The 57,671-nt window shown below is 71.1% G+C and carries 49 protein-coding genes and 1 pseudogene (1 of these 50 running past the window's edge); 25 read left to right on the forward strand and 25 right to left on the reverse strand.

The genetic code is table 11. The annotated features are described in order from the left end of the window. Nucleotides 1-98: 98 nt before the first annotated feature. Nucleotides 99-449: a hypothetical protein gene (locus P3T37_RS32360; RefSeq protein WP_280727489.1), complete on the reverse strand. Its 351-nt coding sequence runs from the start codon at nt 447-449 to the stop codon at nt 99-101. 86 nt (nt 450-535) lie between these two features. Here P3T37_RS32360 and P3T37_RS32365 point away from each other — a divergent pair, with 86 nt between their 5' ends. Both P3T37_RS32365 and P3T37_RS32370 read left to right on the forward strand, forming a co-directional pair. Next, nucleotides 536-913, forward strand: a complete 378-nt coding sequence (locus P3T37_RS32365; protein WP_280727490.1) for a helix-turn-helix domain-containing protein — start codon at nt 536-538, stop codon at nt 911-913. 42 nt (nt 914-955) lie between these two features. Beyond that, nucleotides 956-1,639 carry an MBL fold metallo-hydrolase gene (locus P3T37_RS32370; protein WP_280727491.1) on the forward strand — a complete coding sequence of 228 codons (684 nt, stop codon included), beginning with the start codon at nt 956-958 and terminating at the stop codon, nt 1,637-1,639. A gap of 119 nt (nt 1,640-1,758) precedes the next feature. Here the strand turns inward: P3T37_RS32370 and P3T37_RS32375 are convergent, their stop codons facing one another. The 9 genes from P3T37_RS32375 to P3T37_RS32415 all read right to left on the reverse strand — a co-directional run bounded on the left by P3T37_RS32375 (nt 1,759) and on the right by P3T37_RS32415 (nt 13,838). Next, entirely contained in the window at nt 1,759-2,589 is an 831-nt protein-coding gene (locus P3T37_RS32375) for a hypothetical protein (protein WP_280727492.1), read from the reverse strand. A gap of 345 nt (nt 2,590-2,934) precedes the next feature. Then, nucleotides 2,935-3,435, reverse strand: a complete 501-nt coding sequence (locus tag P3T37_RS32380; RefSeq protein ID WP_280727493.1) for a GNAT family N-acetyltransferase — start codon at nt 3,433-3,435, stop codon at nt 2,935-2,937. Nucleotides 3,436-4,289: 854 nt separating this feature from the next. Further along, nucleotides 4,290-5,363, reverse strand: coding sequence for a GNAT family N-acetyltransferase (locus P3T37_RS32385; RefSeq protein WP_280727494.1), 1,074 nt, complete (start codon nt 5,361-5,363; stop codon nt 4,290-4,292). Nucleotides 5,364-5,372: 9 nt separating this feature from the next. Further along, nucleotides 5,373-6,668 (reverse strand): beta-galactosidase, encoded by a 1,296-nt coding sequence (locus P3T37_RS32390; protein WP_280727495.1) that lies wholly within the window; start codon nt 6,666-6,668, stop codon nt 5,373-5,375. Beyond that, complete coding sequence (locus P3T37_RS32395) at nt 6,658-8,241, reverse strand: phospholipid carrier-dependent glycosyltransferase (protein WP_280727496.1); 1,584 nt, start codon at nt 8,239-8,241, stop codon at nt 6,658-6,660. The genes P3T37_RS32390 and P3T37_RS32395 overlap by 11 nt, the downstream gene beginning before the upstream one ends. Further along, nucleotides 8,238-9,059 (reverse strand): PIG-L family deacetylase, encoded by an 822-nt coding sequence (locus tag P3T37_RS32400; RefSeq protein WP_280727497.1) that lies wholly within the window; start codon nt 9,057-9,059, stop codon nt 8,238-8,240. Before P3T37_RS32400 ends, P3T37_RS32395 begins: the two co-directional genes overlap by 4 nt. 11 nt (nt 9,060-9,070) lie before the next feature. After that, a complete protein-coding gene (locus P3T37_RS32405; protein ID WP_280727498.1) occupies nt 9,071-11,686 on the reverse strand; it encodes a glycosyltransferase in 2,616 nt (871 codons plus the stop codon). After that, nucleotides 11,683-13,110 carry a glycosyltransferase family 4 protein gene (locus tag P3T37_RS32410; protein WP_280727499.1) on the reverse strand — a complete coding sequence of 476 codons (1,428 nt, stop codon included), beginning with the start codon at nt 13,108-13,110 and terminating at the stop codon, nt 11,683-11,685. Before P3T37_RS32410 ends, P3T37_RS32405 begins: the two co-directional genes overlap by 4 nt. 5 nt (nt 13,111-13,115) lie before the next feature. Then, nucleotides 13,116-13,838, reverse strand: coding sequence for a glycosyltransferase (locus tag P3T37_RS32415; protein ID WP_280727500.1), 723 nt, complete (start codon nt 13,836-13,838; stop codon nt 13,116-13,118). A gap of 284 nt (nt 13,839-14,122) precedes the next feature. Between P3T37_RS32415 and P3T37_RS32420 the strand changes: the two genes are divergently transcribed. The 3 genes from P3T37_RS32420 to P3T37_RS32430 all read left to right on the forward strand — a co-directional run bounded on the left by P3T37_RS32420 (nt 14,123) and on the right by P3T37_RS32430 (nt 17,130). Beyond that, nucleotides 14,123-14,836, forward strand: a complete 714-nt coding sequence (locus P3T37_RS32420; protein WP_280727501.1) for a TetR/AcrR family transcriptional regulator C-terminal domain-containing protein — start codon at nt 14,123-14,125, stop codon at nt 14,834-14,836. Between the two features lie 890 nt (nt 14,837-15,726). Then, nucleotides 15,727-16,665: a MerR family transcriptional regulator gene (locus P3T37_RS32425; RefSeq protein ID WP_280727502.1), complete on the forward strand. Its 939-nt coding sequence runs from the start codon at nt 15,727-15,729 to the stop codon at nt 16,663-16,665. Nucleotides 16,666-16,779: 114 nt separating this feature from the next. Further along, entirely contained in the window at nt 16,780-17,130 is a 351-nt protein-coding gene (locus P3T37_RS32430; protein WP_280727503.1) for an antibiotic biosynthesis monooxygenase, read from the forward strand. Here P3T37_RS32430 and P3T37_RS32435 read toward each other — a convergent pair. Then, entirely contained in the window at nt 17,111-17,479 is a 369-nt protein-coding gene (locus P3T37_RS32435) for a hypothetical protein (RefSeq protein WP_280727504.1), read from the reverse strand. The genes P3T37_RS32430 and P3T37_RS32435 overlap by 20 nt on opposite strands. A 120-nt stretch (nt 17,480-17,599) precedes the next feature. Between P3T37_RS32435 and P3T37_RS32440 the strand changes: the two genes are divergently transcribed. Continuing rightward, the gene (locus P3T37_RS32440) at nt 17,600-18,130 is read left to right on the forward strand and encodes a DUF4328 domain-containing protein (protein ID WP_280727505.1); all 531 of its coding nucleotides are present in this window, start codon (nt 17,600-17,602) and stop codon (nt 18,128-18,130) included. A gap of 15 nt (nt 18,131-18,145) precedes the next feature. Here P3T37_RS32440 and P3T37_RS32445 read toward each other — a convergent pair whose 3' ends face one another. Further along, nucleotides 18,146-19,573 (reverse strand): nucleobase:cation symporter-2 family protein, encoded by a 1,428-nt coding sequence (locus P3T37_RS32445; protein ID WP_280727506.1) that lies wholly within the window; start codon nt 19,571-19,573, stop codon nt 18,146-18,148. Nucleotides 19,574-20,234: 661 nt separating this feature from the next. Between P3T37_RS32445 and P3T37_RS32450 the strand changes: the two genes are divergently transcribed. Then, a complete protein-coding gene (locus P3T37_RS32450; RefSeq protein WP_280727507.1) occupies nt 20,235-21,428 on the forward strand; it encodes a transposase in 1,194 nt (397 codons plus the stop codon). 81 nt (nt 21,429-21,509) lie between these two features. Here P3T37_RS32450 and trpS read toward each other — a convergent pair whose 3' ends face one another. Further along, on the reverse strand, nt 21,510-22,517 hold the full coding sequence (trpS, locus tag P3T37_RS32455) for a tryptophan--tRNA ligase (RefSeq protein ID WP_280727509.1): 1,008 nt from the start codon (nt 22,515-22,517) through the stop codon (nt 21,510-21,512). Between the two features lie 251 nt (nt 22,518-22,768). Here trpS and P3T37_RS32460 point away from each other — a divergent pair, with 251 nt between their 5' ends. The 5 genes from P3T37_RS32460 (at nt 22,769) to P3T37_RS32480 (ending at nt 29,089) form a co-directional block, all read left to right on the forward strand. Further along, nucleotides 22,769-24,427, forward strand: coding sequence for a metallophosphoesterase family protein (locus P3T37_RS32460; protein WP_280727511.1), 1,659 nt, complete (start codon nt 22,769-22,771; stop codon nt 24,425-24,427). A 141-nt stretch (nt 24,428-24,568) separates the two neighbouring features. Then, entirely contained in the window at nt 24,569-25,567 is a 999-nt protein-coding gene (locus P3T37_RS32465) for a phosphotransferase family protein (RefSeq protein WP_280727512.1), read from the forward strand. A gap of 2 nt (nt 25,568-25,569) precedes the next feature. Then, nucleotides 25,570-26,805, forward strand: coding sequence for an acyl-CoA dehydrogenase family protein (locus tag P3T37_RS32470; protein WP_280727513.1), 1,236 nt, complete (start codon nt 25,570-25,572; stop codon nt 26,803-26,805). After that, complete coding sequence (locus P3T37_RS32475) at nt 26,802-27,992, forward strand: acyl-CoA dehydrogenase family protein (protein ID WP_280727514.1); 1,191 nt, start codon at nt 26,802-26,804, stop codon at nt 27,990-27,992. The genes P3T37_RS32470 and P3T37_RS32475 overlap by 4 nt, the downstream gene beginning before the upstream one ends. Further along, entirely contained in the window at nt 27,989-29,089 is a 1,101-nt protein-coding gene (locus P3T37_RS32480; protein ID WP_280727515.1) for an acyl-CoA dehydrogenase family protein, read from the forward strand. The genes P3T37_RS32475 and P3T37_RS32480 overlap by 4 nt, the downstream gene beginning before the upstream one ends. 77 nt (nt 29,090-29,166) lie before the next feature. Here the strand turns inward: P3T37_RS32480 and P3T37_RS32485 are convergent, their stop codons facing one another. The 3 genes from P3T37_RS32485 to P3T37_RS32495 are packed head-to-tail and all read right to left on the reverse strand — an operon-like array spanning nt 29,167 to nt 31,654. Beyond that, on the reverse strand, nt 29,167-30,123 hold the full coding sequence (locus P3T37_RS32485) for an NADPH:quinone oxidoreductase family protein (protein WP_280727516.1): 957 nt from the start codon (nt 30,121-30,123) through the stop codon (nt 29,167-29,169). Further along, nucleotides 30,120-30,902 (reverse strand): SDR family oxidoreductase, encoded by a 783-nt coding sequence (locus P3T37_RS32490; protein WP_280727517.1) that lies wholly within the window; start codon nt 30,900-30,902, stop codon nt 30,120-30,122. Before P3T37_RS32490 ends, P3T37_RS32485 begins: the two co-directional genes overlap by 4 nt. Then, complete coding sequence (locus P3T37_RS32495; RefSeq protein WP_280727518.1) at nt 30,899-31,654, reverse strand: SDR family oxidoreductase; 756 nt, start codon at nt 31,652-31,654, stop codon at nt 30,899-30,901. Before P3T37_RS32495 ends, P3T37_RS32490 begins: the two co-directional genes overlap by 4 nt. A gap of 130 nt (nt 31,655-31,784) precedes the next feature. Between P3T37_RS32495 and P3T37_RS32500 the strand changes: the two genes are divergently transcribed. Together P3T37_RS32500 and P3T37_RS32505 are read left to right on the forward strand one after the other, a co-directional pair. Beyond that, complete coding sequence (locus P3T37_RS32500) at nt 31,785-32,390, forward strand: TetR/AcrR family transcriptional regulator (RefSeq protein WP_280727519.1); 606 nt, start codon at nt 31,785-31,787, stop codon at nt 32,388-32,390. 12 nt (nt 32,391-32,402) lie between these two features. Then, entirely contained in the window at nt 32,403-32,876 is a 474-nt protein-coding gene (locus P3T37_RS32505) for a DIP1984 family protein (protein ID WP_280727520.1), read from the forward strand. Nucleotides 32,877-33,164: 288 nt separating this feature from the next. On the opposite strand, the gene P3T37_RS32510 is transcribed toward P3T37_RS32505, so the two are convergent. Then, the gene (locus P3T37_RS32510) at nt 33,165-34,598 is read right to left on the reverse strand and encodes a hypothetical protein (RefSeq protein WP_280727521.1); all 1,434 of its coding nucleotides are present in this window, start codon (nt 34,596-34,598) and stop codon (nt 33,165-33,167) included. A 301-nt stretch (nt 34,599-34,899) separates the two neighbouring features. On the opposite strand from P3T37_RS32510, the gene P3T37_RS32515 reads away from it, so the two are divergent. From P3T37_RS32515 to P3T37_RS32530, 4 genes are all read left to right on the forward strand, one after another. Next, on the forward strand, nt 34,900-35,547 hold the full coding sequence (locus tag P3T37_RS32515) for an HAD family hydrolase (RefSeq protein WP_280727522.1): 648 nt from the start codon (nt 34,900-34,902) through the stop codon (nt 35,545-35,547). A gap of 18 nt (nt 35,548-35,565) precedes the next feature. Beyond that, complete coding sequence (locus tag P3T37_RS32520; protein WP_280727523.1) at nt 35,566-36,747, forward strand: helix-turn-helix transcriptional regulator; 1,182 nt, start codon at nt 35,566-35,568, stop codon at nt 36,745-36,747. A gap of 257 nt (nt 36,748-37,004) precedes the next feature. Continuing rightward, nucleotides 37,005-37,202, forward strand: coding sequence for a hypothetical protein (locus tag P3T37_RS32525; RefSeq protein ID WP_280727524.1), 198 nt, complete (start codon nt 37,005-37,007; stop codon nt 37,200-37,202). 44 nt (nt 37,203-37,246) lie between these two features. Continuing rightward, on the forward strand, nt 37,247-38,236 hold the full coding sequence (locus P3T37_RS32530) for a terpene synthase family protein (RefSeq protein ID WP_280727525.1): 990 nt from the start codon (nt 37,247-37,249) through the stop codon (nt 38,234-38,236). Here P3T37_RS32530 and P3T37_RS32535 read toward each other — a convergent pair. Next, entirely contained in the window at nt 38,158-38,994 is an 837-nt protein-coding gene (locus tag P3T37_RS32535; protein ID WP_280727526.1) for a serine protease, read from the reverse strand. The genes P3T37_RS32530 and P3T37_RS32535 overlap by 79 nt on opposite strands. Before the next feature lie 658 nt (nt 38,995-39,652). Between P3T37_RS32535 and P3T37_RS32540 the strand changes: the two genes are divergently transcribed. Continuing rightward, nucleotides 39,653-40,876 (forward strand): NAD(P)-binding domain-containing protein, encoded by a 1,224-nt coding sequence (locus tag P3T37_RS32540; RefSeq protein ID WP_280727527.1) that lies wholly within the window; start codon nt 39,653-39,655, stop codon nt 40,874-40,876. 61 nt (nt 40,877-40,937) lie between these two features. Here P3T37_RS32540 and P3T37_RS32545 read toward each other — a convergent pair whose 3' ends face one another. Then, entirely contained in the window at nt 40,938-43,040 is a 2,103-nt protein-coding gene (locus tag P3T37_RS32545) for an EAL domain-containing protein (protein WP_280727528.1), read from the reverse strand. Next, nucleotides 43,037-43,813, reverse strand: a complete 777-nt coding sequence (locus tag P3T37_RS32550) for an SAM-dependent methyltransferase (protein WP_280727529.1) — start codon at nt 43,811-43,813, stop codon at nt 43,037-43,039. Before P3T37_RS32550 ends, P3T37_RS32545 begins: the two co-directional genes overlap by 4 nt. 154 nt (nt 43,814-43,967) lie before the next feature. Here P3T37_RS32550 and P3T37_RS32555 point away from each other — a divergent pair. The 4 genes and pseudogenes from P3T37_RS32555 (at nt 43,968) to lysS (ending at nt 51,703) form a co-directional block, all read left to right on the forward strand. Then, nucleotides 43,968-45,747: pseudogene (locus tag P3T37_RS32555) on the forward strand (glycoside hydrolase family 15 protein). A gap of 152 nt (nt 45,748-45,899) precedes the next feature. Beyond that, nucleotides 45,900-47,840 carry a putative Ig domain-containing protein gene (locus P3T37_RS32560; protein ID WP_280727530.1) on the forward strand — a complete coding sequence of 647 codons (1,941 nt, stop codon included), beginning with the start codon at nt 45,900-45,902 and terminating at the stop codon, nt 47,838-47,840. A gap of 112 nt (nt 47,841-47,952) precedes the next feature. Then, complete coding sequence (locus P3T37_RS32565) at nt 47,953-49,404, forward strand: amidase (protein ID WP_280727531.1); 1,452 nt, start codon at nt 47,953-47,955, stop codon at nt 49,402-49,404. A 634-nt stretch (nt 49,405-50,038) separates the two neighbouring features. Then, on the forward strand, nt 50,039-51,703 hold the full coding sequence (lysS, locus tag P3T37_RS32570) for a lysine--tRNA ligase (protein ID WP_280727532.1): 1,665 nt from the start codon (nt 50,039-50,041) through the stop codon (nt 51,701-51,703). 218 nt (nt 51,704-51,921) lie between these two features. On the opposite strand, the gene glmS is transcribed toward lysS, so the two are convergent. From glmS to P3T37_RS32595, 5 genes are all read right to left on the reverse strand, one after another. After that, nucleotides 51,922-53,748, reverse strand: coding sequence for a glutamine--fructose-6-phosphate transaminase (isomerizing) (gene glmS / locus P3T37_RS32575; protein WP_280727533.1), 1,827 nt, complete (start codon nt 53,746-53,748; stop codon nt 51,922-51,924). A gap of 40 nt (nt 53,749-53,788) precedes the next feature. After that, a complete protein-coding gene (locus tag P3T37_RS32580) occupies nt 53,789-54,067 on the reverse strand; it encodes a hypothetical protein (RefSeq protein ID WP_280727534.1) in 279 nt (92 codons plus the stop codon). 70 nt (nt 54,068-54,137) lie between these two features. Further along, a complete protein-coding gene (locus tag P3T37_RS32585; protein WP_280727535.1) occupies nt 54,138-54,620 on the reverse strand; it encodes a DUF6114 domain-containing protein in 483 nt (160 codons plus the stop codon). 2 nt (nt 54,621-54,622) lie between these two features. Next, on the reverse strand, nt 54,623-55,249 hold the full coding sequence (locus P3T37_RS32590) for a DUF6230 family protein (RefSeq protein WP_280727536.1): 627 nt from the start codon (nt 55,247-55,249) through the stop codon (nt 54,623-54,625). A gap of 139 nt (nt 55,250-55,388) precedes the next feature. Beyond that, the gene (locus P3T37_RS32595) at nt 55,389-56,258 is read right to left on the reverse strand and encodes a TetR/AcrR family transcriptional regulator (protein WP_280727537.1); all 870 of its coding nucleotides are present in this window, start codon (nt 56,256-56,258) and stop codon (nt 55,389-55,391) included. A gap of 316 nt (nt 56,259-56,574) precedes the next feature. On the opposite strand from P3T37_RS32595, the gene P3T37_RS32600 reads away from it, so the two are divergent. Beyond that, the gene (locus tag P3T37_RS32600) at nt 56,575-57,492 is read left to right on the forward strand and encodes a hypothetical protein (protein WP_280727538.1); all 918 of its coding nucleotides are present in this window, start codon (nt 56,575-56,577) and stop codon (nt 57,490-57,492) included. Nucleotides 57,493-57,541: 49 nt separating this feature from the next. Further along, on the forward strand, nt 57,542-57,671 hold the beginning of the coding sequence (locus tag P3T37_RS32605) for a Tat pathway signal sequence domain protein (RefSeq protein WP_280727539.1). It continues 545 nt past the right edge of the window; 130 of the gene's 675 nt are visible here — the first part of the coding sequence; the start codon lies at nt 57,542-57,544; its stop codon lies beyond the right edge, outside the window.

The raw sequence follows: 57,671 nt of genomic DNA on the forward strand, positions 1-57,671 counted from the left end.
TCGTCCGTCGACGGCTTGACCTGCCCAGGGCGTGGCATCCAGGCACCTCCTGGACAGGCAGCCTACCAGCAAGGATCCTTAAGTCAGTGGTATTGGAGCTAGGCACTGTGCTCGACGTATTCGAGGACGACTCCGCCGGGGTGTCGCACGATGGCGTTGCGGCCGGTCGGCACCTGGTTCGGGCCCGAGAGGATCTCTCCACCGCGCGCGTTCAGGAGTGTCTGGATCCCGTCCAGGTCGTCGACGAGCACGGTGCTCTGGACGTCACGGAACGGGGCGAGCCCCTCGGCAGTGCCCGCGACGAGCAGGAAGCCGCCGATGCTCGCCACCTCCACACCGCTGTAGGCAAAGCGCCTCCCTCCCTCCTGGCCCGTCAGGTCGCGCAGGGCAGGCAGAGCACGGTCCAGGTCATCCACATACAGCCGAGCCAGCGTGGCCAGCACCTTCATGTCCGCCCCTCCAAGATCAATTCGACTTTCCCGAACTGTTGAATCGACCGCCATACTAGGCACAGGTCCCGAAGCGGAGGAAGCGGATGCGCGCACTGCCCCAGCCCAAGCCCGAAGACTTCGATCTGGCGACCGTGCTGCACGCCCTCGGCGACCCAGTGCGACTGGAACTGCTGCGACGCCTGACAGCGGAGGGCGAAACCACCTGCAGCCCCGAGGGGGTGACAGTTCCGCGCTCGACGCTGTCCAACCATTGGCGAATCCTGCGCGAGGCGGGCATCACGTCCACGCACATCAGCGGGAAGACCCGGCTGGTGACCCTGCGCCGGAACGAACTCGATGCCCGCTTCCCCCGCCTGCTCGGCGCCGTGCTGGACGAGTTCACCCACCCGTCCAGTCCACCACCCGGCGCCTCAAGTGATCCAATTTCCGGAGGCTCCAGGACTGTTCTGCGCTCTCGGTGAACGAACCATGCCGTCCCCGCCAGCCACGCCTAGCCTGGCGGCATGGACCTCGTGGAAGTGCTGCCCAACCTCCATCTGCTCCAGTTCGAGGTGGGTCAGGCCTACCTCTGGAGCGACCCCGACGCGCTGACCCTGATCGACACCGGTCCGGCCGGCTCCGCACCCGCCATCGCCGCGGCTGTGCGCTCACTTGGCCGACGGCCCGCTGAGATCCAGCGGATCATCCTCACCCACGGCCACAACGACCACACCGGCGGCGCCGCCGAGGCTGCCGCCTGGGGCGAGGCCCAGGTGCTCGCGGGGCAGGCCGACGCCCCGGTCATCCGTGGTGAACTCCCGGCGCCACCACCAGTGCTGACGGAGTGGGAGCGTGAGCTTGCGTCCACGATCCCGCTGCCTCCGCCGACCGAGCCGGTCCCCGTGGACTGCGAGCTGGTGGACGGCGACACCGTCGAATTCGGCGACGGCGCTCAGGTGTTCGCCGTCCCCGGCCACACCGACGGCAGCATCGCGCTCTACCTGCCCGGCCCGCGCGTGCTCTTCACCGGCGACACCATCGCCAACGTGGGCGGCCACACCATGCTCGGTGTCTTCAACACCGACCGCGAGCGAGCAGCCAAGTCGCTCCACCTCCAGAGCCGCCTGGACTCCGACATCGCCTGCTTCGGCCACGGCGAGCCCATCGTCGGCGGCGCGGCCGAGCGATTGCGCCGCATCGTGGGCTGAGGATCGCGCAGGCGCCGCAAGCGTGACCGGCCTGGGAGCGTATCCAGCTCCCGGGCCCTGGTTTGCCACCCAATTCTCAAGCGATCCATTTGCCCGGTCGGTCCAAGCCCGTCTCTCCATCAGACATGGCGAAGCAGGGTGCGGAGGTGGGCGACGCGGGCGCGAACGTCGACCTGGGGTGACTGGTGGCTGCGGGAGGGTGGGGTGCCGTGGCAGGGACGGCAGAGGCCGCCGGGGAGGGATTCGGGGCGACCGGGGGTGCGGCACTCCGTGCACTCCATGACGCGCCGCGCGGGCTGTTCGGTCGGGGCGGCGCGGAGTTGCTGCGGCGGGAGCTTGTCGACGAGCCGTCGGCGGGTGAGGCCGCCGGGGCTGGACACCGACTCCGGGAGTCCGGCGGTGAGGGCCGCGTGCAACTGCGGCACGGTTGCGCCGAGTTCCAGCCAGGCGGCGGCGAGCGGCTCCAGCTCGGCGCACTCGCGGGCGGAGAGCGCGAGGCGGGAGTCGGCGAGCCCGAGCGTGGACAGCGCCTCGTACGCCTCCGAGCGGCGCGGACGGGCGGGCGCGGGGCGGACTGTTCGGGCCTCAGCCTCGGCTGGGGCCGGTGGCGCCACCGGCTCGTCCAGGAACCGCGCCCACCACGCGTCGTCGCGCGCCGTCCGCGAGAAGTACGTCCGGTGGACCCAACGGGTGCGCCCGTCGCCCAGGTTCACCCGGATCCGGCGCAGGTGACCGGCCGCCGAGAGCATCCGGAGCGCGGAGGCCACGGCCTGCTGGCCGTAGCGCGGCTGCTCCCTGGCGAGGGTCTTGGTGTCCATCGCGGCGCCCTCGGGCAGCCGGTCGATGAACGCGGCGAGGTACGCCTCGCGCTCGGGCAGGTGTGCGAAGTCTGCGCCATGATGGCGGACTTGGTGCGGCGCGATGCGCTTTCCGTAGCCGGGAGAGGCCATCGGCGGGCAGGCGACGGTAGAGTTGGCAGTAGCCACAGGATCGACGTCTTTCGATCTAGTCGGTCAAACCCCCCTCTGGTGTTGGTAGCACCGGTCGGGGGTTGCTCTTTGCGGCGAACGGTACACCGGATGTGCGGAGCGTGGCGACTCGTGACGAATAGTCATATTCACTGACGGCTGGCGGGGTTGGGGCGGGTGGGGGGGTGGGTTGAGTAACCTCCCGTTCCTCTAAGGCAGCGCTCAACTCTCGCCCCTCGGAGCTCAGACACCGAGGCGCCCGCCCCCAATGCCCTTGGGGTACGCGAGCGTGACGCCCACCGACGTGGAGCGAACTCCCAGGAACGCCTACGCGGCGCGGGAGGGCTCTCGCGGCTCTCGCACCATGAAGACGTCGACCGGGTCCTCGGTCTCCACGGTGAACCCGTGGCGCTCGTAGAGCCGCCGAGCAGCACTGCCTTGCAGAACGTTCAGGCGGACACGCACACCGTCAGCGTCGGCCCGCTCCAGCAGCGCGCTCAGCACAGCAGAGCCGATCCCCCGCCCCTGGACGCCGGGTGAGAGAAAGAAGTGCTCCAGCCACTGCGCGTCCCCCGCCGGCCGCAGGGCGACGCAACCCGCGAAGGCGTCATCGACCAGGACGATCGACATGTACTCCGGAACGAAGGCATCCCGAAACCGCTGCCGGACGCGCTCCTCGTCGAACCGCCCCAACCGCACCAGATCCGGCCGCATCACCACCGCCCGAAGCTCCACGATCACCTCGACGTCGTCCAGGCTCGCGGAGCGAAGCGCCCATCCCCCGGGGCGGGCCGCCTCGATGGCGTCCGCCTGTGTGCTCGTAGTCATGATCGAAGTATCGCAGCGCTCCCGGCGGCGAAGGAAACGACTGGGTGGGTCGCCGGGCGGGGGGCCGCGGGGCCTGGCGGGCTGCCGGGGCGCTCGGGTATGGCGGGTCCGGGTACTGGCGCCTGGTGTCGGGGAGTGTGGTGGTCGTCCGGGTAGGCATCGGCCTGTGGGGGTGCGGGAAGGGGGGCCCGTTCGTCGGTCGCCGGGCCGCTGTTGCGCGGTGGCGCGTGGTCCGGCCGGCCGACTGCGCGTGGGGCGTTTCGTCGGGGCGGGAGGGCGGCGTGCAGCGGCGTGCCGCTGCGGTGTGCCGGGCTGTTGGCGCTCTTGCGGTTCCTCGTGCCAGTCGATGTAGAGGATGCAGCCCCCGGGGTGAGGGGTGCGGGAGGTCCGTGCGGTGACGTGGTCGGGGAAGGCGAGGTGCGCGAGTACTCGTTCGTCGAGTGTGACATCGCCGGGCCGGTCGTCGGGGTCGGCGGTCCGTAGGCCCAGCCCGATGCCGGTGGCGGTGCGCGCCAGTTCCAGGACGAGCGGGCCGGTGTCGTGGCGCACCGCGTTGGTCAGGATTTGGGTGAGCAGGAGGTTGGTGGTGCGCACAAGTCCGGGGAGGTCGAGGTGCCAGGTGGTCAGCTGCCAGCGCACGACCTCCTGGACCTGGGCAGCGCTGTGCGCTGGTTGGGGCAGGTACCAGATGAGCGCGGTGCCGAGCATGCCGCAGGCCGGCGGCAGGGCCCAGACGAGGTCCTGGCCGGGCTGTCGGCCGGTGCTCGGGGTGTGCGTGGTCATGGCTCTCCCGCCGGGTTGCGGTTGTCGGCGCGGCCGGCTCCCGGGCCGTGTGGTGGAGGCGTGGTGTGGCGTCAGCCCGGGCGCAGGGCGTCGAGGACGTGTGCCGTGCGCAGTGCTGTGTTCCGCAGGCGTGGATGAGCGGTGGTGAGGGTCACTGCGGTGCGGTAGGTGGCCGAGCCGCCGCGGATGGCTGCTGCTCGGGGTCCGCCGCGCTGGAGGTGTCCTTCGCCGACTGTGAGGTCTGTGGTCTTGAGGGCCCGTTTGGTGGGATCGTCGCCGCGGCCCATATCGATGAGTCGGATGCCGTGCGCGGCAGCTGCCTGGCAGATCTTCAGGTTGAGCATGACACCTGGTGAGTACGGGGCGAAGCGGGGTTCGTAGGCGGTGAACCACAGGGCCTGGGTTTGCTGGGAAAGCAGGCTGTACTGGCAGGCGATGGGCTGCCCGTTGCAGGAGAGCGTGGAGAGGATTCCCGTGCAACCGCCCGCGCGGGACTGCAGCAGGGAGTGTAGGAGTCTGGCGGTGAAGGGGCGCGCGAAGTGGTCGCGGTAGCCCTTGGCGTGGTATTGGTCGGTCTTCCAGCGGACGAGGGTGTCGAGGAGTTCGTGGCTGTCGCGGTAGCTGAAGTCGACTGTTCCTTCGCGTTGTTGGAGTTTGCGCTGCTTGGCGCGGATCTTGCGCAGGAAGGCGGGCGACTTGGCGTGCAGTTGGTCGAGGTAGCCGGGCCAGCCGTCCTCGAGCCGGATCGCCGGTGAGGTGGCGCTGAGCTGGGTTCCCGCCTCCAGGGTCGGTTGGTTGGCGGTGAGGTGGTCGAAGTCCCACACGGCCAGGTCGCAGGCCTGCAGTAGGTCACGGGCGTTGAGGTGGAGGTCGGGCTGGTGGATCAGGCCCTGGCAGTCGTTGAAGCCGCAGCCGATGGGTTTTCCCGCGCCGAGGCGGTGGTGTTCGAATGGGAAGAAGCCGGTTGGTTCGGGGCCGGCGAAGATGACGGCGATGCGTGCGGTACGGCGCAGCGCCCCTACGGCCAGGGTGTAGCCAGGTGCCAGGAACGGATTCGCGCTGTCCGGTGTGGCGTCCAGGAGTCGCTGCCAGGCGGCTGTGTGGGCCGGGGTCAGTTCTTGCGGTCTGATGACGGTGATGTCCATGGCGGTGTCTCATCCGTAGTTGTGGATGACGGCCGTGTAGTCGGCGAGCGAGGATCCGGGGGTGCCGTTGTAGAGGTCGTCGTCGAAGGCCCACATGAGGTCGCTGAGTCCGCAGTGGGCCATCTGGCGGGCGGCGTCAGCTATCACGCCTGGGTGGTAGGGGGAGATTTGGTTGCCCGCGCTCTCGCCGCCGAGCAGGGTGAAGCCGTCCTGCCGTGCGGCCCGGGTCACCCAGCGGGTCGAGGACCACGAGTAGACCTCCGTGGCCTGCGGGCTGTGGGTGTCGACCGTGGTGTCGTCGGGCTCGCAGGCGTTGTTGGGCGGGGTGCCGGTCCCGTCGACGAGGGCGGTGCTGACGATCTGCACGCCTGGTAGATGTGTGAGCTGCGCCAGTGTCAGGTAGAAGCCCACGCCCTGGGCTGTCAGGGTCGGTTCGACCGAGCCGTCGAGGTGGGCGTTGAGTTCTCCTTGCAGTTCACGCGGGTGGTAACCGGTGCCCGGTACCAGGACTCTCAGCAGGCCCTGGAATCCCACGGTGCGCAGCGTCGAGAGCTGCCAGTTGACGGCGCCGCTCAAGGCGGCGAGGTACCAGTCGTACCAGGTGGTCACCTGGGCCTGGGTGAACTCTTGCCCTTGGTACTGCGCGGCGCCGGGTTTCCAGCCCGGGTAGGGGTTGGGTGGGGTGCTGGGCGGCAGTTGGGCGCCGGCGCCCTGCGCGTTCACGTCGTAGGCCCAGTAGGTGTTGGTGTGGCCCGCACGGCTGCCCTTGGGGTAGCTGAACTCGCCGGAGTCGTCGGTGCCGATGCGGATCGCGCGGAAGGCGGACAGGTCGAGGTCCTCGGCGACGCGGGCCAGATAGGTCTGGGCGTGGGCGCGGACGTCCTGGCTGAAGACGAGGTTGGCGCAGTCGGGGACGCTGTCGCCGTATTGGTCGACGTACCGGGCCCCGGGGAGGTTCAGCAGCCAGTCGGGTGGGCTGGCGAGTCCGGGGTCGAGTTCGAGTTGGAGGCCGGCCTTGCGGAAGGCGGTGATCTGTTGGCGGAGCGTCGAGACGTAGTCGGTGTCGAAGGCACCGGGTGCGGGTTCGTAGCGTTTCCAGGAGATGGCGAGGCTGGCGAGGCTGATGCCTGCGTTGCGCTCGCGGGCGGCGTTCTCTGGGTCGCTCTGCAGGGTGCCGAAGAGGTAGCGGCTGTTGCCCGGTTCGCCGGGGTTGGTGGCGCTTCCCCCCAGGCAGAGCAGGGCGACGGCGCTCAGGGCCCAGCCCAGCGTGCGGTACCAGTTGTGGTGGCGCAGGTCAGCCGCCATGTCCGCTCCCCGGTGCTGCTGCGGGGGCCGTCGAGGTGGGCAGCGGGATGCGGTAGAGCGCCAGTTGCCCGTAGGTGCGGCCGTGGAAGGAGAAGAGCAGGGTGCCTTGTGCGGCCAGCGCGTGCACCGGGATGGGTGCCGCTGCACCATAGCCCTGGTCGATGACCTGCCAGGGGACGACCAGGTACTGTGCGCCGGCCTGTTCGCGCTGGGTGGGGGTCAGCCAGTTGCCCACCCGGTAGCGGCTCCCCAGTGCCCAGGCGGAGATGCCCGGCGTCGCACCGCCGTCGGGGGCGGAGATGGCGGTGCCGGCCGGGACGTGGTCGTTCAGGTAGGCCAGCAGCCGCGCGTAGCCGTCATCGGGGGTGGCACGTGTGGTGGTGTAGGCGGCGCAGGAGAAGGTCAGCGCGACCGCGAGGAGAGCGGCGCCGCCGATCCGGACGGCCCGGCGTGCCGGGTGGCCGGCCGGGGCTTTGCGCAGCAGGGGCAGGGCTGCGGCGATGATGACCGTCGTGGGGACCAGGAGCAGGTAGAGCGCCTGCTCCTCCAGGGTGCCGATGACGAGCGCGTAGCCGAGGGCGAGCGCGGAGCAGCCGTACATCACGCTGAGCATGCGGTGGACGCGGCTGCCGCGTTGCAGCAGCAGGAGAAGGGCGAGAGGGCCGGCGGCCAGCAGGAGGTAGCTGCTGCCGTAGCCGGAGATCTGGGCGAGCAGGCGGCCGGAGAGGGAGGGGGCGCCTTGGGAGTTGAAGCCGGTGGACTGGATGAAGCCGACCAGTCGGCTGATGCCCGAGGTTTTGGCCGCCCAGAACTGCCCGAAGTGGCCGTAGGCGGTGAGTAGTGCGACATAGACGGTGTATGGCATGACCGTGGCGGCACCGGTCAGCAGGAGCAGCCTTCGTCGGGGTGCCAGTCGCAGCAGGGCGGCTATGGCCAGGGGTAGCAGGGTCAGCAGCGCCGCTTCGTCCTTGGTCAGCAGCGCGATGCCGAAGAGCAGGCCCGCGGCGAGGGCCCGGGTGCGGGCGTGGGTGGGGGCCGGGTGCTCGATGAGCGGCAGCATGGTCAGCAGGCCGGCCAGGACCCAGAACATGAGTGACGTTTCGAGCATCACCCGGTCGTTCTGCCGGATCGTGTAGGGGTCGAGCGCGAAGAGCGCGGCGCCCGCGCTGGCGGCTAGTGGGGAGCGGGTGACGCGCATGATCAGTACGACGATCAGGGCGGCGGTGCCGGCGGCGAAGAGCGCGTTGAGGGGCCGCATGTCGTGGACGGCTGTCACGGTGTCGGGTGAGTAGCCGAAGAGCTTCTCCCAGGCCGCTTCGAGGTAGAAGAAGGCGGGCGGGTGCAGGAAGAACGGTGTGCCGCTCGCCTGCGGGAAGCCGCCGAGGGCGGCGCTGTGGCCGACCTGGCGGTAGATCAGTTCGTCGATGAAGAGGTCGCCCGAGGGTCCGATGCCGATCAGGCGCAGCACCGCGGTGAGGGCGAAGGCGGTGCCGGCGAGCAGAGCGGTGCGGCGGCGGTGTCCGGTGGGCAGCTGTTGCGGGGCCGCGACGGTCGGTCCGATGGTCAGGGTCATCGCGCTCCCCCGGCGGTGAGCTGGTGTGCGTAGGCGGGTGCCGTGTGGAGGTAGACCTCGGGCACCTCGGGGATTCGCCCGTCGGGGAAGAGGGCGGGGACCTGGGTGCGGTAGCCGCGGACGAGCGCTTCCTTCGGCTCGGCCGTCCGCAGTGGTGCGCATGGCTGCAGGTGGTGGGTGCGGACGAAGGCTGGGTCGGCCGGCTCCGCCTGGTTGTAGGGGAAGTCGCTGTAGTAGACGGCGTGGTCGGCGGCTGCCGCGGCGGCCTGGCGGACGATCAGGTGGTCGGCGTGCCCGCCGACGGCCAGCGGCGCCAGGAACAGGGCCGGACCCTCGGCGGCCAGCCGGGCCACGGCCGCCGTGGCGGCGTGCAGGGTGGCCTCGTCCTGGTCGGCGATGCGGCCGCGGGCCAGGTGCAGGCGGTAGGTGGGGTAGATGTGGCCGCATTCGGGCAGTGCTCGGTGCAGTCGGCTGCGCACGGGGGTGGTGGCGGGACGGCGGCGGAAGAGGCCCTCGGTCAGGCCCAGGTGCCTCCAGTCGACGGCCAGGTGGGTCATGACGTGGATGTCCTCGGCCCGGCGGGCCGCGTAGTGGCGGGCGGCATCGCGCTCGCCGACCTGGTGCAGGTAGCGCATGGCCGACAGGGTGTGGGGGGGCGGGCCCGCCTCGGTGAAGAAGGTGACCACGGTGACCGGGGCCGTGCGGCTGGCTTGTGCCAGGAGCGCACCGCAGGACAGGGCCGCGTCGTCGAGGTGGGGTGAGAGGACGATCAGTCTGCTTCCCTGCTGGAGCGCCCGGGTGAGCGGATCGGTTGTCATGGCGGCCTCCATCAGATGGTCCTGATCATCTTCGGGTCTGCCGGGGCGTGCGTCCCGGTGATCGCGTCCGTGTCGCCGGCTGCGGTCGCCAGGCGGTTCTGGACGAGTTCGAGGTAGCACTGCGTCACTGCTCCCCAGGTGTGACGGCGGGAGGCCTGGTGGGCTTGTAGGCCGAGCCGGGCGCGGTTGTTCTCGTCCCGGACCAGGTGGTCGATCCCGCCGGCCAGGGCCGCCACGTCGAAGGACGGTACGCTCACGTCGCCGTGTCCGGCCATCCAGCGCAGGCAGGGCAGGTCGAAGTGGAGCACCGGTTTGCCGTAGGCCATGCTCTCGAGGGCGACCAGGCCGAAGGTCTCGTGGCGCGAGGGCATGACCATGAAGGCGCTCTCGCGCATGATCTGGTCTTTGTGCTCGTCCTCGATGTGGCCCAGCCAGGTCACCTCGCGGCCGTGTTGCTGGAGCAGCCGTCGCAGTCGCTGTTCCTCCGCGTCGGTGCCCGATCCCGCCAGGACCAGGGGCAGGTCTGGTGCGGCCTGCTGGTAGGCGGGCAGGAGCAGGTCCAGGCCCTTCTGCCAGGTGTCGATGCGGCCCAGGAAGAGGATGAAGCGCCCGCCGCCCAGTGGCTGGGGCGGCTGCGGGCGGTCTTCCACGCCGTTGGCGATCACGTGGACGCGGGCTCTGGGGCTGTAGCGGCGCAGTTCGGCGGCGTCGGCGTCGTTGAGGGTGATGAGGTCGCGGTAGCAGCGGAAGCTGAGCCGCTCGGCGAGGAAGAACGGCACGTGGTACTTGTGCCACATCGCCCGGCCGCTGCGCACCTGGTCCAGGCCGATCACGGGGGCCCGGGTGAACAGCGGCAGCAGGGCCGCGGAGAAGGGCGGGGTGAAGCTCTCCAGCCACAGGTCGTGGCGCAGTCGGCGGGCCATGACCGGCAGTGCGGCTTGGAAGAGCAGCTGGCCCACGCGCGGCCCGGCCCAGCTGAGCGGCAACCGGCGGTGGGTGACGCCGTCGGGGGTCCGTTGGGTGCCGCGGTGGCCGGCGGTCAGCACGGTGACGTCGAGGTGCTGGGCCAGGCGCTTGGCGATGTGGTCGATGACCACCGCTCCGCCGCCGCGGTAGGCGGGGTTGAGGGCGTCGTCGTAGGTGGAGATCACCACCCGCGCCCGTCCGTGGTCCAGGTGACGGTCGGTCAGGAAGCGTGTCACGGCGTGTGCTCCCACCAGCACCGAGGCGGCGGCCCACAGCACGGGGTGGGGACGGAGCAGGATCAGGGCCGCGACGAGGACCAGTGGCCAGACGCGGGGCACCAGGGCCATCACGTGTGCGCCGTGGCAGCGCACCAGGCGGTGGACGACCAGCGCGGCCACGATCAGCAGTCCGCAGCTCGCCCCGGCCGCCAGTCCCCGGACACCGCCGATCCGCCATCCGGTGAGCAGCGCGGCGCTCTGGATCACGACGCCCAGGCCCAGGAGCCGGCGGATGGCATAGTCGTCGACCGCCTGGAAGAACAGGACCGCCAGGCTGATGGCGCCCAGGGCGAAGCCGGTGACCGCGGCCCAGGGCATGACCGGTCCGGCGGAGGCCAGGCTGCCGGGGAAGACCGTGGCGATGACTGCGGGTGGCACGGTGGCGCAGATGGCGACCAGCGGCAGGGTCACCCTGGTGTACATCTGCACCGCGCGGGCGGCCAGCGGGGTGCCGGCCGCGCGCCGCGACAGCACGGGGAAGAATGCCATGGCGACGGCGCCGGCCACGAAGTAGGGGGTACGGCCGAGCGCGGCGGCGGCCTGGTAGCCCGCGGCTTGGGCGGAGCTGTGCGAGAGCATGGCGACCAGCACCAGGTCGGCGGCGGCCAGCACGGCCACCAGGCCCTGCAGGCAGGCGATGCCGGCGGCGCGGCGCCACAGGGCGCGGTGGGAGAGCAGCCGGCGCCAGGAGCGGCGAAGTTCGCCTGCGCGTCGGCGTGGCCAGTACAGGACGTAGGGCAGCAGTCCGGCGCCGAACGCGGCCAGCGCGCCGGCGTCCGTGAGGTGCGCCAGGACGACCAGGAGCAGTCCGGCGCCGACCTTGAGGGCAGCCTCGGCCACCGCCACGCCGGCCATCGGGCGCAGCCGCTCGTTGCCCTGCAGCCAGCCGACCGTGACCCGGGTGACGTAGATCAGCAGCGTCACCACGGCCAGGATCGTTGCGGTGATCGGCCCGGCGAACTGTGCGGCGACCGCGCCCACGACGAGCGCCGAGACCAGGCCGCCGGCGACGCTGGTGCAGACGGCGAACGAGACGGCGTCGCGACGCTGCTCCTCGGTGCGGCTGCGGGCCAGTTCCTGGGCGAGGACCCAGGGGACCGCGACGACCGAGACGGCGGATGCGCACAGCAGCAGGCTCTGGCCGGCGGCGAAGCGGGCGAAGGCGCCGGGTGCCAGCAGGTGTGTGAGCACCAGCGCGTAGCCGTAGTTGAGGGCGCCGACTGCGAGGTAGGCGGCGGCGAACCAGCGGGCGCCGTCGAGGGCCCTCGCCTCCTCGCCTCGGTGTTGCGGCACGGCGGCCGGCTGCTCGGCCGTGGCCGGATCGGGGAGGGTGGGCGCGGGTGCGGCGGCGCGGGTGCGGCGGGGGCCGGTGCGGGCGGTCATGACGCAGGCCCCAGGGGCGTCAGTTCGTCGACGTGGCTGGCCAGCGTCAGTGACGCCTCCTGGTGTCCCAGGCGGCGTAGGACCGCACAGGCGCGCATCTCGTCGCACTGGTTGAGGAGCAGTGTGTAGCCGTCCTCGGTGCGCGTCCAGCGGTCGGTGCCGCGCACGGCGCCTGCGAGCGCGCGTTCGGCTTTCTCCGGGTCCTGGGCCGGGAAGCGGGCGCGGACCGCCAGGTTGCTGGGTTGGCGGCGCGAGCGACGCCGGGCCTCGATGCGTCGGATCTCCTCGAGCAGCACGTCGGCCATCCGATCGGTGCTGGTCTCCCAGGAGAACCCGTCCGCCCAGGCTCGGCAGCGTGTGGCGATGCGATCACGTTCGCTGCGATCGCTGAGAGCCTCCAGGGCGCGCTCGATGCCGGTGGCCAGGTCACCGCCTGCGGTCAACAACCAGCCGGTCTGCTGGTCGCGGACCGCGTCCCGAAGGCCGGGCACGTTGTAGGCCAGGACCGGGGTCCCGACCGTGTTCGCCTCGATCGCCGTCAGACCCCAGCCCTCGGCGGCCGAGGGAATGACGGTAAGCCAGGCACGTGCGAGCAGCTCGCGCTTGCGCCGCTCATCGGTGTAGCCGTGGAAGGTGACCACGTCCTCGAGGCCGTACCGGTCGGCCAGTTGTCGCAGTCGGGGCAGTTCCGGACCGTCGCCGGCGATCTCCACCCGCAGTTCGGGCCAGCTCTCGACAGCCCGGGCAACGGCCTTCAGCAGCCAGTCGATGCGCTTGTGGGCGACCATCCGGCTCACCACGGCGATGGTCGGCCGGGTGCTGCGCGGGGGCAGTGGAGCGCCGGCCGGCTCGGGGCCGCCGTTCGGGACCAGGTGGACGGGGTTGTGGAAGCCCAGCACGCGACGGATGCCTGCCCGCGTGGAGGGTGAGACGGCGACGATGGGCCGGTTGCGGTAGGTGATGCGGCTGGCCTGCTTCTCCAGGAACCGTCCGAGGATATTCATCGGGGACCGGAAGTAGCGGTCGAACTGCTGCTGGTGGATGTGGTGGATGACGCAGACCACGGCGGTCCACCGGGGCTGGAAGAGGGGGGAGAAGAACGGGATGCCGTTCTGGCAGTCGACCACCGCGTCGTAGGTGCGCCGGTGGGCGAGCAGGTGGAGCGCGGCGGCCGGGTAGACCCCGTAGGTTCCGCCGGCTCGCAGGACACGGACGCCCTCGACTCGCTCGGCCGCCGCGGCGTCGGGGTAGCGCGCGGTGAACAGGGTGACCTCGACGTGGGCGGCCGCCAGGCGTCGGGCGATCTCGAAGCAGTAGGCCTCCGCACCGCCCGCTCGGGGGTGGCAGGGGTCACGCCAGTTGAGGAAGAGGATGCTGCGGCCCGCCAGCTGCGGGAGGTGCGTCGACAGGTGCGGTTCGCTCACGGCCCTCACCTGCCCAGGGAGATACGGTAGAGGTCGGCCATCGACCGCAGGCCATCGCGTCGGGCCGAGAAGGTGGAGCCCGGCATGTCGGACCAGTCGACCGGGATCTCCGCGATCCGTCCGCCGGCGCGGGCGATCAGGGAGAGCAACTCGACATCGAACGAGAATCCGTCGATCCGGCACCGCGGCAACACGCTGCGGACCAGGGCACCGTCGAAGAACTTGAATCCGCACTGGCTGTCGGCGATGCCGGGCAGCAGTCGGTGGGCCGTGCGGTGGAACAGCCAGCTGCCGCCCTGCCGGAGCGCCGACTGCCTGGGCGGTGGGCGGGAGCCCTCGACCAACCGCGAACCGATCACGGCGTCCCAGCCCTGCGCGAGCAGGTCCATCGCCTGGTCGAGGTGACCGACCGGGGTCGCGTTGTCGGCGTCCACGAAGCCCGTGTACCGCGAGGTCGAGGTCGCCAGGCCCCGGCGGACGGCGGCTCCCTTGCCGTGGTCGCTGCAACCGATCACGTAGGTCGCGATCGCAGGCCTGCCGCGGGTGCGGCAGGCCTGCGACGTCTCGTCCACGCTGTCGTTGTCGACCACCACGACGGCCGAGGACCACGGCCGGGCGACGAGCAGGTTGGACAGGGCCTCCAGGGTGGCCGGCAGCCGGCCCTCCTCGTCCCGGGCGGGGACGATGATCTCCAGATCGACCGGCGGTCGTCTGGGACCGGGGGACACTGCCGGGCGAGTGGCGGTAGGCCTGAGGAGGAGCATCCGGATCACCTGGTACGTCTGGCGGCGGTGTGCGCTGAACTGGGATCGCGGACCGGCGGGGGACGTCTTCGCGGGTGCGCGGATCGTGTGACCGGAGCCCGAACGGGCCCCTCTGTCTCAGCCTTGCTACGTAACCTAGCATCGTAGGCTTACGGCGTAAGGTCCATCATGGTACCTTCAGTCCCATAGGTCAATATCAGGTCGCGGGTGGTCTCCACCGACACCGGCAACGACGCCCAGGGGAAGCCATGACCAATCGCAGCGCCGAGCCGGCAAGGCGTACCGGCGACCGCGGCCGCTACGGCCGGCTCAGTCGCTCCCGCGTACTGAAGACCGCTTTCGACCTGGTCGACCGAGAGGGCCTGTCCGCCCTGAGCATGCGCAAAGTGGCTGCCGAACTCGATGTCGAGGCCATGTCGCTGTACCGCTACGCCAACGGCAAGGACGCCCTGCTCGACGGCCTGGTCGAGGTTCTCTACGAGCACATCGAACAGGAGCTCGCGCACTGCGCACCGCCACCCGCCACCGACTGGCAGGCCGGACTCCAGCGCATCGTGCGCGCCACCTACCAGGTCGCGCTGTCCCACCCGCAGATGGCCCCGCTGCTGGCCACCCGCATTCTCGCCGTCCCCATGGCACGTCGCCCACAGGCCGTCCTGCGCACCCATGAACAGGTGCTCACCCTGCTCGAACAATCCGGCCTCGACCGGCAGAGCGCCGTCCACGCCTACCGCGCAGTCACCGCCTGGACGCTCGGCTTCATCCTCACCGACCTCCAGGCCATGGTCGACGACCCCACCGCCCCGGAAATCGGCTTCCGACTCGGACTGCAACACATGTCGGCCCAGGAGACGCCCGCCCTGCGAACGGCCGCCGAGCGGCTCGCGGAGCCCGGCGGAACCCTCGCTCTGGAAACCGGCCTCGCCGCGCTGCTCGCCTCCTACAGCCCCACCGATCGCTGAAGGGCCGGGCTCTGGTCGAGGCGACCGGCGACACGGCACAGGCTCTGCTCCTGCTGCTGCTGCAGGCGGCCGTCACGCAGCACGCCGACCCGGACACCGCGGTCGGCACCGAACTGGCCGAGAGCACCGAGCTGTTGGCCCGCGCGCTGGCCAACATCGCGCGGATCTGACGGACTGCCGAAGGCCGGATCCCGACACGAGTGGTCCGCCCGTCCGGGCGACGTCCGGCCGCTCGCGGCGGCAGGCCGGTATACCTGAGCGCATGACACTTCACGCCCCACAGGGCAGCTCGGGGCCCAACCCTGCTGGACGGGCCCTCATCCGCCCCCCGGCACGGACTGATGTCTGGGTAGCCGGTTTTCTCTTCGGCTGGTTGGCCGCAGGCGTGTTCCTAGCCCGGAGCCGCGCCCGACAGCGCACGCAGTCGGCGGGACTGCCGCCGCTCGACGTGGATAACACGACCTGACACACAACACCTCGCGGCCACCTGCCGGCGAGCGCCTCCGCCGCGCCCGGACGCCCAGCCCGCTCGCCGGCCGGCAGTCTGCGCGGCACTGCGCCCCCTCGGAACACCACGAGGTACGTGGCACAGCTGATCGGCCGCACCCCGACTGTGTCGGTGGCAACCGACCCCATCCCTTGGTCTTCGCAGGGATCCCGGTCACTGGGCCCGCTACGTTGGCCACGTTGACCAGAGGGGGTGGGCCGGATGATTCGTGCGTACAGATTTCTCATGAGGCCACCGTCGGCCAGGCCCAGGTCCAGGCGCTCGGCGAGATGTTGCAGGACCACTGCTCGCTGGACAACGGATGGCGTCCCTTGTCGTGTCACTCCACCGAGCGATATGTAGCCTTGAGTCTCCAGTGACTGGAGACAGCAGAGTGGGGGACATGGACGCTACGACCCTCTACTCGATCGGGGAGCTCTCCCGGCGGACCGGTCTGCCCGTGAGGACCATCCGGTTCTACTCCGATTCGGGGGTGGTGGCGCCGACTACCCGAAGTCCCGCCGGTTATCGGCGCTACGACCTCGACGCACTGCGTCGTCTGGAACTCCTCCGCACACTGCGCGAGCTGGGCATGGACCTGGCCACGATTCAACGGGTACTGGACCGCGAGCTCTCGGTGGCGGAAGTCGCCGCGGCGCACGCCGACGCCCTGGACGTCCAGATCCGGATGCTGCAACTGCGTCGGAGCGTTCTGCGAGTCGTGGCCGGCCGCGGGTCCAACCCCGAGGAGACCAAGCTCATGCACAGGCTCACCCAGCTGTCCGGCGAGGAACGCCGACGTTTGATCGACGATTTCATGGACGGCACCTTCGGCACGCCGGCTGCCGACCCAGCCGTGGCGGCCATGGTTCGCGCTGCCACTCCCGACCTCCCCGATGATCCGTCCAGCGAGCAGGTCGCCGCCTGGGTGGAGCTCGCCGAGCTGGTCGGCGACGAGGACTTCCGGGCCCGGATGCGCCGAACGGCCGTGTACCAGGCCGCCGGGCGCATACTCGACATCGAGAGCGAGGCCGGCGAGGAGCTGATGGAGTTCACCCGTCAGAAGGTGGCCGAGGCCCGGGAGTCGGGCATCGACCCGCTCGGCGACAGGGCTGCACCGGTCATCGACGACCTCGTCCGCCGCTTCGCCGAGGTGTTCGCGCGCACCCCTGACGCGGAGTTCCGGGACTGGATGGCCCAGCAGTTCGAAGAGGCGCACGATCCCCGGGTGGACCGCTACTGGCGGCTGGTGTGGATCGTCAACGGCTGGCAGGTGGTACCGAACCTGATCCCGGTGTACCCCTGGCTCATCCAGGCCCTGCGAAGTGACCGCGAGGCATAGTCACGAACCACCGCGACGACACCCCTTGGACTGGGCAACGGGGTTGTGGGTTCAGGTGGGTGCGCGAGATCGTTTGAGGCGATACCGCCCGTCGCTGCCAGTTGGAGGACCTCCGTGACCGATCTTGCGCCCACCTCGCTACCCGCCCCGCCCTACTACGCGGTGGTGTTCACGTCCGTGCGGACCCCGGGTGACGAGGGCTATGGGGACAGGGCCGAGCAGATGCTGAAACTGGCTGCCGACCAGCCGGGTTTCCTCGGCGTCGATTCGGCTCGCGGCGCGGACGGCCTGGGGATCACGGTGTCGTACTGGAGCGATGAGGAGTCGATAGCGGCCTGGCGGAATAACGCGGAGCACGCGCTGACCCGTGCGCACGGGCGCGAGCACTGGTATGCCTCGTTCGCAGTCCACGTGGCCAAGGTCGAGCGCGCCTACGGGTTTTCCGCTACCGGGACACGCTCCTAGCTGACGGATAGCGGGCCAGGTCCTCGGCGATGGGGCCGGAGGCCGGTAGGTGGTCGCGCAGGAAGAGTGTCCCGACCAGGTCGTGCTCGCTCCACACGCTGCGGTCGGAGGAGGGCAGCCCGCGGTCGGCGTCGATCTTGCGGACGTTCCCGGTCCACGCCACCGCGAGTTCGACCGCGTCCCGCTCGGTGCTGCCGCCGACGCGGATCCGGTGCTCGGCAATCTGCGCCAGCTCCTCGTCACCGAACAGGGAGCGGATCAGGGGGTCCTTGGAAGTCCTTACCGGGCGCGAGCGAGGGGCGGGTGCCTGAGAGGATGTCGCGCTCGGGGCTGCTGGTGGCGCGAGCAAGGTGCAGGCATATCTGGTGGGGGTCCGTCCGTGAAATCAGTACCCGTAGGCGAAGCAACACGTCCGAGTCCACACGCCGTCGCCTACCGAGGAAAGCTCGCTGATCCCCGACCGCTGGCCGTGGCCACGCAGGTGCTGATCATCATGCACGTCATCCTGGGAACAGCCGACGGAATCAGCTCAACGTTCTTCACCGCGACCGCCCGGCTCACGATGCCGCTGTTCCTGGGCATTGTGGTGGTGTTCCTCTGCTGGTTCCGGCGCTGCCGACTCAACGCCGAGGTCTTCGCACCTGGCAAGCACAAGTACGCCGCGAACACCACGGTCGGGACGTGGTTCACCCCGGGGGTGATGTGGTGGGCTCCTCGCCGGATCACACTGGACATCTGGAGTGCCGGCGGTGCGACCGGCAGCCCCTGGGTGATCAACGCCTGGTGGGCGGCATGGCTCGCCAAGTCTGTCGGAGTCACGGCCTATATGGTGATCGACCTGAACGGCAATCCCAACTCGCCCTACATTGTTCTGGTCGACATCGTCGCCTCAGTCCTGGCAGTCCTGATGATCCAGCAGGTAACTGCTGCTCAGAAGGCGAAGGCGGCGTGCGGGCCCGCGGGCCCGCACGCCGGGTACGACGAACCGTCTGTCAGTTGACGGGCTCGTCCCCCGCTAGCCCGCGTGCTCGCTCAGTTGGTCGACCTTGCCCAGGGCCGCGATCTGCGCCTCCGGGACGTACGCCGGGGGGATCTCGCGGCCGCGGCCGAGGTGGTTGAAGAGGAGGTTGAGGGTGACGGCGAGCAGGCAGCCGGCGGAGATGCCGGAGCTGAGGATGGTGGCGACCTGCTGCGGGAGGGCGTTGTAGAAGTCGGGGTAGGCGATCGGGAAGATGCCGAAGGCCAGGCTGACCGCGACGATGACGGCGTTGGAGCCCGCGCTCAGGTCGGCCTTGCCCAGGGTGCGGATGCCGGCGACGGCGACCGTGCCGAAGAGCATCACGCCCGCGCCGCCGAGCACCGGCTGCGGCACCAGCGAGACGAGGCCGCCGACCACCGGCATCAGACCCATCAGGATCAGGAAGCAGCCGCTGAGCGCGACCACGTAGCGGCTGCGGATCTTGGTGAGCGCCACCAGGCCGATGTTCTGGGCGAAGGCCGTGCAGATGAAGCCGTTGAAGACGCCGCCGAACGCCGTGGCGAGGCCGTCCGCGCGCAGGCCGCCGGCGACCGTCCGGTCGTCGACCGGGCGCTCGACGACCTCGCCGAGGGCGATCATGTCGGCGGTGGACTCGGTCATCGAGACGACCATGACCACCAGCATCGCGACGATCGAGGCGGCCTCGAACTTCGGTGCGCCGAAGGCGAACGGGTGCGGCAGCTCGAAGACCGGCAGGCTGCGCAGCGCGTGGAAGTCGATCCGGCCCAGCGGGATCGCGGCGAGGGTGCCGACCAGCAGGCCGAAGAGGATCGAGATGCGCTGCAGGAAGCCGGTGAGGAACCGGTTGAAGAGCAGCACCGAGAGCAGCGTCACCGCAGCCAGGCCCAGGTTCGTCAGGGAGCCGTAGCCGCGGGCGTGCGCGTCGCCGCCCTGCGCCCAGTTGCCCGCGACGGGCAGCAGCGAGACGCCGATCAGCGTGATCACCGTGCCGCTGACCACCGGCGGGAAGAATCTGACCAGGCGGCAGAAGACCGGCGCGAACAGGAAGCAGCACAGGCCCGCGACGATGGTCGAGCCGAAGATCAGCGGTAGCGCGGCGCCGTGCCGGACGGCGACCACGGCCAGGATCGGCGACACGGTGGCGAACGAGATGCCGTTGACGAACGGCAGCCGCGAGCCGACCTTCCAGAAGCCGAGGGTCTGCAGCAGCGTGGCGATGCCTGCGACGAAGAGGGCGGCGGCAAGCAGCGTGGTGAGCTGGGCCGCCGTCAGGCCGGCCGCGCCGCCGATGATCAGCGGCGGCGCGGCGACGCCCGCGTACATGGTGGCCACGTGCTGGAGTGCGACGGCGGCCATCTTGCCCGGTGGCAGCATCTCGTCCACGGGGTGCACGACCGTCTCGACCGTCTCGGTCTGCCGCTCGACGTCCTGACGACGACTCATGAGTTCTTCCGTCCCTCCGCATCGGACGCCCGAAACGTCCCAGACGGGCGTTCGGGCGGGCGGCGGGTCCGGCCCCGAACGTACGGGGGCGGCCCACCGCGGGTGGCTTCGGGTCCGGGAACGCGACCGAAGTGCGGGACGGGCACGGGTGACGCTGGGACGACCCTGGTGGGCGGTGGGGACCGCTCACCTACCGGCCCCTGCGGCGACAGGTCCGGCCCATGAGTGCGTGAACGGGCTCGCCCGCGCCTGGACGACGAGGAGGGAATCCGTATCGCGGAAATTAACTTCCGCGTTGCAGGAAATCTAGAAAGGCCCTCACCCGTAGTCAAGAGGTCCGGCTGCAGAAGATCAGCGGGCGCCCGGCTTTGGAGGATCCTCCGATGGCTACTGGTTCGACCTCCAGCAGTCTCCTGCCGCCGCACGTCCCAGTAGCGTTTCAGCGCGATCTAGCGAGGCTCCCGGGCGTTCAGGCCGGGGAGGAATCGCTTCCTGAGTCCCGGCGATGCGGGGTGTCGCCGCGGCACTGGGGCATTTCTGGTTCTCGATGTACTTGATGATCGAAAGGGGTGCGCCGCCGCAGGATGCGGCGAAGTGGGACGGGGGCACGGAGGGCGCAGGCGACCGTACGGCCCCTGCGGATGTTGATGGTTGGCCACCCATGGTGACTCAGAGCAGTGGTACGGTCACGCTCGTGAAGGTCGTCGTGCAGGTGAAGCTGATACCGGAGACCGACCAGGCCGCCGCGCTGTCGGCGACCCTGCGCACGGTCAACGAATCGGCGTGCTGGGTGTCTGGCGTGGCGTTCGAACGCGGTGTGCCGCGAGAGTACGAGCTGCGCAAGCACACCTACGCCGAGTTGAAGGCGCGCGGCCTGGGGGCACAGGCCGCCCAGCACGTCATCAAGAAGGTCCGGGACGCCTACACCGCGTTGAAGGCGAACATCCGTGCCGGGAACCTCGGCAGGCCGGGCTCCAAGCGCCGGATCAAGGCCGAGTCCAAACCGGTCCTCTTCCGACCCGACTCGGCGCAGCCCTACGATGACCGATGCCTGTCCTGGCAGTACGACGCCGGAACGGTGTCGATATGGACGACCGCCGGTCGCCTCAAGACTGTGCGGTTCGCGTGCTCCCCGGACGCCCTCACGACCCTGCGCGAGCACCGGCAGGGCGAATCCGATCTGATCGAACGCGACGGCACGTTCTACCTGATCGCCACCTGCGACATACCCGAGACCCCATTGAACGAGAACCCCGCTGGGTTCGTGGGCGTGGACCTCGGCATCGTCAACATCGCCACCACCAGCACCGGTTACCGGGCCGCTGGGCGCGCCCTGAACCGGCACCGCGGGCGGCAGCTCGACCTGCGGAAGAAGTTGCAGGCCAAGGGCACGAAGTCCGCGAAGCGGCTCCTCAAGAAGCGTTCCCGCAAGGAACAGCGGCACACCGCCAATCAGAACCACGTCATCTCCAAGACCATCGTCACCGCCGCTGAACGCACCGGCTCCGGTATCGCCCTAGAAGATCTCACGGGCATCCGCAGCCGGGTACGGCTTCGCAAGGAACAGCGGCAGCAACTGCACTCGTGGAGCTTTCGCCAGCTCGCCTCCTTCGTGGAGTACAAGGCGCGCCGGGCCGGGGTGCCGCTGGTGTACGTCGATCCGGCGTACACCAGCCGGCAGTGCTCCGAGTGCCACCACGTCGAACGGAAGAACCGGGCGACGCAATCAGTGTTCGCGTGCCGCGCCTGCGGCGTCATGATGCACGCGGACCACAATGCATCCCGCAACATCGCCCGCAAAGGCGAGGCTGTGTGGATCGCGGGGCGTGAGTCACGCGTCCCAGCCACCCCGTAGGTGGCTCAGACGGAGGAGGTCACGCGGCAGCCAGCCGCGCCCTACCTCCAAGCCCGGCCCTCCAGAACCGGGTCAAGTTGACTAGTGCATCCCCATCGCCTCCAGCACCTCCGCCAGCGTCGCCTGCGCCACCTCGTTGGCCCGGGCATTGCCGCGCGCCAGGACGTCCCGCAGGTACCCGCGGTCCTCGGCGAGTTCGGCGCGGCGGGCGCGGACCGGGCGCAGGTACTCGTTGACCGCCTCGGTGACCACGGCCTTCAGCCGGCTCGCCCCGGCGTCGCCGATCCCCTCCGCGACCGCCTGCGGATCGCTGCCCAGACAGAGCGCGGCCAGCGTCAGCAGGCTGGACACCTCCGGGCGGCCGACCGGGTCGTAGGCGATCCGGCGGTCGGCGTCGGTGACGGCTCCGCGCAGCAGCCGGGCGGTCTCGTCCTCGCTCGCGCCGAGCGCGATGGCGTTGCCGCGGCTCTTGCTCATCTTGCCGCCGTCCGTGCCGAGCAGCAGCGGAGCCTGCGAGAGCAGCGCCTGCGGCTCCGGGAAGACCGGCGAACCCGGCTTTCCGAAGCGGGCGTTGAAGCGGCGGGCGATGGTCCGGGTGGCTTCCAGGTGCGGCAGCTGGTCCTGGCCGACCGGCACCAACTGGGCCTTGCAGAATAGGATGTCGGCTGCCTGGTGGACCGGATAGGTGAGCATCAGGCCGCTCACCGCCACCTGCCGGGAGTGCGCGATCTCGTCCTTGACCGTGGGGTTGCGCTGCAACTCGGCCACGCTGACCAGGCCGAGGAAGGGCAGCAGGAGTTGGTGCAGGGCGGGCACGGCGCTGTGCGTGAAGATCACCGTGTGCTCCGGATCCAGCCCGACGGCCAGGTAGTCGAGCACCAACTCCTGGACGTACAGGGCGAGTCGGTCGGCCACGTCGCGGTCGGTGAGGACCTGGTAGTCGGCGATCACGACGAACAGGTCGGCGCCCTCGCGCTGCAGGCGCACGCGGTTCTGCAGGGTGCCGAAGTAGTGGCCGAGGTGCAGCGGGCCGGTCGGGCGGTCGCCGGTCAGCACGCGAGGGCAGGGGCGGGTAGCGGTGGCGGTCATCGAGGTCTCCTGGCTGGGTGGGGGCCGTCCGGCCGGCCCTGCCAGGGGAGATGACAAAGGGCCGTCCGTCCGGACGGCCCTGGGCATGGGGAATGCGCGGCCGTCCTAGGACGGCCACCAGCTGATCGGCAGCAGAGTACGCATGAGGCCACTGTAACCGTTCAGGGCTGCGCCGGGCAGTGTTCACCAGTTCGGCGACCAAACCCCTTACCGTAGGCGGCCATCGGTGATCCGGACTTGAGGAGTTCCGCGTGCAGAATGACTTCGATGCCCCAGTTGACCCCGCTCTGACCGCAGTTGCGGCGTCCGACACGTCGGACGCCGGCGAGCCGGGCGGCGTGAGCCGCCGTACGGCGCTGCGGATCGCGGGTGTCGGCGGGGCGCTGTCGGCGGCGCCGCTGTTCGCCTCCGCCGCCACTGCCGCGGCCGACACCCCGTCGGCGCCCAGCTCCCCCCTGCTGCTCACCCGGCCCGAGGCGCTGGGCGCGCCGGCCGTCGAGGGCCTGCACCTGACCTTCGGCACCGACCCGGCCCGCACCATGACCGCCTCCTGGACCACGGACGGCCCGGTGCGCCGCCCGCGCGTCCAGTTCGGCACGCTGGACGGCGGGTTCGGCCGCAGCGTGAACGCCGACACCCGTACGTACACCGACGGTGCGAGCGGCCGCACGGTCTACACCCACCACGCCCGGATGCAGAACCTGAGCCCGGACACCTCGTACACCTACGCGGCACTGCACGACGGCGGCCGCCCGGACGCCGGCAGCTTCCGCACCGCCCCGCACGGCCGCCGGCCCTTCACCTTCACCAGCTTCGGCGACCAGGCCGTCCCCAGCACCACCTGGCAGCCGGACGGCAAGGGCGGCTACACCGTCGTCCCCAGCGGTATAGCCTCGCCCGCCTCGGCGGACATCGTCGGCGGCATCGAGCAGGTCGACCCGCTCTTCCACCTGCTCAACGGCGACCTCTGCTACGCCAACATCAGCCCGGACCGGCTGCGCACCTGGCAGGGCTTCTTCGCCAACAACACCCGCTCGGCCCGCTACCGGGCGTGGATGCCGGCGGCCGGCAACCACGAGAACGAGAAGGGCAACGGCCCGATCGGCTTCACCTCCTTCCAGACCCGCTTCGACCTGCCCGGCAACGGCGGCGACGCCGAATTCGCGGGCCTGTGGTACTCGTTCACCGTCGGCTCGGTGCACGTGGTGGTGCTGCAGAACGACGACGTCGCCTACCAGGACGCCGGCGACGCGTACGTGCACGGCTACAGCGGCGGCGCCCAGCAGCGCTGGCTGGAGCAGGACCTGCGCAGGGCGCGGGCCGACAAGTCGATCGACTGGGTCGTGGTCTGCATGCACCAGGTGGTGATCAGCTCCTCGGACGCCAACGGCGCCGACCGCGGCGTGCGCGAGCAGTGGGGACCGCTCTTCGACCGCTACCAGGTGGACCTGGTGGTCTGCGGCCACGAGCACAACTACGAGCGCTCGCTGGCGGTTCGCGGCACGGTCTCCGGCTCGGAGACGCTGACGCCCAACCCGGTCTCCACCGCGACCGACGTGATCGACACCTCGCAGGGCACCGTGCACATGGTGCTCGGCGGCGGCGGGACGTCCTCGCCGACGAACGAGAAGTTCTTCGCCCCGGCCAAGGCCAAGGTGATCACCGGGGTCGGCCCGGTGGCCTCGACCGGCAAGCGCCCGCCGGTGTACGTCTACGAGGACGCGCCGTGGGTGGGCGTGCGCGACCAGGCCCACAGCTACGGCTTCGCGGCCTTCACCGTCGACCCGGGCACCGGCCCCGGCGCGACCACCAGCATCCACGTCACCTACTACACGGTGGGCCAGCCGGACGGGGCAATCAGCCCGCTGGAGACCTTCGTGCTGCACCGCCGCCGCTCCGACGCCCACTGAGGCAGTCCCCGAGGCCGCGTCCGCCCCTGCACGCAGGGGTGGGCGCGGCTTTCGCGTGCCCGTCACCGTTGACATCGGGAGCCGTCGGCAGGAAGCTAAGCAAGCGCTTAGTCAGTCACCTCCCACCCTGCCGAGGACTTCATGACGGACAATCCCCCCGGGCTCGACCTCCAGCGGCTCCAGGAGCACCTGGGCACCGGCGAGCTGCGGGCCGAACTGATCGAGGGCGGCCGCTCCAACCTCACCTACCGGCTCACCGACGGCACCACCCGCTGGGTGCTGCGCCGGCCCCCGCTGGGGCACGTGCTGGCCACCGCGCACGACATGGGACGCGAGTACCGCGTGATCGGCGCGCTGCACGGCTCGGCCGTGCCGGTGCCGCGGACGGTGCGGCTGACCACCGACCCCGAGGTGATCGGCGCGCCGTTCTACCTGATGGAGTTCGTGGAGGGCACTGCGCACCGCGACAGCGCGGCGCTGGCGGCGCTGGGCCCCGCGCGGGTGCGCGCGCTGGCCGACCACCTGGTCGACACCCTGGTGGCGCTGCACGCAATCGACCCGCAGGAAGTCGGCCTGGCCGACTTCGGGCGCCCGGAGGGCTTCCTGGAGCGCCAGGTCCGCCGCTGGGGACAGCAGCTGGACGCCTCCCGCAGCCGCGAGGTGCCGGGCATCGACGAGCTTCGCGGCCTGCTCGCCGGCGCCCTGCCCACCTCCCCCGCCGCCACCCTGGTGCACGGCGACTACCGGCTCGACAACGTGCTGGTCGGGCCGGACGACCGGATCACCGCGGTGCTGGACTGGGAGATGTCCACCCTCGGCGACCCGCTCACCGACCTCGGCCTGCTGGTGACGTACACCGAACTCGCCGACCGCTTCGCCGGCGTCCTGCCCGGCGTGGCGCTGGCGCCCGGGTTCCCGAACGGCGCCGAGCTGACCGCCCGCTACGCGCAGGGCTCCGGACGCGACGTCACGGCCGTGCCCTGGTACGTCGCCTTCGCCTCGTTCAAGCTCGCCGTGGTGCTGGAGGGCATCCACTACCGCTACAGCCAGGGCGGCACGGTCGGCTCCGGGTTCGACCGGGTCGGCGCGCTGGTCCCCCTCTTCGTCGAGCACGGCCTCACCGCCCTGAAGGAGCGCTGACCATGGACTTCGGCTACGACGCCCGTACCCAGGAGCTGCTGGGCCAGCTCACCGCCTTCATGGACGAACACGTCTACCCGGCCGAACCGGTGCTCACCGCCCAACTCGCCTCCCAACTCGCCGACACCACACGGGATCCCTGGTCGATCCCGCCGGTGATCGGCGAGCTGCAGCAGGAGGCCAAGCGGCGCGGGCTCTGGAACCTCTTCCTGCCAGGGGAGTTGGGCGCAGGGCTGACCAACCTGCAGTACGCGCCACTCGCCGAGCTGACCGGGCGCAGCATCCAACTCGCCCCGGCCGCCCTGAACTGCGCCGCCCCCGACACCGGGAACATGGAGGTGCTCGCCCAGTTCGGCGACGAGGCCCAGCGCAAGCAGTGGCTGGAGCCGCTGCTGGCCGGCGAGATCCGCTCGGCCTTCGCGATGACCGAGCCGGACGTGGCCTCCTCGGACGCCGCCAACATCGAGACGCGGATCGAGCGCGACGGCGACTCGTACGTGGTCACCGGGCGCAAGTGGTACATCACCGGGGCGATGAACCCCGACTGCCGGATCTTCATCGTGATGGGCAAGACCGACCCGGCGGCCGACCCGCGCCGCCAGCAGTCGATGATCCTGGTGCCGCGGGACACGCCCGGGGTCACCGTGCGGCGCGGGATGACGGTCTTCGGCTACGACGACCGCGACCACGGGGGGCACGCCGAGGTGCTCTTCGAGGGCGCCCGGGTGCCGGTCGGGAACCTGATCGGCGAGGCCGGATCCGGCTTCGCCATCGCGCAGGCGCGGCTCGGGCCGGGGCGGATCCACCACTGCATGCGGGCGATCGGGATCGCCGAGCGGGCGCTGGAACTGATGTGCCGACGGGTCGGCGAGCGGGTGGCCTTCGGGCGTCCGCTGGCCGCGCAGGGGGTGATCCAGGACTGGATCGCCGAGTCCCGGGTCCGGATCGAGCAGGCCAGGCTGCTGGTGCTCAAGACCGCCTGGCTGATGGACACCGTCGGCAACCGGGGCGCGCACACCGAGATCCAGGCGATCAAGATCATCGTTCCGCAGGCGGTCGAGTGGATCCTCGACAAGGCCGTCCAGGCGCACGGCGCGGCGGGCGTCAGCCAGGACACCCCGCTCGCGCACCTGTGGGCCGGCAACCGCACGCTGCGGCTGGCCGACGGCCCGGACGAGGTGCACCGCCGCTCGCTGGCACGCCGTGAACTGAAGAAGTACCAGGAGGCCCGATCGTGACCACTGCTCCCGAAGAAGAGCTCCGCTCTCGAACGAGAGCACTGCTCTCGGAGTTCGATCCTGCCGACACCGCACCCCTCGACTTCCTGCGCGCCCGCTTCGACGCCGGCCTCGCGTGGGTGCACTTCCCCGTCGGACTCGGCGGCCTCGGCGCCCCGCGCGCCCTGCAGGCCGTGGTGGACACCGAACTCGCGGCGGCCGGCGCGCCCGACAACGACCCGCGCCGGATCGGCATCGGCCTGGGCATGGCCGCCCCGACCATCCTGCGCTACGGCACCGAGGAGCAGCAGGCCCGCCTGCTGCGGCCGCTCTGGACCGGCGAGGAGGTCTGGTGCCAGCTCTTCAGCGAGCCCGGCGCCGGCTCCGACCTGGCCGCCCTCGCCACCCGCGCCGTCCTCGGCCCCGACGGCGTCTGGACGGTGGACGGCCAGAAGGTGTGGACCTCCAGCGCCCACACCGCCCGCTGGGCGATCCTGATCGCCCGCACCGACCCGGCGCTGCCCAAGCACAAGGGCATCACCTACTTCGTCTGCGACATGACCGACCCCGGCGTGGAGGTCCGCCCGCTGCGCCAGATCACCGGTGAGGCCGAGTTCAACGAGGTCTTCCTGACCGGCGTCCGGATCCCCGACACCGACCGGCTCGGCGCCGTCGGCGAGGGCTGGCAGGTCGCGCAGACCACCCTGAACAACGAGCGCGTCTCGATCGGCGGCCAGCGCACCCCGCGCGAGGGCGGCCTGGTCGGCATCGTCGCCGACACCTGGCGCTCCCGCCCCGATCTGCGCACCCCCGAACTGCACCAGCGCCTGCTCAAGCACTGGGTGGACGCCGAGGTGCTCCGACTCACCGGCGAACGGCTGCGCCAGCAGCTGACGGTGGGCCAGCCGGGTCCGGAGGGCGCCGGCACCAAACTCGGATTCGCCAGGCTCGCCCAGGAGTTGACCGGCTTCGAGGTGGAACTGCTGGCCGAGGAGGGCCTCGGCTACGACGACTGGACGATGGTCCGCCCCGAACTGGTCGACTTCAACGGCCGCGAGGCCGGCTACCGCTATCTGCGGGCCAAGGGCAACTCCATCGAGGGCGGCACCTCGGAGATCCTGCGCAACATCATCGCCGAACGCGTCCTGGGCCTCCCGCCGGAGCCGCGCACCGACAAGGACGTGCCATGGAAGGACCTGGCCAGATGAGCTCGTTGAACCTCCTGTACTCGGAGATCGAGGAGGAGCTGCGCGCCAGCGTGCGCGACCTGCTCGCCGACCACAGTCCGACCTCCGGCATCCTGGCCCGGATCGAGGGCCCGGACGTCTACGGCCCCTCGCTCTGGCGGCAGTTGGCGGCCGAGCTCGGCGCGGCCGGGCTACAGGTGCCGGAGCAGCACGGCGGGGCCGGCGCCTCGCTGCGCGAAACCGCGGTGGTCATGGAGGAGTTGGGGCGCACGGTGGCGCCGGTCCCGTTCCTGGGCAGCGCGGTGCTGGCCACCACCGTCCTGCTGCGCACCGGCGACGACGCGCTGCGCTCGCTGGCGGACGGCTCGCACCGGGGCACCCTGGCGGTCCCGCTGTCCAGCGCTCCGGGGCGTCCGTTCACCCCGTCGGTGACGGTCCACCCGGACGGGACGCTCAGTGGACGGGTGACCTCGGTGGCCGACGCGCTCGGCGCCGATCTGGTGGTCGTCCCCGGCGACGGCGGCTCACTCCATCTGGTCGAGGGCGGCTTCACCGCCACCCCGCGCACCTCCCTGGACCTGACCCGCCCGCTGGCCGACCTCACCTTCGAGCGCACCCCGGCCCGGCTGCTCACCGCCGACCCCGCCGTCCTGGAGCAGGCCCTGCTCACCGGCGCAGGCCTGCTCGCCTCCGAGCAGCTGGGCATCGCCGAGTGGTGCCTGACCGCCACGGTCGAATACCTGCGCGAGCGGCGCCAGTTCAACCGTCCGCTCGGGTCCTTCCAGGCGCTCAAGCACCGGCTGGCCGACCTCTGGCTCGACCTGGTCGGCGCCCGGGCCGCCGCGAGGGCCGCCGCCGACGCCCTCGCCACCGGCGCCGGCGCCGGCGCCGGGGAGGACGGGGACGCGGCCGTCGCCGTGGCGGTGGCCGCCTCGCACTGCGGCACGGTGGCGGTGCGGGCCGCCGAGGAGTGCATCCAGCTGCACGGCGGCATCGGCATGACCTGGGAGCACCCCGCCCACCTCTACCTCAAGCGCGCCAAGGCCGACCAGCTCGCCCTGGGCACCCCGGCCCACCACCGCGCCGTACTGGCCGCCTTGGTGAACCTCCCGGCCTGACTCCCCACCTCCTGACGCCGGCCCAGGTCCGACCCGTCGACGGGTCGGACCTGGGCCGGTCGGGCAGGGGCGAGGGCTCAGGTCAGGACCACCACGCGGCCGGTCGTGCTGCCCTCGGCGACCCGCTGGACGCCATCCGCCGCCTGGGTGAAGGGCAGTCGCTCGCTCACCAGCGGGCGGACCACGCCCTGTTCGGCGAGTTTGGTCAGCTCCTCGTGGACCGCGCGCACCGCCTGCGGGTCCTTGGTGTTGTAGAGGCCCCAATGCAGGCCCAGCACCGAGTAGTTCTTCACCAGGGCGTGGCCCAGCTGCGGCGTCGGGATGGTGCCGCTGGCGAAGCCGACCACCACGATCCGGCCCTCGAAGGCGATGCAGCGGGTCGAACCCGTGTAGGCGTCGCCGCCCACCGGGTCGAAGACCACGTCCGCGCCGCGTCCGCCGGTGGCCTGCTTGACCGCGGCGACGAAGTCCTCGCTCTTCCGGTCGATCACCAGATCCGCACCCAACTCGCGGGCCACTGCTGCCTTTTCGGCGCCACCGACGACGCCGATCACGGTCGCCCCGGCGGCCTTGCCCAGCTGGACGGCGGCGCTGCCGACCCCGCCGGCCGCCGCGTGCACCAGCAGGGTCTCCCCCGGGCGCAGCGCCGCACGCCGGTGCAGGGCGAACCAGGCGGTCTGGTAGCCGATGTGCAGCGCAGCCGCCTCGGCGTCGTCCAGCGCGGGCGGTGCCGCGAAGACCGACCCGGCGTCCAGCAGGGCGTACTCGGCGAAGGCCCCGCCGGGCAGCACCGGGTTGCCGATCACCCTTTCCCCGCTGGGGAGTTCACCGCAGAGCTCGACGCCGGGGATGAACGGCAGCGGCGGCTTGATCTGGTACATCCCCAGGCACATCAGCGCGTCGGGGAAGTTCACCGCCGCCGCCCGGACCTTGACCAGCAGCTGCCCGGCCCCGGGCTCGGGCATCGGGACGTCCTCGACCAGCCGCATGACCTCCCGCGGCAGCCCCAACTCGCCTACCTGCCAGGCCTTCACACGTCCTCCTTGACGATCTTCTGCTGAAGGTGGTTCATCGCGCCGAGCCAGCGGTCCGGGTCGGCGGCCCGTCCGGCGTAGAAGCCGGCGACCTCGGCGTGCGGCAGGATCAGGAAGGTGTCGCGCGCCAGGTCCCGCAGCACGGCCTCGGCCACCTCGGCCGGCTCCAGCGCGTCGGCTGCGAGCAGCGCCTGGCCGAACTCGCCTGCGTCCTCGAGGATCTGGGTCCGGACGCCGAGCGGGCAGAGCGCGTGCACCTTGACGCCGCGGTGGCGGTAGGTGGCCGAGAGCCACTCGGCGAAGGCCAGCGCGCCGTGCTTGGAGACCGAGTAGGGGGCCGAACCCAGCATGGTGAGCAGCCCGGCGGCCGAGACGGTGGACAGGAAGCGGCCGCTGCCGCGCTCCAGCCAGTCGGGGAGCAGCAGTTCGGCGGCCCGCACGTGCGCCATCACGTTCACCTCCCAGGCGGAGGCCCACAGTTGCTCGGGAGCCTCGGGACCGCCGCCCGGGGCGACGCCGGCGTTGGCGCAGTAGACGTCGATCGCGCCCAGCTCCTGGCGGGCCGCCTCGATCAGCGCGGCGACACCCTCCCGGCTCGCGGCGTCCCCGGGGACGGCGCAGGCGCCGATCGCCTCGGCACTGCGGTGCGCCGCCTCGGCGTCGAGGTCGTTGACCACCACCCGCGCACCCTCGGCGGCGAAGGCCGCCGCCAGCGCGGCGCCGATGCCGTTGCCGGCGCCGGTCACCACCACGCCCTGGCCGGCGTACGCCCCGGTCACAGGCCACCGCCCAGCGTGACGCCGCCGTCGACCACCAGGGTCTGCCCGGTGATCCAGGCCGCGTCGGCGGAGAGCAGGAAGGCCACCGCGCCCGCGACGTCCTCGGGGACGCCGAGCCGCTTCAGCGGGTACGGCGCGGCCGCCGCCTCCTCGCGCCCGAGGTACAGCGCCTCGGCGAATCGGGTCTTGACCACGGCGGGTGCCACCGCGTTGACCCGGATGTTCGGACCGAGCTCGCCGGCCAGCTCCATGGTCAGCCGGGACAGCGCCGCCTTGCTGACCCCGTACATCCCGATCCCGGGCGAGGTGCGCAGGCCGGCGATCGAGGAGACGTTGACGATCGCGCCGCCGTGCTCGCCCATCCAGGCTGCGTGCGCGAGCCGGGTCCAGGCCAGCGGACCGAGCACGTTGACGGCCAGGATCTTGGCGGCCGCCGCCGGGTCGGTCTCCAGCACCGGGCCGTAGACCGGGTTGATGCCGGTGTTGTTGACCAGCAGGTCCAGGCGCCCGAACGCCTCCATGGTGCGGTCGACCGCGTCCTGCTGGTGGGCCGGGTCGTCCGCCTTGCCCGCGACCGCGATCGCGTACTGGGGGCCGCCCAGGTCGCGGACCGCCTCGGCGAGCGGCTCGGGGTTGCGTGCCGTGATGCAGACCCTGGCGCCGCGGGCCACCAGCTCACGGGCGATGCCCAGTCCGATCCCCCGGCTGGCTCCGGTGACCAGGGCCACCTGCCCCTTCAACGAATCCGTCATGGCCGTCCTCGACTCCGTAGAACCTTGTGGAACCCGTCAGTAACTAAGCGCTTGCTTAGCATGTTGGCCCGGGGTCACACTGTCAACCATCCGACCGACCATCCGACCGGCCCGTGCGAGGATGACGCCCATGACCAGCCAGCAACACGCCGACCTGTGGTCCGGGGAGCGCCCCGAGGCCGCGCGGCGCCTGCTGCTCGCCGCCGTCGAGTCCTTCGCCACCCGCGGTTTCCACGCCACCACCACCCGCGACATCGCCACCGCCGCCGGGATGAGCCCGGCCGCGCTCTACATCCACTACCCCTCCAAGGCCGCCCTGCTCGCCGAGATCAGCCGCCAGGGCCACGCCGCCACCCTCGCCCTGGTCGAGGAGGCCGCCGCACACAGCGCGGACCCGCTGGAGCGGATGCGGCGCCTGGTGGAGGAGTTCACCGCCTGGCACGCCCGCGGCCACACGGTCGGCCGGATCGTCAACTACGAGCTGCGCGCCCTGCCGGCCGAGGACTTCGAGGTCGTCGCGGAGCTGCGCCGGCGGATCGAGGACACCGTCAAGCAGGTGATCGAGGACGGCGTGGCAGCCGGCGTCTTCCACACCCCCGAGACCCGCACCGCAGCCCGCGCGGTCACCTCCCTCGGCATCGACGTGGCGCGCTGGTACAACGAGCGCAGCAGCGAGACCCCGCAGCAGCTCGGCGAACGCTACGGGGTCCTGGTGCTGCGCATGCTCGGCGCCTGAGGGAGGCATCAAGTGAAACTGGCTGAAGCGCTCGCACAGCGCGCGGCTGCGGTGCGGCGGGTGGAGCAGTTGCGGGCGCGCGTCGTCGGCAGCGCCCGCTACCAGGAGGGCGAGGAACCGGCCGAGAATGCAGCGGAGGTCCTGGCCCAGGCCGGAGAGGTGCTGGACGAGCTGGAGCGGCTGATCCGTCAGATCAACCGGACCAACTCCACCGCGATCGTCGAGGGCGGCGGCACCCTCACCGACGCCCTCGCCCGCCGGGACGTCCTGCGGCTGCGCCACTCGGTGACCACCGCGGCCGCCGACGCCGCCTCCGGACGCGACCAGCGCGGAGCCGTACGGCAGTTGCGGTCCGAACTCAGGATCCTCTCCGCCCTGCCGGTCGCCGAGCTCCGCGCCCAGGCGGACGTCCTGGCCAAGGAGATCCGCGAGGTGGACACCCTGATCCAGCGCACCAACTGGGAGATCGACCTGATCGAGGACTGACCCCACAAGCCGGGTGTGGGAAGCAGGTAGTCGTCACGGAGGCGTGCACACACCGCGGGTCGGCGGTCTATCCGGCCCTTGGCGCGTGAAGAGCAACGCAGGGGTTCGATTCCTCACCAACAGTGCAGCTCAGCACCGCGTACAGGTGACAGAGCACACCGCACAACTCACCACCACGTGCAGATCCGGACGACGAGGGCGGGAACGGGGCGCCCCACACCCGGTGCGAGGGCCGTGCACACCAGCACGGCCCTCGCACCTATCCTCACCTCACCGTACGAACGGCTACTATTTGACGCCCTTCCTGGCGTAGATGACGCCCTCGGAGGTGAGCTCCTTGGTCACGCGGAGGCCGTTGGCGCCGACCGTGGTGAACTTCGTGGTACCGCCGTAGCCCACGTTGATGTCCCTGTTGGCATACAGCACTCCGTGCGCCACCAGGTCTCCCTCGACGCTGAGTCCGGACTTGGCGGCGAGCTCTCGCGTCACGCGCAGGCCGTTGACGCCGACCGTGGTGAACTTCGTGGTGCCGCCGTCGCTGACGTCGATGTCCTTGTTGGCATACAGCACGCCGTGCGCCACCAGGTCTCCCGCGACGCTGAGCCGGGACTCGGCGGTGAGCTCTCCCACGACGCGGAGCCCGTCGACGTTGACCGAGGAGAACTTCGTGCGCCCGCCCTCACTGACGATGACGTTGTCGTTGGCGACGAGGAAGCCGTTCGCGACGAGGGTTCCCGTGACACTGAGCTGGTAGTCGGCGGAGAGGTCCCCCAGGACGCGGGCCCCGGTGACGCCGACCGTCGAGAACTTCGTTCGCCCGCCCTCACTGACGGCGAGGTTGCCGTTGGCGTACAGCGGTCCATTCACGGTCACCGTGGACTGGGCGGCGATGCCGCCGCGCACGGTCAGTGAGTCCAGGGTGGGGTTGGGGACGGTGAGCGTGAGGGTGGCGTACTGGTAGACCGGGGTGAAGCCGTTGGCGGCGCCCTGGGACCCCGAGAGCACGGTTGCCGCGACGATGAACGTGGTGTCGCTGAAAATGCCGTTCGGGAGGCTGAAGGACGTGGCGGCACCCTGCTGGATCGGGCTGGTGGATCTGCCGTCGTACAGCTGGAAGTGGCTGCCGTTGCTCTCCCAGGTGAGGTGGACGGGGCTACCGGAGGTGAAGCTCGTCAGCGGCGCGCTCGTCGCGGCCTGGCTGCCCCGGGCCAGGAAACTGTGCAGGTAGAAGGCGGGTTCGACGACCGTCATGGTCCGCCTGCTGTACTTCTGCGTGTAACCGGCACCCGCGGAGGTCTTCGAACGCTCCAGGATCCGGTAGGTGAGCGGGCCGCCGGAGGAGAGCAGACTGCCGCTGAGACCGAAGTTCAGCGGGTAGTTGATCAGGTCTCGCTGCGGGTTCTGCAGCTGGAAGGTGATCACGTAGTACGAGCCCACAGGAGCCCCGGGGAGGTTCAGCTTCTGCCCAGTGCCCTTCCGGACCGAGAAGGTCCAGTCACCGCTGCTGCTGGCAGGCACCGGCGCCTGGGCGAAGTACGCCCGATCGCGGGTGTCGTCCGCCGGCACGGCGATCTCGATGCGGGAGCAGTGAACGGCCTGGTTCCCGGGCAGGACGGCCAGGTTGATGGTGGCCGGGGTGGGGAAGTCGGCATCCGCCTGCAGCGGCGCCGGGCTGGTGGAAGTGCGGTACTTCAGCAGCGGGGAGGTCGACGAAGGCGGCACGAGCGGAACCTTCCTGCAGGCGGTGAAGAAGAGTTGCCGACTGGCCGCACCCGGCGCGGATACCCGCGCGACGCACTCACCGGGCGTTCCCTCACCTCCCACCACGAGCACTGCTGGTCAGCCGGTCCACCCAGCCTCGCGGGCGTCCCGCGGGCTGCGCAAGGCCACCAGATCGGCCAGAGCTCACTTTCGGACACTCTGCGGTTCGCCGTAGTTTTGGCGCGGATCCCGGCGTTGAGCAAGCCGTGGAGGAGCAGGCCGACGGCCCAGCCACCGAGGCAGGCCCGACTACGCTGCCGCCATGACGATCCGCGCTGTGGTCTTCGACATCGGAGAGACCCTCACCTCCGACACTCGCTACTGGCGAGACTGGGCTGACTGGCTCGGCGTTCCCCCGCACACCATGTCCGCGCTGGTCGGTGCCGTCATCGCCCAGGAACTCGACAACGCCGAAGCGATCCGCCGAATCAAGCCGGGCTGCGACGTCCCCGCCGAATGGGACGCCCGCCGCGCCGCCGGCTGCGACGAGTACCTCGACGAGACCGACCTCTATCCCGACGTCCGGCCCGCCCTCCAACTACTCTGCGACGCCGGAATCTGGGTCGGAATCGCCGGTAACCAAAACGCCCGCGTCAACCAGCTCCTGCGCGGCTTGCAGCTGCCCGCCGACGCGATCGCCACATCCGCCGAATGGGGCATCGCCAAGCCCGCAGCCGGCTTCTTCGAGAAGGTCGCAGCCTGGGCACCCGGCGAGCGTCACGAGATCGTGTACGTCGGCGACCACCCTGCCAACGACATCACGCCTGCCCGCGCGGCCGGCCTCCGCACCGCGCACCTGCGCCGGGGCCCCATCGGACACCTTCGGGCCGACCACCCCGAAGCCACCGCGGCCGACTGGTGCGTCAACTCCCTCACCGACCTCGCCGACCATCTCACGGCCGAGCAGTAGGCGCGTTACCGTTCCCACATGACCGGAACCACCGCCGCTCTCGGCCCCCGGATCGCCACACTTCGCAACGCCCGCGGCCTCACCCAAGTCGAACTCGCCACCAAGGCACTCGTCTCACCCAGCATGATCCGCAAGGTCGAGCAAGGCCGGCGCGCACCTGGCGACGACGTCCTTCAGGCCATCGCCCAAGCCCTGCACACCACAGCAGACCACCTCCTCGAAGGGCCCGGCCACACCGACAGCCGCGTCCACGCCGCCATTCCGGCCATCCGGTCCGTCATCGCCACCTACGATCTGCCCGACGACGTTCCCGTGCGTCCACTCTCGCAACTCGGCACCGCCGTACAGGTCGTCGTCGGTCAGCGTCTCCACTCGGACTACGCCCGCCTCGCCGCCGGGATCGCACCGCTCCTCGCCGAACTGCAGTGCGCCGTCCAGCTGTACCAGGGCGCCGATCGCCAGCAGGCCGCCCGGCTCCTCACCGCGGCCTACCGTGCCGCCGACGCAGCCGCGTACAAGCACGGCCACACCGACCTGTCCGGACGCCTCGTCGAGCTGATCCGCTGGGCGGCCGGCATCGCCGAGGATCCAGCCCTCACGGCCGTCGCCGCGTACGTCCGAACCGAGGTGTTCTTCGCCAGCGGCATACTCCCCGTCGGCCTCCGCGCGCTCCAGCAAGCCATCGACACCGCCCCAGCCCCCGCCACCGAACAACTACAGGCCACCGTCGGAGCACTCCACATGCGTGCCGCTGTCGTCGCCGGCCGCATGCGCGACCCCGACACCGCCCACACCCACCTCACCGAAGCCGCCGCCCTCACCGCCGGCATTCGCGAGAGGGTCTACCACGGCACCGCAGCCGGACCCGACTCCCTCCAGATCCACCGCCTCGCCGTCGCCGTCGAGCTCGGCAACGCACCCGGCCTCAACTCCGCCATCCGCGCCGCCAGCAGCTGGCAGCCCCCGCACAACCTGCCGTCAGAGCGACGGAGCCACTACTACATCGACCTCGCGCGCGCCCAGATGCAGCTCGGCCGCCGCGACCACGCCCAGGAATCCTTGCAGCTCGCCCGCCGCATCGCACCCCAGCACGTCCGCGAGCACGGCCAAGTCCGTGCTGAACTCGCCACGTTGGTACGCCTCGATCGGACTCGTGACGAGCAACTGCTGGCGTTCGCCCGGTGGGCGCGGGCCATTTGACGATGACACACACTGTGTCACTCGCGCCCGTTGCTCACGGCCATGATCGAGGACGTGACAGCGAAGCAAGAACCCCCCGACGCTGAACCGGCTATCCAGGACGCCATCAGCCCCGTACGCCTCCACGGCGAAGCCTGCATCCACTGCGGCACCACAGAGGGCCCTCTCACCCCCGCCGGCCACCGATACACGGCCTCCGGGCAGATCCAGCTCGGCTGGGCAGTCGTCGCCTGCTCTGAGCACGCGGAGGTCCCCCGATGACGACCCCACCCGCTCCGCTCAGCGCCGCGTGCGGCGACGATCGACACGAGCTGTGCACGGGCAACGCGCAGGACCAGGCCAGCCGCTACGTGTTCTGCGGCTGCACCGCCTCGGGTTGCGTCTGCCACGACCTGGCACAGCAACGGGCTGCGGACGACGGCGTGGCTCGCAAGGCGGCCCGATGGAACCGGTGACAGACCCCCGGCGCACGGACCTGTACGTAGGTGCTCGTACGTGGATGGTGCAGCTCGATGTCCATCCGGCGCCTGACGAATTTCTCGGCCACGGGTACGTCGACCTCTGTCTCAGGGCGTGGCCCACTGCGGTCGGCGCGCCTCTGCACTTGGGCGTGCAGTGGGCGTTGCTGGTCTGGCTGCTGGATGACGAGTTCGACCGGGAGCCGCGTGACGCTCCGCCGGAGGTTATTGATCGGCTAGTTCTGGCGCTGCTGGATGCCGTGGCCGGGGACGCGCAGCCGACGGTTGGCGATCATCCTCTGGTGCGGGCGCTTGCGGATCTGGTGCGACGGACGCGGGAGGTGATGCCGGGGTTCTGGTGGGGGCGGTATCGGCGGCAACTGGCCGCGTGGATCCGGGCTGCGCACGAGAAGCTGGTCGACTACGTGCGGCCGGGGCGAACCCCGACGCTTCACGAGTACCAGCTGCTGCGGCCGGCCGACGGCGGGATGCTGCTGGCCGCGATGTGGTGCGAACTCGCCGAGCAGTGCGTCACGCCCGACTGGAACACGCCGCTGGTACAGGAGTTGCTGCGCTCGTTCTCCGCCTGCGGTTACCTCGCGAACGACCTCGCCGCCGCACCCGAGGACACGTTCACCGCGGTCGCCGCGCTGGTCCGCACCGCCGGGCTGTCGATCCGGGATGCTGAGGGGCGGGCGCACGAGCTGCTGCGGGCGCAGGAGTTGAGCTTCTGGTGGGCGCGCACCGCGGTTCAGGAGCGCGACGGTGCGTTCGCCGGTGCCCTGGAGTGCTTCCGGGTCGCGCTGGCCGAGTGGACGGCGGCGAGTTCCCGGTACGCGCCGCCTGTCCCGGCGGAGGCGGTGACCGCCGATGCCGCGACTCACCGCCTCGGCCGCACTGTCCTGGGGCGCGAGTTGCCTCGCGTCCCAGAACACCCGACCGGACCGGTGCGTCAGGGAGTTGGCAGCACGCAGCCCGGCAGGGTCAGGTCGAGCTTGTTGCCGGGGGCGAAGCAGGCGGTCAGCAGGTAGGTCTCCTCGGCGTAGTTGGTGCCCTGGTGGACCGTCACGTTGCCGTTCTCGTCGACCTCGCAGGGGTTGTCGACGGTGCAGGTCTCGCCGTTCTCGTTGCCGGTGTTGTTGACCGCGACCAGCAGGCCGGTGGCGGTGTCGATCACCGGGGAGCCGGAGGTGCCGCCGATGGTGTTGCAGGTGGAGGTGTAGCGGACCGAGTCCTTCCAGGTCCAACTCCCCTCGTCCAGTTGGTAGACGAAGCCGTCGATGGAGCATGAGTAGGTGGTCTTCCAGTAGCCGGAGACCACCTTGATCGCGTCGCCGGCCACCGGGTGGTCCGGTGAGACCGTCAACGGGCTGATGCCGTACCGCTGTTGTATCGCGGCGTAGCTGGTGTTCAGCTGGTAGAGCGTCACGTCGGTGTCGGTCATGGTCGAGTAGACGACCTTGCTGGCGCGCAGCGTGCCGAGCCGGCCGCCGGAGGCGCTGAGCAGGGTGAAGCTGCGGCTGGAGGGCTGGTCGACGATGACCTGGCCCGGGTCGGGCATGCCGGTCTCCAGGCAGTGGCCGTTGGTGAGTACCAGGGCGGGGTCGCTGCTCACGGAGTTGGGCATCCGCACCACCGAGCCGGAGCAGTCGCTCAGCGCGACGGTTCCGGCGTAGTTGACAGTTACTGCGGGGGCGGGGGCGGTGGCCTGGGCGGGGGCGGCGCCGGCCAGTGCGCCGGTGCCGGCGAGCAGGGTCGCGGCCAGGGCGCCGATCAGGGAGGTCTTCACGTGGGGGTCTCCTTGTCGTCTGTCCCGCCAACTTGGCCTGGACATGACGACATGTCAAGAGCCCCGGCAGTCAGACCACTTGGCCGAAGGCGCGGGCGATCCTGCCTGCGATCGTCCCGCCGAACCGAAGGGCCTCGGCCGCGGCCGGCAGCGGGCGTTCGCGAAGGCCCAGCAGAGCGCCGAGGGCAGGTCCAGCTGCCCGACCACGAAGGTCCGCGGCTGGCGCTGGCCAGGGCGCGGTTGGGCAGCGCGCAGGCCCGGGTGGTCACGCCGGCCTGCGGCGGCCAGGCGCGCAGCTTGAGCCCGGTGAACACCACCTGCGGAGCACCGTTCGCCGGCAGTACAGGTGGGTGATCCAGTCCTCCGACCGCTCGGGCGGCAGGTACTCCTGCACCAGCACCGAGAGCGGCCCGCCGGCCGGCACCGCCGCCTCCAGACCGTGGCGTACACCGGCACACCGCGGCGTCCGAGCGTGCGGATCACGCCGACGCCGCCGTGGTGCCGCGGGTAGCGGCCCACCTTGACCGGCAGGGCGGGGACCGTGCGGTCCAGGTCAGGCCCGTCGGAGTGCGTCACGGCCTCGATTCGTGAGGTGCTGCCCGGCCCCGGACGGCGCATCCTGGTACGGGGGCGCAGCAGCGCAGGAGGAGGACGCCAGATGGGCCCGCACCCGGACATCCCCGTCACCGTAGTCGGCGCCGGCCCGTACGGCCTGGCGATCGCCGCGCACCTGCGGGCCCGCAAGGTCCCGCTGCGGGTGTTCGGCGAGCCGATGGACAGCTGGTCCACGCGGATGCCGGCCGGGATGTTCCTGAAGTCCACCCCGCGTGCCTCCTCGATCGCCGACCCGGGCGCCCACTGCCGGCTGCAGGACTTCCGCGCCGAGGAGGGCCGCCCGTCCGGCGAGGACCAGCACCCGGTGCCGATCGAGGAGTTCATCCGCTACGGCCGGTGGTTCCAGGAGCGCTGCGTGCCCGAGGTGGAGCGCGAGAAGGTCGAGCGGATCAGCTACCACCGCGACGCCTTCCGGATCACGCTTGCGTCCGGCGAGGCCTTCGGCAGCCGCCGGGTCGTGCTGGCCACGGGCCTCGGCCCGTACCCGTACCTGCCGCCGGTGCTGGATCCGCTGCTCGCCGACGGCCGCGCCTCGCACCCGGCCGACCACGCCGACCTGGCGGTCTTCACGGGCCGCCGGGTCGCGGTGGTCGGCGCGGGGCAGTCGGCGCTGGAGAGCGCCGCCCTGCTGTACGAGGCGGGCGCCCTGCCCATCCTGGTGGCCCGCACCCGCAAGCTGCTGTTCGGCGAGCCGCCGCCCACCGACAGCCCCACCGACCGACCGCTGCCGGTGCGCATGGTCAAGCCCGCCTCGCCGCTGGGGCCCGGCTGGTCGCTGGTGGCCTTCGCGCACGCACCGCACGTCTACCGCTACCTGCCCGAGGAGACCCGGGCCAGGTTGCTGCGCACGGTGCTCGGGCCGTCCGGCGCCTGGTGGCTGCGCGAGCGGGTGGACGGGCGGTTCCCGCAGCTGACCGGCCGCAGCCTGCACCGCTCGGTGGCCGACGGCGAGGGGCCGGTGCGGCTGGAGCTGCGCGGCGGCCAGGCCCGGCCCGAGGTACTGGAGGCCGACCACGTGCTCTCCGCGACCGGCTACCGGGTGGACGTCGACCGGTTGCGGCTGCTCGACCCCGAGCTGCGCCGGGCGCTGACCTGCACCGGCACCGCGCCGCTGCTCTCCGCGGAGTTCGAGTCCTCCGTGCCGGGGCTGTACTTCGCGGGCCTGTCCGCCGCCGCGACCTTCGGCCCGGTGCTGCGCTTCGTCTGCGGCAGCGGGTTCGCCGCCCGCCGGATCAGCGGCGCGGTCGTCGCGTCGGGCAGGCGGTGAGATCGCTCGGGCACGCGGCGAGAGGCTTGGGCGAGAGGTTTGGGCGGCAGGTTTGGTTCGACTACCGAAGTGAGTCGGTGATCCGGCGGGCGATCGCCTCGGGCCTGGCCGGCCGGCCGAAGTGCCAGCCCTGCGCCCAGTCGCAGCCCATGACGCGCAGCCGCTCGGCGTGGTCGGCGTTCTCCACGCCCTCGGCGGTGACCGTCAGTCCCAGTGTGTGCGCCAGTGAGACCAGGCCGCCGATGATCCGCCAGCCGAGCAGCTGCTCCTTGCCGGACTCCTTCAGGTCGCTGACGAAGGAGCCCGCGATCTTCAGGCTGGAGACCGGCAGGTCGCGCAGGTAGGCGAGGTTGGACCAGCCGGTGCCGAAGTCGTCCACGGCCAGCGAGACGCCCAGGTCGACCAGGGAGTGCAGGGCCCGCACCGACTCGTCCTGCGGCCCGACCACCGCGCTCTCGGTGATCTCCAGTTGGAGCATCCGCGGGTCCAGGCCCGAGGAGCGCAGGATCCGGTCGATGTCGGACACCAGGCCGGCGTTGCGCACCTGACGGACCGCCAGGTTGACGTTGATCTGCGGCGCACGGTCGCCGAACTGCTTGACCCAGTCGGCCGCCTGGCCGCAGGCCTGCTCCAGCACCCAGCGGCCGAGCGGCATGATCAGGCCGGTCTCCTCCGCGGTGCCGATGAACTCGTCCGGGCCCAGTACGCCCAGCTGCGGGTGCCGCCAGCGCACCAGCGCCTCGACGGCCGCCAGCGAGCCGTCCGCCAGCGCGCAGAGCGGCTGGTAGTCGATGTAGAACTCCCCGCGGTCGAGCGCGACGGGCATCCGCACCGAGACCGCGTACCGGCTCACCGCGCGGGCGTTGCGCTGCGGGTCGAAGAGCGTCCAGCGGCCGCGGCCCTCCTCCTTGGCGCGGTAGAGCGTGAGGTCCGCCGCCCGTACGGCCGCCATCGGCGTGGTGGCCGCCACCGGCCGCTCCAGCACGCCCACGCTGGCGCCGACGGCGAGGCGGTGGCCGTCGATCGGCACCGGCTTGGCCAGCGCCGCCAGCACCGTCTTGGCGGCCGCGACGGCCTCCTGCTCGCCCCGGCAGTTCTCCAGCAGCACCACGAACTCGTCGCCGCCCAGCCGCGCCACCAGGTGTCCCAGCGGACGCAGCGCGGCCTCCAGGCGCAGCGCGACGGCGGCCAGCAGCTGGTCGCCCATCTCGTGGCCCAGGCTGTCGTTGACCACCTTGAAGCCGTCCAGGTCCACGTAGCACAGGCCGAACCTGGCGCCCGGCTCCGGCGACTCGAAGAGCGCCTCCAGCCGCTCGAAGAACGCCGTGCGGTTCGGCAGGCCGGTGAGCGGGTCGTGGGTGGCCTGGTGGCGCAGCCGCTCCTGGAGGCGGTAGCGGTCGGTGATGTCCTCCAGCATCGCCACCTGGTAGACCGGCAGGCCCTCGTCGTCGCGGATCAGCGAGCAGGTCAGGTGGGTCCAGACCACCTCGCCGTCCTGGCGGTAGTACGGCTTGTCGAACTGGAAGTGCTCGCGCTTGCCGCTGACCAGCTCCTCGTACGCCTCCCAGACGCCCGGGGTGTCCTCCGGGTGCACCAGGTCGTTGACCCGGCGGCCGTGCAGGTCTTCCGGCCGGGCGCCGAAGATGTCCTGCAGGGCCTTGTTGGCGGCCAGGATGTTGCCCTCGACGTCGCCGATGCCGATGCCGATCGCGGCGCTCTCGAAGAGCGCCCTGAAGCGCGCCTCCGACTCGCGCAGGGCCCGCTCGGCCTCCTTGCGCGCGGTGTCGGCGGCCAGCCGGATGGCCTCCTGCTCCTGCAGCGTGCGCTCGCGCAGCGCGGCCGCCCAGCCGGCGGCGAAGGCCCCGGTGAGCTCGGCGGTCCGGCCCTGGGCGAGGTCGCTGCCGTGCAGCAGGCCGACCGCGCGGGCCAGCAGCTCGGGGTCGGTGAAGTGCGCGTCCACCAGCAGCGCGCCGGCCTCCTCGGCCGACCCGGCGTCGAAGTCGGCGCCGTGCTCGGTGTGGTGCAGCAGCGCGGTCGTCCTGGCCACCAGCCGGCGCAGCGCTCCCGGGTGCATGGCCGCGCCCTGGCCGCTCTGCAGCAGCAGGGCCCAGCTCTCGGGGAACCCGTTGGCCGTGTCGTCGCCCGCCGGCGGCGGCCCGGTCACCTCCGGTGCCCCACTCCGACCACGCCGACCATCCGCTCGGGATGCGGACCGACCGCGGTCGGTACCTCCGGGCGCCACTGCGGCAGGTAGACGACGCCGGGCTCGACCAGCTCGAAGCCGTCGAAGAGCCCGCGGATCCGCTCCATCGAGCGCATCGTCAGCGGGGTCGGCGTGCGGTTGTACAGATCCTGGTGCGGGCCGGCCTGGTCGGGGCGGCCCTCCAGGGAGGCGTGGCAGAGCGCCAGCGCACTGCCCGGCGGCAGCGCGTCGCGCAGGGTGGCGACGATGCCCTCCGGGTCCTCCTCGTCGGTGACGAAGTGCAGCACCGCGACCAGCAGCACCGCCACCGGCTCGCCGGGCGCCAGCAGCTCGACGACCTCGGGCCGGGCGAGCAGGTCGGCGGGGTCGGTCAGGTCGGCGTGCACCACCTGGCTGAGCGGGTCGTCCTTGAGCAGCAGCCGGCTGTGCGCGACGGCGACCGGGTCCTTGTCGACGTAGACCACCCGGCTCCCGGGCCGGATGTCGCGCGATATCTCGTGCACCGCGCCGAAGGTCGGGATGCCGGAGCCGATGTCCAGGAAGCGGGTGATGCCCTGCTCGGCCAGGTACTGCACGGATCGGCGCAGGAAGGCGCGGTTGGCCCGCATGATCAGCGGCAGGTCGGGCCAGAGCTTCACGGCCTGGCGGGCCATCTCGCGGTCGGCGGCGAAGTTGTGCGAGCCGCCGAGGTAGTAGTCGTACACACGAGCCGCATTGGGTCGGTCAAGATCCATGCCAGCAGGCACCCACGGTGGTCGCTGCTGCATCAGAGACCCCTTCCGGCACAGAAATAGACAAGAGGCACAAAGATCATCCTACGGTTCACCGATGACCGCAACCGGCGGGCAGGATACCTCCTGGACTCCCGGACCGGCGCAGAATGGCTGCATGGCAGGACGGATCGAGGACTACGCCCTGATCGGCGACCTGCAGACGGCCGCGCTGGTCGGCCGGGGCGGCTCGGTCGACTGGCTCTGCCTGCCGCGATTCGACTCCCCCAGCTGCTTCGCCGCGCTGCTCGGCGACGAGCGGCACGGCCACTGGCGGCTCGCACCGGTCGGCGCGGCGGAGCCCGCCGGCCGCGGCTACCAGGACGGCACGCTGGTGCTGGAGACGCTCTGGGAGACCCCCACCGGCGCGGTCCGGGTCACCGACTTCATGCCGCAGCGCGACCGCGACCCGCAGCTGATCCGGATCGTGGAGGGGTTGCGCGGCGCGGTGGCGATGTGCGGCGAGCTGCGGCTGCGCTTCAACTACGGGCGCAGTGTGCCGTGGGTGCGGCGCACCGACCACCACCGGGTCGCGGTGGCCGGCCCGGACGCGGCCTGGCTGCGCGTCCCCGCCGGGGTGCACACCTTCGGCTCCGAGCAGGCCACCCGGTCCGAGTTCACCGTGCGGGCCGGCGAGCAGGTGCCGTTCGTGCTCACCTGGCAGCCCTCGCACCGCTCCGGCACCCGGCGCACCGACCCGCGGCGCGCGCTGCGCGAGACCACCGAGGGCTGGCAGCGCTGGGCGGCGGGCTGCCGCTATCGCGGTGAGTGGCACGCCGCCGTGCTGCGCTCGCTGATCACCCTCAAGGCGCTCGCCTACGCACCGACCGGCGGCATCGTCGCCGCGCCGACCGCCGGGCTGCCCGAGGTACTGGGCGGCGTCCGCAACTGGGACTACCGCTACTGCTGGCTGCGCGACTCCAGCATGACGCTCTCCGCCCTGCTGCGCGGCGGCTTCCGCGAGGAGGCGGCGGCCTGGCGGCAGTGGCTGCTGCGCGCGATCGCCGGCGACCCGGGCGACCTGCAGACGGTGTACGGGGTGGCCGGCGAGCGCGGGCTGCCCGAGACGGTGGCCGGCTGGCTGCCCGGGCACGGCGCCTCGGCGCCGGTGCGGCTGGGCAACGCGGCCGTCGGACAGCGCCAACTCGACGTCTACGGCGAGGTGGTGGACACCCTGGAACTGGCCTACCGGGCCGGCATCCCGATGGAGCGCCAGGTCTGGACGCTACTGCGCACACTGATGGAGTTCCTGGAGCAGCACTGGCGCGACCCGGACGAGGGACTGTGGGAAGTCCGGGGCGGGCGGCAGCACTTCGTGCACTCCAAGGTGATGTCCTGGGTGGCCGCCGACCGCGCCGTCAAGCTCGCCGAGGCCACCGGCCTGCCGGCACCCGTCCAGCGCTGGCGCGCGATGCGGTCGGCGGTGCACGCCGACGTCCTCGCGCACGGCTACGACCCGGTCCGCGGAGTCTTCGTCCAGCACTACGGGGGACGGGAGTTGGACGCCGCGACGCTCTTCGTCGTGAAGACCGGCTTCCTCCCGCCGGACGATCCCCGGGTGATCCGGACGGTGGAGGCGGTCCGCGACGGGCTCGACCACGGCGGCTTCGTGCGCCGCTACGCCCTCGACGGCGCACCGCTCGCCCCGGACGGGCTGCCGGGGACCGAAGGCGCCTTCGTGGCCTGCTCGTTCTGGCTGGCCGACGCCCTCGCGGCGATCGGCCAGACCGCCGAGGCCCGCGACCTCTTCGGCCGCGCCGTCGGCCTCGGCAACGACCTGGGCCTGCTCTCGGAGGAGTGGGACCCGCTGACCAACCGCCAGCTCGGCAACACCCCCCCAGGCGTTCAGCCACGTGGCCCTGGTGAACACCGCGTTCACGCTGGCCGCAGCGGAGTGACTCCTCAGTAGCCACTCACGCCACTCACAGAATTCAACGCCACCGAACACGAATCACCATGCACGGGTCTTGACCTGTGTGACAGGTGACATGTGTCATTGCACAGCTGTTCCGTTCCTCTGCCCCCGCACCGCCGAGAGTCAGGAACCCCTGTGCCCACAGTCCGCTCCCACCCGGGCGCGCGCCTTCGTCGCGTCCTGCTGGCCGGCCTCGCCCTCGGCGTCGCCACCAGCGGTTTCACCGGCGTCGCCACCCAGGCCATCGCCTCCTCCCCCAGTGCTCCCACTGTTGCCCAGCAGCACCCGTCCTCCGAGGGCTGGCAGCAGATCAACGGCGTCTGGGTCCAACTCGGCGCCACCCGCCCGCACGTGATGCCCAATGCCAAGACCTACACCGCCCAGAAGGCGGCGAACGCGGCCGGCAGCGGCATCGAACGGCCGATGAACAACTACGACCTGCAGATGACCTACCGCGGCGGCCAGGACTCCATCGGCGTCACCACCGGCCAGCCGAAGGTCTACCTGATCTACTGGGGCAGCCAGTGGGGCACCCCCGGCACCGACCCGAGCACCGGCGACACCACGCTCACCGGCGACCCGGACAGCGCCGCGCCCTACCAGCAGGAGTTCTTCAAGGGCCTGGGCAGCACGAACGACACCTGGTCCAAGGTGATGACCCAGTACTGCGAGGGCATCGCCCCCGGCACCGACCAGTGCCCGATCAGCGCCAACCACGTCGGCCTGCCGGTCCAGGGCCAGACCCTGTCCGGCGTCTGGGTGGACAACGCCGCGGCGTCCCCGCAGGCCGCCACCGAACCCCAGATCGCCGCCGAAGTCCTGGCCGCCGCCAAGCACTTCGGCAACGGCGACCCCAACCAGAACCGCAACGTCCAGTACATCATCAACACCCCGAAGGGCGAGGACTCCGACAGCTGGAAGGAGCTCGGCTACTGCGCCTGGCACACCTTCACGCGCAGCTCGTACGGCACGCTCGCCTACACCCTGATGCCCTACCTGACCGACGTCCCCGACTGCGGCACCAACTGGATCAACCCCGGCGCGCGCGGCCGACTGGACGGCTACGGGATCATCGGCGGCCACGAGTACGCCGAGACCATCACCGACCAGAACCCGTCCGGCGCCTGGACCGACGCCACCGGCCAGGAGATCGGCGACAAGTGCTCCTGGATCCCGTTCGGTTCCAACGGCGGGATGTTCAACCTCCAGCTGTCGACCGGTAGTTTCCCGGTGCAGACGATGTGGTCCAACTACGACCACCTGTGCATGGGCACCGACCCGGTCTTCGGCAACAAGGCGCTGCTGGTGACCAAGCCGTGCGACCAGACCACCCAGCGCGGCCAGGCCGTCGACTTCGCCGTCCTGGCCTCCGACTCCGCCGGCCGGCCGATCCGGTACAGCGCCGCGAACCTGCCCGCCGGCCTGCACATCAACGCCGCCACCGGCCGCATCACCGGCACCAGCAACGCCACCGGCACCCGGACGGTCACCGTCACCGGAACCGATGACAAGGGCAACGCCCAGAGCCAGAGCTTCCGTTGGGGCCTCGCCAACGGCCCCCAGGTCGGCTGCGCGCCGATCGAGCAGCTCACCGACCCCGGCTTCGAGAACAGCACCTCCAACCACGGCGCCTGGAACCCCTCGGGCTACAACATCATCACCCCCTCCAGCGCCCACACCCCCCACACCGGCAGCTCGTACGCCTGGCTCGGCCAGGACACCGCCACCGACGACTCCATCACCCAGTGGGTGGAGACCACCCCCGGCTACTCCAAGGAGTCCTTCTCCTTCTGGCTGAACGTCACCGGCGCAGCCCAGGGCGCCACCGCCCCCGGCGGCACCGCGGCCGACACCCTCGCCCTGGAGCTCTACGACCAGTACAGCGGCAAGTACCTTGCCACCGTACGGACTTGGTCCAACCTCAACGCCACCAAGGGCTACCAGCTCCAGTCCTTCGACCTGACGCCCTACGTGGCAGCCGAGTTCGGCTCCACGGTCGGCATCAAGCTGGTCTCCCACTCCACCACCGGCAGGACCGCCTTCCTGATCGACGACGCCTCGGTCCACCTGACCTGAGCCGCCACCGCCCGGCCCCTGCCGCCACCCAGCGGCGCGGGCCGGGCCACCCATCCCCCTTGTGCGAAGCCGCATTTCGTGGCCTGCGCCCGAGGTCGCTACGGTCGGATTCATGACCTGGAACTTCTCGACGGCCGAAGAACTCGCGGCCGCGCTGCGTGCTGGTGACGTGTCCTCGACCGAACTGACCGACGAGGCGATCGCCCGTATCGAGCGGGACGACAAGACGATCAACGCAATCTGCGTGCCGGACTTCGACCGCGCACGGGCCGCCGCGCGCGATGCCGACCAGGCGCGCGCCCGCGGTGAGGACCGACCGCTGCTCGGCATCCCGGTGACGGTCAAGGAGTCCTACAACATCGCCGGACTGCCCACGACCTGGGGCATGCCGCAGCACCGGAACTACCTGCCGGCCGAGGACGCGGTGCAGGTGTCGCGACTCAAGGCCGCAGGCGCGGTGGTGCTCGGCAAGACCAACGTGCCCGTGGGGCTGCAGGATATCCAGAGCTTCAACGAGATCTACGGCACCACCAACAACCCGTGGGACCACCGCCGCACGTCGGGTGGCTCCTCCGGCGGGTCAGCGGCGGCCCTGGCGTCCGGCTTCGGCGCGCTGTCCATCGGCTCCGACCTCGCCGGCTCGTTGCGCACCCCCGCACACTTCTGCGGCATCTACGCGCACAAGCCGACACTCGGGCTGGCGGCGAACCGCGGCATGGTCCTGCCCCCAGCGCCGGCACTGCCGGTCGACCTCGACCTCGCCGTCGTCGGTCCGATGGCACGCAGCGCCCGCGACCTCGCGCTCCTGCTCGACGTCATGGCCGGACCGGACCCGCTGACGCACGGCGTGGCCTACGACCTGCGGCTGCCGCCGGCGCGTCACCAGGAGCTCCGCGACTTCAGGGTCCTGGTCATCGAGGACCATCCGCTCATGGCGACCGGATCCGCCGTGCGGGCGGGCGTCAACCGCGTGGCCGGCGCGCTGGCCGACGGCGGAGCGCGCGTCGAACGGCACAGCGCGCTGCTCCCCGACCTGAGCGAAGCCGCGACGCTCTACATGCAGTTGCTCGTGTCGGGCTCCGTCGCACGCTTTCCCGTCGAAGCGCGCGAGCAGTTGCAGTCACGTGTGGCCGAACTGAGCGAGGACGACCGGAGTCTCGACGCGGCGCGGCTGCGCGGCATGGTGCTCAGCCACAGCGACTGGGTCGAGGTGAACGGCCGTCGCGAGCTCCACCGCCACGGCTGGCGGCAGCTCTTCACCGAGTTCGACGTCGTGGTGTGCCCCGTCACACCCACTCCGGCGTTCCCGCACGACCACCGTCCCAGTCCGCTGGAACGCCGGATCGACGTCGACGGCGTCGAGTACCCGTACTTCGACCAGCTCGTCTGGGCCGGCCTGGCCACCATGCCCGGCCTACCCGCCACCGCCGTCCCGGCGGGCCGCTCCCCCGAGGGCCTGCCGGTCGGAGTGCAGCTCATCGGTCCGATGTTCGAGGACCGCACCCCGCTGCGGCTGGCCGAACTGCTGGAGCAGCGGATCGGCGGCTTCCAACCACCTAAGTAGGCCCGAGAGTCCTCCCCTCCGCGCCACTCCGGGCCACACCCTCGACCGCCAGGCAGATCCCGAAGACACGGTCATGACCGGTCCACCCGTTGACGCGGCCTCGATTGTTGCTGATCTGCACCCGCTTACGGGCCCGGTCCACCGCCGACACCAGGTGCAAGTACACCGTCCCGCCGACCCGCGCGAGAACGATGTCCCCGACCTCCACCCTCGCCGGGTCGACCGGAGCGACGACCACCTGCTGCCGACTGCGTATCAAAGGAACCATCGAGGAGCCACTCGGCCGAAACTCCACCGTTGCCCCACCAGCAACTCTGCCTGCGACTGCATCCAACATGCCCATCCGCCGATAGTGCCCAACCGGAACTCGCCGCGAGGTGGAATTTTTTGCGGCCGACGACAGCTCCTTCACCAACTGCGCGTCGGCACGGCCGCCGCGCCGGCCGTCGCAGCCAGCCTCTCAGCCAGGCTGGCGGACCACGATGAAGTCACGGTTCGTCACGAAGGCCAGACCAGGGTGCCAGTGGAACAACCGGCCGGAGGGTAAGGCCCGTTCGGGTGTTGGCGAACCTCCCCACTCCAGCTGCCCGTATCCTTCAGGAGTCCCAGTGGGCGATATACCAGGAGGTAGAACGTGGCCGGCGTGAAGCAAGGCGATTGGGTGGTCGCGGCAGCGGACCAGGTCATCGCCGAGGGCAAACGCCGTGGCCCTGACTCGCCCCTGGTCTGCGCGTCCGGCATCAGCCCGTCAGGGCCGATCCACTTGGGCAACCTGCGCGAGATCATGGTGCCGCACTTCGTCGCCGACGAGATCCGGCGTCGCGGGCTGGAGTGCAAGCACGTCCTGTCCTGGGACGACTACGACCGGCTCCGCAAGGTCCCGGCCGGACTGCCCGCGTCGTTCGCCGAGCACATCGGGCGTCCGCTGACCTCGGTACCCGACCCATGCGGTGAACATTCGAGCTGGGCGGAGCACTTCAAGATCCCGTTCCGCGCCGCACTCGCGGAGCTCGGCGTAGAGGTCACCGAGATCAGCCAGACGCAGATGTACACCTCGGGCGCGTACCGCGAGCAGATTCTGCACGCGATGCGAAGCCGGGAAAAGATCGACGATGTCCTCGGCCGCTACCGCACCGCCAAGAAGGCGGAGGTGGCGGAAGCAGAGGAGGGCGACAGCGACGAGGAAAGCGCAGGCAGCAGCTACTACCCGTACAAGCCGTACTGCGCAGCCTGCGGGCGGGACACCACCACCGTCAGCTCCTTCGAAGAGACCACCACCGAGATCCGCTACAGCTGCCAGTGCGGGCACCAGGACGGATTTGCGCTCGGGCAGGCCGACGGCGGCAAGCTGGTGTGGAAGGTCGACTGGCCGATGCGCTGGGCGTACGAAGGCGTCACCTTCGAGGCCGGCGGCGTCGACCACTCCTCCCCCGGTTCCAGCTTCACCGTCGGCTCGCAGCTCGTGCGGGAGATCTTCGACGGCCAGCCGCCCTCCTACCTGGGCTACTCCTTCGTCGGCATCAGCGGCGCCGCCAAGATGAGCGGATCGGCCGGCGGAGCCCCCACTCCCGCCGATGCACTGCAGATCCTGGAGGCGCCGCTGCTGCGCTGGGTGTACGCGCGGCGCAAGCCGAACCAGGCGATCACCGTGGCCTTCGACCAGGAGGTCAACCGCCTGTACGACGAGTGGGATGCCGTCGGCCGCAGGGTCGCCGCCGGGCTTGCCGACGACTGGGAGCAGAGCGTACGCGCGCGCTCGGTGGGCTCCGCGACTCGCCCCCTGCCCGCCACCGTGCAGGTCCTACCCTTCCGAACGCTCGCCTCCGTGGTGGACATCACCACCGGCCATGACGAGCAGACGCTTCGCATCCTGCGGGACTTCACCGTGGACGAGCCGCTGGCGAGTCTGGATCAGGCCCGCCCGAGGCTCGACCGCGCGCAGGCCTGGGTGAACGGACACGTGCCCGCTGAGGAGCGCACCCAGGTACGGACCGAACCGGACCGCGAGCGCCTGGACCGCCTGTCACCGACCGAGCGTGAGGCACTCAAGCTGCTGGTCGACGGGCTGGAGGAGCACTGGTCCCTGCCGGGGCTCACGTCGCTCCTCTACGGGGTGCCGAAGCTGCAGGCCGGTCTGGCGTTGGACGCGCCCGCTTCGCCGGAGCTGAAGACGGCACAGCGTGCGCTGTTCTCGCTGCTGTACACGCTGCTCGTCGGTCGCGACACTGGTCCGCGGCTTCCGACGCTGCTGCTGGCGCTCGGCGCGGACCGCATCAGGAGGCTGCTGAGCTTCGCATGAGCGAAGCGGGGCGGGGTCCAATTCACGGACCCCGCCCCGCTTCGCAGCTGGGACCACAGCAATGCGAGCCGCGCCTGCTCCGACCCTGCAGAAACGATCTCCCGCGCCTTGGCTGCCACCTCACCCCCTGCCCGACACCATCTCGACGGCACGCTTCTCGGGAAGCAGAAAGACCCCGGCGCGCTCGGCGCCGGGGTCCATTCTCAACTGTGCTACTACTACTCGACGGTGACGCTCTTGGCGAGGTTGCGGGGCTTGTCGACGTCGCGCTCCAGGGCCACGGCTGCGTGGTAGGAGAAGAGCTGGAGCGGGATGTTGAGGAGCAGCGGGTCGAGCTCGGGCTCGTTCTTGGGGACGACGATGCAGTGGTTGGCGAGCTTCGGGTCGTGGACGCGGTGGCCGACGGCCAGCACGCGGCCGGCGCGGGCGCGGATCTCGCCGAGGGTGGTGAGGTTCTTGTCGAGCAGTTCGTCGTCCGGAACCAGGGCCACGGTGGGGAGTTCGGGGCTGATCAGGGCCAGCGGGCCGTGCTTGAGCTCGCTGGCGGGGTAGGCCTCGGCGTGCACGTAGCTGATCTCCTTCAGCTTCTGCGCGCCCTCGCGGGCCACCGGGTAGCCGCGCACCCGGCCGATGAACATCATGCCCTGGCAGTTGGCGTACTCGGCGGCGAGTTCGGCGATCTGCTTCTCCTGCTCCAGGATCTCGCGGATCTGGTCGGGCAGCGCCTTGAGGCCGTCGACGATCCGGCGGCCGTCGGCGGGCGAGAGGTCGTGGATGCGTCCGAAGTGCAGGGCGAGCAGGGCGAAAGCGACCACGGTGGAGGTGAAGGCCTTGGTGGAGGCGACCGAGATCTCCGGCCCGGCGTGCAGGTAGATCCCGCCGTCGCAGGCACGCGCGATGGCGCTGCCGACGGTGTTGACCACGCCGAGCACCCGGCCGCCCTTGCGCTTGACCTCCTGCACGGCGGCCAGCGTGTCGTAGGTCTCGCCGGACTGGCTGACCGCGACGTAGAGGGTGTCCGCCTCGATCACCGGGTTGCGGTAGCGGAACTCGGAGGCCGGCTCGCTGTCGGCGGGGATCCGGGCCAGCTCCTCGATCAGCTGCGCGCCCATTTGGCCCGCGTAGTAGGCCGATCCGCATCCGATGATCTTCACGCGGCGGATGTCGCGCAGCTCGCGGGCGTCCAGGTTGAGGCCGCCCAGGTGCGCGGTGGCGAAGCGCTCGTCCAGTCGGCCGCTGAGGGTGCGCTCCACGGCGGCGGGCTGCTCGTGGATCTCCTTGCCGAGGAAGTGCGAGTGGCCGGCGGTGTCGTAGGAGTCGATCTCCCAGTCCACGATGGAGGGCTGACGGGTCGTCGGGCGGGCGTCCTCGGTGAAGGTGCGGAAGCCGTCGGCCCGGACGGTGGCCAGCTCGCCGTCCTCCAGGTGGACCACCTGGCGGGTGTAGCGGACCAGCGCGGCGACGTCGGAGGCGACGAACATCTCCTTCTCGCCGATCCCCAGCACGATCGGGCTGCCGTTGCGGGCGACCACGATCCGGTCGGGCTGCTCGGCGTCCAGGACGGCGATGCCGTAGGTGCCGACCACCAGCTTGAGGGCGGAGCGGACGGCCTCCTCCAGGTCGGTGCCCTCGGCGGCGTGGGCCGCGATCAGGTGGACCAGCACCTCGGTGTCGGTCTCCGAGGCGAAGACCGCGCCCTCGGCGGTGAGCCGCTCGCGCAGCTGGTCGGCGTTCTCGATGATGCCGTTGTGCACGACCGCGAAGCGCTCGGCGTTGTCCAGGTGCGGGTGGGCGTTGGCGTCGCTGGGCTCGCCGTGGGTGGCCCAGCGGGTGTGCCCGATGCCGGTGGTGCCCTTGAAGCGGGCGGGCACGGCGGCGGCCAGGTCGGCGACGCGGCCCTTGGTCTTGCGGACCTTGAGGCCGGCGGCCTTGCCGGTGACGGCCACGCCGGCGGAGTCGTAGCCGCGGTACTCCAGCCGTTGCAGGCCCTCCAGCAGGAACGGGGTGGCGTCCTTGGGACCGATGTAGGCGACGATTCCGCACATACTGGGCAGGCTCCTGAGGGTCGGTGGGTCAGTGCATGGGTCAGCTGTAGACGATGCGGCGCAGCTGCCGCAGGGACAGCTCGGGCGCCGCGACCCGGCGGGTCGGCAGCTCCTGCGCGATCCGGGTGAAGATCTGCTCGTTGGTCAGGCCGCGCGCCTGGAGTTCGGCGTGTCGGCGCTGGACGTACTCGGTGGCGGTCTCGGAGAAGTAGGCCAGCACCTCGGCGACCACCCGGGCCGCCTCGCCCGGACCGAGCGCGCTGGTGCGGGTCAGGTGGGCGAGCAGATCCCCGTGCGGGGGCGGCGGTGAGGTGGGCACGGAGAGAGAGCCTAGGTCGATCTACGGGGAAAACAAAGAATCCTGCCCGGAATCGGGCAGGATTCTCCGTCTAATGCCGTAACCCGCCATACGCCGGGGTGGCCGACCGGTCCCGGCGGCGGCGCAGCAGCCCGCGCCGGGCGGGCCGGTCGGGCTGGTCGGGCAGCCAGCCGAAGCTGAGGCTGCTGCCGATCAGGCCGAGCAGCAGGCCCAGCAGGAAACCCCCGAGGTTGGAAGTGATCCAGGTGCCCAGGGTGAGCAGCACGGCGAGGATCGAGTAGAAGAGCCGCTGGGCCGGGTTGAAGAGGATCAGCAGGCCGCAGAGCACCAGGACCGTGGGGACCAGGTACCCGGCCAGGCCCATCATGCCGATCCGCAGCACGACCGGCAGCGGGGCCCGCTCGGTGAAGAGGATCTCGGCGCCGGCCAGGGTGACCAGCAGGCCGCCCCAGAACGGCCGCCGCCCGCGCCAGGCGGCGAAGGCCCCGGCCCCGGTGAGGGTGGGCGGAGGGGACGAAGGCTCCGGCGGCAGGTCGGGGGCGGCGTCCGTCATCCTCAGCAGCCCGAGTTGTCGAAGCTCAGGTGGAGCCCGGGCAGCTTGAACGACGCGGCCGTGGTCGCGTAGTTGTCCTGCCGCAGGTTCTTGATGTCGACGGTGTCCGCCTGCTGCCCGAAGACGCCGGCCGGCCCGGCCACGCCGGCCTCGGTGAAGGTACTGGCGTCCCCGCCGATCTGGATGTTCGAGAAGGACGCATCACCGGAGAGCAGGTCGGAGTCGGTGGTCAGATTGGTCGCGGTCACCGGGGTGGTCGCCGTGCCGGCCCGGATCACCAGGTTGGTGCCGCCCAGGTTGACGCTCTGGCAGAGGTTGGTGAGCGAGGCGCTCTTGATCGCGGAGACCGCCACGATCACCTGGCCGCCGGTGCTGCCGGCGTTCGGGCTGTTGTCGATCATGTTGTCCAGCCCGCCGAACTGCTCGAACCCGGAGCCGTTCAACTCGTCCGCGGTGACCGTGAAGGCCATCCCGGAGATGGCGAACTGGGAGGCGAGCACGCCCTGGGCGGAGAGTCCCATCAGGACGCCGCCGGCCACGCAGGCCGGGATCGCCATCAGCGCGGCGCGGCGCAGTCGGACCCGGCCGCGCGGGGCCGGAGGTGTGGGCACGTTCTCGGAGGTGGCCATGCATGCTCCCGGGATTGACGAGGACCTGTGGTCGCCGACACGTTGCCCTGGCGCGGACAGCGCCCACGGATGTCGTCAATCACAGTCCCTGGCAGAGGAGTTGGTGATCCAGATCACATCCATGGCAGCTGACTGGAAGTTACCTCGCAGTAGACGGAGGGTCAAGGGGCACGCGCGGGCCCGGCCTGCGCTGCGGCGGAACCGCCCGGCGCGGTACGGGTCGCGCGGCCGCGCCCGCCGCACCCGCCGATGCGTCCAGCGTGCAGGCCAGCACGGGTCTGGACCACGGCGCCCCGGTGGCGTCGGCCAGCTCCAGCCGTCGCACCGCCTCGGCCGGGCCGAGGAAGGGCGACAGCGCGAAGAGCGCCAACGTCGGGAGCAGATCCGGGAGTTCCTCGTGCCGATCGGTGGCGATGCACCGGTAGATGGTCGAGTAGATCCCGCCCACCACGGTGTCCGTCAGCAGCTCGGCGCTGACTCCCGCCGGAGGCGCAGGGCAGTCCGCGAAGAGCCGGCGGAACCGGCTCAGCAGCCGTTCGCGCACCTGCCGCCCGGCCGGCCCCAGCGCGTCCACCTCGACCACGGCCATGGTGGCGAAGGCGGGCACCTCGGCGAGGATGTCGAGCAGCGCGTGCAGGGCCGCCCGGACGCCGGCGCACCAGTCGCCCTGGGCCGCGAAGGCCTCCTCCATCCGCCGGATCACCACCGCCGTGCCGTGCCGGTGGGCGGCCAGGAACGCCTCCTCCTTGCCGCTGAACTGCTCGTAGAACACCGGCCTGGTCACACCCGCCGCCCGGCAGATGTCGCTGACCCGCGCACCGCCGTAGCCGCTGCGCGCGACGGTGTGCACCACGCCGTCCAGCAGCCGGTCGCGCTGGGTGGCCGCCACCACCTCCGGAGGCAGCCGGCTGGGGCCGCGGCGGATCGACCGGGACGGGTCCCGGCCGTTGCGGGTGCCCGGCAGCAGGACGTCGGCGGGGGCTGCACCGAACTCAAGATTTATCTTCAACTTCCGCTCCACCCATTGACGCTGACGCTGAATCAGGTTTAGAACCTTCACAGGTTTTCAATATTTTCGGCCCTGTTGCCACACGTGACAGCGCCGCTCCGCAGCCCGCCAAGCGGGCCCCGGGGGTGGGGACGCCGAGTCCCCAGTATGGCGAAGGCCGGGCGCGCTGGCAGCCGTCCGGACCCGTCGGACAGTTCCGCGTACCGCTCGTGGCGCCGAGCGAACGCACGGTCCGCTCCCACCCCCGGCCCACCCGCCCCGCAGTCGGCTGTGTTACTCACTCACGTCCACCCCCGTGCCGCGAGGAGTACCCGTCATGACGCGAACCCTGCTCTCCCTCAAGCGACTTGCGCCACTCGCTGCCGCCGCAGCCATGCTGCTGGCGGCGGCCGGACCGGCCGGCGCAGCCACCGCTCCCGGCGGCCCGTACGCCGGGATGGGCGGCTGCCCGCTCAACTCGGCCCAACTACAGGACCCGAGCGACCTCCAGGTCGGCTGCGTGGTCTCGGTGACCCACACCGGCAGCTTCACCATCGGCACCACCACCGTTCCGCTCACCTCCGCGATCACGCTGCAGTTCGGCGTCTACTGGGACAAGTCCGCCCCTGTGGTGAACTTTCCCGACGGCAGCAGCGCCAACCAGTACGCCACGGTCGCACCGACCGGCACGTCACTGCTGAACGCCAAGCCCGCGCAGATCACCATTCCCGGCATCATCAACTTCCTGCCCGGCGTGACGAGTGTCTTCGCCCAGGTCGAGCAGGCCGGTCCGGTCACCGCGTTCACCCCGCTGGCGGCCGGCGAGTCCTATCCGGTCTTCAAACTCCCGGTCAAACTCCACCTGTTCAACGCCTTCTTCGGGCCGCAGTGCTACATCGGCTCCAACAGCTCCCCGATCGTGCTGAGTCCGACCACCGGCACCACGGCGCCGCCCGCGCCAGGCGTGCCGATGAGCGGCGACCCGGGGACGATCGGGGTCGCCGCCGACCCGAACGGCCATGACGCGGTGATCGCCTCGTTCGCCGGTGCGCGGCTGGTGGACAACACGTTCAGCGTGCCGGGCGCCTCGGGCTGCGGCCTGGGCGGCATCCTCGACCCGATCATCGACCTGGTGATGGGCATCCCGGCCGGCGCCGGCACCGGCTCGGTGACCTTCGACCAGACCGACACCTCGCTCGCGCTGGACGGCAGCCTCGCCGACCTCACCGCCGCGCTCAACGCCTCGCACAGCTGAGGCGCCCTCCTACCCCCGCACCCCACCCAGCGGAAAGAAGAGATCCCTGATGCGCAACCGCCTCTACCTCGGCGCGGCCCTGGCCGCCGCGGCCCTCGCCGTCCTGCCCGCGCTGCCCGCCTCCGCCACGACCTCCAGCGTGCTGACGTACGGCTCCGCCGGCGGCACCGCCGTCGCCA

This window comes from Kitasatospora sp. MAA4, from assembly GCF_029893355.1.
Lineage (GTDB): Bacteria > Actinomycetota > Actinomycetes > Streptomycetales > Streptomycetaceae > Kitasatospora.

Excerpts from the sequence above, each read along its gene's own strand:
- P3T37_RS32445 (WP_280727506.1), bottom strand. The coding sequence starts at position 19,573 with ATGAGTCGTCGTCAGGACGTCGAGCGGCAGACCGAGACGGTCGAGACG.
- P3T37_RS32425 (WP_280727502.1), top strand. The coding sequence starts at position 15,727 with ATGGACGCTACGACCCTCTACTCGATCGGGGAGCTCTCCCGGCGGACC.
- P3T37_RS32395 (WP_280727496.1), bottom strand. The coding sequence starts at position 8,241 with ATGACCCTGACCATCGGACCGACCGTCGCGGCCCCGCAACAGCTGCCC.
- glmS (WP_280727533.1), bottom strand. The coding sequence starts at position 53,748 with ATGTGCGGAATCGTCGCCTACATCGGTCCCAAGGACGCCACCCCGTTC.
- P3T37_RS32380 (WP_280727493.1), bottom strand. The coding sequence starts at position 3,435 with ATGACTACGAGCACACAGGCGGACGCCATCGAGGCGGCCCGCCCCGGG.
- P3T37_RS32565 (WP_280727531.1), top strand. The coding sequence starts at position 47,953 with ATGACCTGGAACTTCTCGACGGCCGAAGAACTCGCGGCCGCGCTGCGT.
- P3T37_RS32495 (WP_280727518.1), bottom strand. The coding sequence starts at position 31,654 with ATGACGGATTCGTTGAAGGGGCAGGTGGCCCTGGTCACCGGAGCCAGC.
- P3T37_RS32400 (WP_280727497.1), bottom strand. The coding sequence starts at position 9,059 with ATGACAACCGATCCGCTCACCCGGGCGCTCCAGCAGGGAAGCAGACTG.
- P3T37_RS32550 (WP_280727529.1), bottom strand. The coding sequence starts at position 43,813 with ATGGATCTTGACCGACCCAATGCGGCTCGTGTGTACGACTACTACCTC.
- P3T37_RS32525 (WP_280727524.1), top strand. The coding sequence starts at position 37,005 with ATGACGACCCCACCCGCTCCGCTCAGCGCCGCGTGCGGCGACGATCGA.
- P3T37_RS32590 (WP_280727536.1), bottom strand. The coding sequence starts at position 55,249 with ATGGCCACCTCCGAGAACGTGCCCACACCTCCGGCCCCGCGCGGCCGG.
- P3T37_RS32385 (WP_280727494.1), bottom strand. The coding sequence starts at position 5,363 with ATGGACATCACCGTCATCAGACCGCAAGAACTGACCCCGGCCCACACA.
- P3T37_RS32465 (WP_280727512.1), top strand. The coding sequence starts at position 24,569 with ATGACGGACAATCCCCCCGGGCTCGACCTCCAGCGGCTCCAGGAGCAC.
- P3T37_RS32420 (WP_280727501.1), top strand. The coding sequence starts at position 14,123 with ATGACCAATCGCAGCGCCGAGCCGGCAAGGCGTACCGGCGACCGCGGC.
- P3T37_RS32530 (WP_280727525.1), top strand. The coding sequence starts at position 37,247 with ATGGTGCAGCTCGATGTCCATCCGGCGCCTGACGAATTTCTCGGCCAC.
- P3T37_RS32470 (WP_280727513.1), top strand. The coding sequence starts at position 25,570 with ATGGACTTCGGCTACGACGCCCGTACCCAGGAGCTGCTGGGCCAGCTC.
- P3T37_RS32515 (WP_280727522.1), top strand. The coding sequence starts at position 34,900 with ATGACGATCCGCGCTGTGGTCTTCGACATCGGAGAGACCCTCACCTCC.
- trpS (WP_280727509.1), bottom strand. The coding sequence starts at position 22,517 with ATGACCGCCACCGCTACCCGCCCCTGCCCTCGCGTGCTGACCGGCGAC.
- P3T37_RS32390 (WP_280727495.1), bottom strand. The coding sequence starts at position 6,668 with ATGGCGGCTGACCTGCGCCACCACAACTGGTACCGCACGCTGGGCTGG.
- P3T37_RS32365 (WP_280727490.1), top strand. The coding sequence starts at position 536 with ATGCGCGCACTGCCCCAGCCCAAGCCCGAAGACTTCGATCTGGCGACC.
- P3T37_RS32450 (WP_280727507.1), top strand. The coding sequence starts at position 20,235 with ATGGTGACTCAGAGCAGTGGTACGGTCACGCTCGTGAAGGTCGTCGTG.
- P3T37_RS32480 (WP_280727515.1), top strand. The coding sequence starts at position 27,989 with ATGAGCTCGTTGAACCTCCTGTACTCGGAGATCGAGGAGGAGCTGCGC.
- P3T37_RS32360 (WP_280727489.1), bottom strand. The coding sequence starts at position 449 with ATGAAGGTGCTGGCCACGCTGGCTCGGCTGTATGTGGATGACCTGGAC.
- P3T37_RS32540 (WP_280727527.1), top strand. The coding sequence starts at position 39,653 with ATGGGCCCGCACCCGGACATCCCCGTCACCGTAGTCGGCGCCGGCCCG.
- P3T37_RS32600 (WP_280727538.1), top strand. The coding sequence starts at position 56,575 with ATGACGCGAACCCTGCTCTCCCTCAAGCGACTTGCGCCACTCGCTGCC.
- P3T37_RS32370 (WP_280727491.1), top strand. The coding sequence starts at position 956 with ATGGACCTCGTGGAAGTGCTGCCCAACCTCCATCTGCTCCAGTTCGAG.
- P3T37_RS32405 (WP_280727498.1), bottom strand. The coding sequence starts at position 11,686 with ATGACCGCCCGCACCGGCCCCCGCCGCACCCGCGCCGCCGCACCCGCG.
- P3T37_RS32375 (WP_280727492.1), bottom strand. The coding sequence starts at position 2,589 with ATGGCCTCTCCCGGCTACGGAAAGCGCATCGCGCCGCACCAAGTCCGC.
- P3T37_RS32585 (WP_280727535.1), bottom strand. The coding sequence starts at position 54,620 with ATGACGGACGCCGCCCCCGACCTGCCGCCGGAGCCTTCGTCCCCTCCG.
- P3T37_RS32500 (WP_280727519.1), top strand. The coding sequence starts at position 31,785 with ATGACCAGCCAGCAACACGCCGACCTGTGGTCCGGGGAGCGCCCCGAG.
- P3T37_RS32520 (WP_280727523.1), top strand. The coding sequence starts at position 35,566 with ATGACCGGAACCACCGCCGCTCTCGGCCCCCGGATCGCCACACTTCGC.